The organism is Streptomyces sp. NPDC051364 (assembly GCF_040682115.1).
Taxonomy (GTDB): Bacteria; Actinomycetota; Actinomycetes; order Streptomycetales; family Streptomycetaceae; genus Streptomyces.
The window spans coordinates 1-55059 of record NZ_JBFBAH010000027.1; the positions used below are offsets into that span (position 1 = coordinate 1).

Genomic DNA, 55059 nt, shown 5'->3' on the forward strand with positions numbered 1-55059 from the left:
CCCTCGAACTGCTGCCGCAGCCGCTCGGGGTACGGACCGTACGCGCCGATCGGCAGGTACGGCTCGATGAACACCCATTCCTCGTCCGTCAGTTGCGCCCGCGTCATGAGTGACGATCTACCAGATCGCGTCACAGGGCACGGGCGAGTCGCACAAATTGATCACAACCGGATACACGCCCTAGCCGCGCCGGTCGGGCAGGACGGTGAACAGGTCGGTGCGGACCCCGGCCGGGCCCCGCCCGTGGGCGAACCTCCGGGTGATCCTCGCGCCGATCGGAGTGCGGGTGAGGATCCCCGCCGCGCGGGCCCGCAGCAGCGCGGCGGCCGGCCGGCCCCCGCCGAACATCGCCCGGGTCTGCACGACCTGCATCCGGTGCACGGCGGAGGCCACCGCGGCCCGCCGCTCCTGATAGGCCGCGAGCCGCTGGGCGGTGGGCTCCCCCGCGTGCAGCGCGGCCACGAGTACGGGGTGCAGCGCGGCGGCGTCCTGCAGGGCCAGATCGATGCCCTGGGCGCCGATCGGCCCGTGCGTGTGCGCGCTGTCGCCGAGGAGGACGAGTCCGTCGCGTACCCACTCCCGGGCGTGCGAGGCAGAGACGTCGAGCACGGTCAGGTCTGCCATGGAGCCGAGCTGGGCGTGCAGCAGGTCGGCGAACTGCGGCAGGATCCCTGCCAGCTCCCGCCGGATGTCCCCGATCCCGCGCCCGGCGGCGCGGGCCCCGTCCGGCGGCAGGGCCCAGACCACGCTGATCCGGTCGGGGTGGGAGTCGTGGACCAGGACGGCGCTGTCCGGCCCGCGGTGCACCCGTACGCGCCCGGTGGCCCGGCGCGGCGCGGGCAGCGAGAACCGCACCACGTCGTGGACGAAGGACGTGCAGCGCCCCGCGTCGATGCCGGCGAGGGCACGGGTCTTGGAGAACCGGCCGTCGGCGCCGACGACCACGGCGGCCCGCACGGTGACCGGAGCCCGGTCGGGGCCGTGCACCACGGCTCCCTCGCAGGGGCTGCCGGGACGCTTCTCCAGGAGTGCGGCGATCCGGTGCCCCTCGAGAGCGGTGAAGCCCGGCAGCCTGTGGCAAGCGGCCAGGAGTTCCTGCAGCACGTGCGGCTGCGGGAGGGCGAGCAGGTGGTCGTACGGGGCGGGCAGGCGCCCGTAGTCGATGTCGAGCAGCACCTGCTCGCGCTCCAGGATCTGGACACCGCGCAGGCTCGCCGCCCCGCGGGCCGCGGCTCCGGCGAGGGTGCCGAGCTCGTCCAGGACGCGCTGGCCGCCGGGCTGCAGGAGCTCGCCGTGGAAGTCGCGGCGGAACCCGGTGGAACGCTCGACGAGTGTCACGCGGATGCCGGAACGCAGCAGCATGAGCGTCAGCGCGAGCCCGGCGGGGCCGGCGCCGATGACGCAGACGTCGGTGTCGAGCTCTTCACCCACCGGTTCAGACCGCGGCCCGGGCTGCCAGCATCTCGTTGACCATGGCCAGGTAGCGGCGCGGGGTGTCCGCGTCGTCGATGCCCTCCTCGTCGAGCAGGACGTCGTACTCGCGCTCGATGTATCCGGTGGTCTGCAGGACGGCGAGCGAGTCGTAGCCCAGCTCGAACCAGCTCAGGTCCAGGACGTCGCCGTCGAGGTCGACGCCCTCGTCCTCGCCCGCGCACTCGCGCAGGATGCGCTTCAGGTCGTCGAGTTCCAGACGTTCCATGCTCTTCCTCTGTTCTGGTGGGTGATGTGAGGTGGAGTGGGTGCGGGTGCGGGTCAGGCGCCCGCGGCGCGGACGACGACGGCGGAGTTGAAGCCGCCGTGACCGCGGGCCAGTACGAGCGCGGTCCGCAGCGGCATCCCCAGGGCGGGGCTGGCCACTCCGGTGACCAGGTTCAGCGGGCAGTCGTCGGCCGGCAGCTCGGTCCCGGTGGTCGGCGGGATCACCTGGTCACGCAGGGTGAGCAGGGCTGCGGCCACGTCGAGGGCCGCACCGCCGGCGGCGAGCCGCCCGGTCATCGACTTGGGCGCGGTGACGGGCACTCCGCGCGGGCCGAACAGTGCGGTGATCGCCGCCGCTTCGGCGCGGTCGGCGCTGCGCTCGCCCGCCGCGTCGGCGAAGACGACGTCGACCTCGTCGGGGTGGACGCCCGCATCGGCGAGGGCGAGCTCCGCGGCCACGCCGAGCCGGGAGGTCCCGTCGGCGTCGAAGGTGGCGGCGTGCCCGGCGAGGGTCCCGTAGACGCGGGCGCCGCGCCGGCGGGCCTCCTCGGCGCCCTCGAGGACGAGGAGCGCGCCGCCCTCGCCCGCGACGTGGCCGCTCGCGTCCTCGGCGAAGGGCAGGTAGGCGCGGGCCGGGTCCTCCCGGTCGGTGAGCCCCCCGCCGGCCAGGTAGGCGGCCCAGCCCCAGGAGCACAGCGCGGAGTCGATGCCGCCGGTGACGACGAGCTCGGCGCCCTTGCGGATCTGGCGGCGGGCGTGGGCCATGGCGTCGAGGCCGCCGGCCTGCTCGGAGACGATCACTCCGGAGGCTCCGCGCAGGCCGTGCCGGATGGAGATCTGGCCGCTGTTGACGGCATAGAACCAGGCGAAGGACTGGTACGCCGAGACGTGCTGGCCGCCCTTGCTCCACAGCGCCTGGAGCTCCTGCTGGCCGAACTCGAAGCCGCCGAAGGAGTTGGCGGTGACCACGCCCGCGGCGTGGTCGGGCAGCTGCGCAGGGTCGGCCCCGGCGTCGTCGAGCGCCTCCTTGGCCGCGGCGAGCGAGAGCCGGGTGACGCGGTCGGTCTGCGGCAGCAGCCGGCTGGAGACGTGGTCGGCGTCGACGAATCCGGGCACCTCCCCGGCCAGCTTCGCCGGATAGCCGCTCGCGTCGAAGCGGCTGACCGGGCGGATGCCCGATTCGCCGCGCAGGACGGCGGACCACCAGGCCTCGGTGCCCAGCCCGTTGGGGGCGGCGACACCGATGCCGGTGACGACGGGCGCCGCGGTGCGGGAGCCCGTGACGGCGGGAGCGGCCTGGGCGGGGGCAGGGGCGACGACAGCGGTGTTCATCGGTCCGCCTTCAGGTTCGGGCTGGTCAGGATCATCGCGCTCTGGAACCCGCCGAAGCCGCTGCCGACGGTCAGTACCGCGTCGGTGCGCTGACTGCGGGCGGTCAGCGGGGTGTAGTCGAGGTCGCAGGCCGGGTCGGGCTCGTGCAGGTTCGCCGTCGGCGGGACGGTGTCGTGCTCGATGGCGAGGGCGCAGGCGGCCACTTCGAGGGCCCCGATCGCGCCGAGCGAGTGCCCGATCATCGACTTGATGGAGCTGACGGGGACCTCGTACGCGCGCTGTCCCAGACTGAGCTTGAAGGCCTCGGTCTCGTGCTTGTCGTTCTGCTTGGTGCCGGAGCCGTGCGCGTTGATGTAGTCGATGTGCTCGGGCAGCAGCTGGGCCTCGTCGAGGGCGGCCGTGATGGCGGCGGCCATCTCGGCTCCGTCGGGCCGCAGTCCGGTCATGTGGTACGCGTTGCTGCGCGAGGCGAAACCGGAGATCTCGGCGTAGATGTGCGCGCCGCGGCTGCGGGCGTGCTCGTACTCCTCGATGACGAGGACGGCCGAGCCCTCCCCCAGGACGAACCCGTTGCGGGTGCGGTCGAAGGGCCGGGAGGCGGTCTCCGGCTCGTCGTTGCGCGTGGAGGTGGCGCGGATGGCGTCGAAGCAGGCGGCGGTGATCGGCGTGATGGGCGCCTCGGCCGCGCCGGTGACCATCACGTCGGCGCTGCCCTCGCGAACGAGGTCGACGGCGTGCCCGATCGCGTCGAGACCGGAGGTGCAGCCGGTGGACACCAGCGCCACCGGCCCCTGGGCGCCGACGGTACGGGCCACCTCGGCGGCCATCGAACTGGGGACGAAGTGGTCGTACAGGTGGGGCACGGCCTTGGTGTGGTCGACGAGCGTACGGCTGCCCTGCTCGCTGACGACCCCGTACTCGGCGTCGAGGCTGGTGGTGCAGCCCAGCGCGCTGCCGAGGGTGACCCCCGTGCGCGTGGCGTCGTACGAGCCGGCCAGGCCGCTGTCCGCGACGGCCTCGCGGGCGCTGACGACGGCGAACTGGGCGGCGCGGTCCAGGCGCCCGGACTGCTCGGCGGTGAGCCCGGACTCCTGCGGGTCGAAGTCCGCCTCGGCGGCGATCCGGGAGCGGAACCCGGAGGCGTCGAAGAGGGTGATGGCGCGGGTGGCCGTACGGCCGTCGGTCAGCAGCGACCAGAATTCCTTGGTGCCCGGGCGGCCCGGGGCCACGACCCCGATGCCCGTGATGACGACTCGTCTCATCGCCCTTCCCCCTGTCCTGTCTGGTCGCGGTGGCCGCGCTGCACGATGCGGGCGGCCCGGCCGAGCATCCGGGGCAGTTCGCCGCCCCGGACGAAGAAGTGGTCGCCCGGCACGGTCCGCCGGACGAACCGTCCGGTGGTCCAGCGGCTCCAGCCCTCGGCGGCCTCGGCGCCGACGAGGGGGTCCTCGTGGCCGGTGACCGCGAGCAGCGGTACGGGCACGGGTCCGGGCGTGGTCGGCCCGGTGGCGGCGGCCCGCAGGTTGCGGGCGAGCTTGAGATCGGCGCGGAGCACGGGGAAGACCGACCGGAACCAGATGTCTCCGGGCTGCACGCCGGGCGGCAGTGCGTCGAACCGGTCCAGGACGCGCAGCAGTTCCGCCTCGGGCAGTTCCGCGGAGTCCGCGAAGACGGCCGGGGTGTCCGGCGGCGGGCTGGCCCCGACGGCCAGCAGTGCGGGCATCGGCAGCCCTTGTTCCAGCGCGACGTGGGCGACCGTGAGGGCGACCGTCGCGCCGAGGCTGTGCCCGTAGAGGATGTAGGGAGTGCCGGGCTCGTCGGCGATCTGCTCGAACAGCGGCTTGAGGTCGGCCAGCAGCTCTTCACGGCCGGTCAGCCGGATCTCACGGCGCCGCTCGTCACGTCCGGGCAGCAGCCAGGACGTGGTCTTCACCCCGCTCCCGGCGAGCTTGTCCCACCGGTAGAACGAGGACACTCCGGCCCCCGCATGTGCGAAGCAGTGCAGCCGTACGGCCGGCCTGTCGCCCATAGCCACCTCCCAGGAACCGAACCACGTGGACCTCGACCCTCACCGACCGCGCTGGAGACCGGCTCGAATCGGTGTGCAGGGGTCGAGGACGTGGTGCGGTCCGCGGCGGCCGGGCGAGGAGCCGACGGGCGGCTGCCCGCGTCGGCTCCCCCGGCAGGCGGGCGGCTAGTGCCGCGTCAGGCAACGATTGCCCGTCAAGGAGCGGCGTCCGGTGCGTGCTCTCGGCGTGCCGGCCGCAAGCGCTCGTACTGGACGTACTTGAGCTTTCGGCCGGCGCGGCGAGAGTGCGTGCCGGGCGTCGCGACGGGGCGAACGTTGCCTGACGCGGCACTAGGCTGCGTACAGGTCGAACGTCGATCCGCGGCGCGGGCCCGCCACCACGTCCAGCGCCGGATCCACCGTCAGCATCGCCTGGTGCAGGCGCTGCAGCTGCGGGGACGGCTCCACGCCCAGTTCGTCTATCAGGCGGTTGCGCAGCCTGCGGTAGACGTCCAGGGCCGTGGCCTGGCGGCCGGACCGGTACAGCGCGACCATGGCCTGCGAGTGCAGGCCCTCGTGCTGCGGATGCCGGGCGATCAGTTCGGTCAGCTCGGCGATGACCTCGACGTGGCGGCCCAGGCGCAGGTCCGCGTCGATGCGCCGCTCGACGGTCACGAGCCGACTCTCCTCGAGGCGCATGACCTCGATCTCGAGGATCGGCCCCACCCGTACGTCGACCAGCGCCGGACCGTTCCACAGTCCGAGCGCCCTGCGCAGCATGCCGGCCGCGCGCTCGTCGTCCCCCTCCTCGTACGCGTTCTGCCCGCCGGCCACGAGCGTCTCGTACTCGTGGACGTCGACCGCGTCCGGCGGAATCTGCAGCAAGTAGCCGCCGTGCCGCGTCGCGAGCACGTCCTTGGCGCTGCCCGGGACCCCCGGGCCCATGGCGGTGCCCAGCCTCCTGCGCAGCTGCAGGATGTACGTCTGCAGTGTGGTGAGCGCGCTCTGCGGGAGCTCGGTGCCCCAGATCTCCTCCATGAGGGTCTGTACGGGCATCACCCGCCCCGGGTAGAGCGCGAGCAGCGCCAGGATCTGGCGCGGCTTACCGGCCGTCGGAACAATCGAGCCCCCGTTGACCTCGGCACTCAACGGACCCAGAACCTGAATCTGCACGGTCTCCTCCGTATTTTGTCGAGTTCTCATCGATTTTCAGCCCTCGACTCCGGCACGCTAGCGGGATCCAGTGCCGTGCCGCCGAATTCTCGAGCAGGTATCAAGCCACCCTCCGTCCAAGACGGTTGCACGTTGAAAACACAGTGGTAGATTCCGCTCAGGGGATTAAAATCGGCGCATTTGCTTACGGCCGCCGGTCTTCGTGTCTTTCCGCAGATCCCGCGAGATCGCCGGGAGGAGGCACCATGGATTTCGGCGCGCACGGCGCCCGGGACGTACCGGGCGACGCAGGGGTGGACTTCCGCATCCTGGGCCCGGTCGAGGTGTTCGACCGGCGTACGGGGGCGTGCATCGTGCCCTCCGGCTCCAAGCAGCGGGCGCTGCTTGGCGCCCTGGTGGTACGGGCGGGCCACGTGCTGTCCGCCGAGCGGCTCATCCACGAACTGTGGGGCGACCGCCCGCCCGTGAGCGCGGCCAACGCACTCCAGGCCCATGTGGCCCGGCTGCGCCGGCTGCTGCAGGGCGGGGCTCCGGACGGGGGCGGCCACGAGTGGATCGCGACCCGTTCGATGGGCTACCTGCTGCGCCCGGGCCGGGCCACCGCCGACGCCCAGCGCTTCCACCGGCTGTCCGCAGAGGGCCGGGCGGCGCTCGCCTCCGACCCCGTGCACGCGGCCGAACTGCTGCGCGGGGCCCTCGCCCTGTGGCGCGGCCCGGCGCTCGAAGGCAGTACGCAGGGGCCCATCTGCACGGTGGAGGCGGACCGGCTGGAGGAGCTTCGGCTGACCACGCTGGAGACGCTGCACGACGCGAACCTGCGCAGCGGGCGACACGCCGAGATCACCCGGGATCTGGAGCGGCTGACGGCCAGCCACCCCATGCGCGAGCGGCTCTACGACCTCCACATGCTGGCCCTGTACCGGTGCGGCCGGCAGACGGAGGCGCTGGGCGTCTACGAGCGGGCCCGCCGGCGGCTGGTGGACGAGCTCGGCGTCGAGCCCGGCCCGGCCCTGCGCGAGCGGATGGAGGCGATCCTGCACCACGCGCCCTCCCTCACGGTCCCCCGGCCCGCGCTGCCCGCCCCGCTGGCCCCGCCTGTCCCGTTCACCCCGCTCGCCCCGGCCACCTCGCCGGACCCTCATGCGGCGCTGCTCGAACTCGGCCGTGAAATCGCCCGGCTCGGCGACCGGATCGAGTCGCTCAGCCGGGAGCAGGAGGAGCTGATCCGGCGTTTCAACCTGCTGGCCGCCGTGCCGGTGCCGGGCGGGCAGCTCGTCTGACCCTCGCGGGCGTCCGTACGCGAAGACCAGTGCGCGAAGACCCGTACGCGAAGACCCCCTGCCGGCTTCTGCGGCAGGGGGTCTTCGCGTCGGCTCAGGCGAGGCACTCCGAGGGGCGGCCGTGGTACGCGGTCATCTCCTGGAAAAGGGCTCCGACGTCCAGCGGCGATCCCTCGGGCAGGCCTTGTTCCTCGGCGTATCCGCGGTGGAGGTTGGGCAGCAGGCGCTCGGTGTCCAGCAGGTCGGCGTAGGGGCCGAGGTCGGTGGCGCGGGCCAGCTCGAGCGGGGTCGCGCCGGCCGCGGCGCCCTCCTTGGCCAGTCGCTGGATCCAGCCCAGGTAGGCCTCGTTGGCGTCGAGGAGCTCCGGGCCGCCGACCGGGCCGTGGCCGGGGACGACCGTGGTGGCGCCCAGTGCGCGCAGCCGGTCCAGCGCGCGCAGGGAGCCCGCCACGGACCCCATGACGCAGAACGGCGTGACCCCGTTCATCACGAGGTCGCCGGTGAACAGCACGCCCTGGTCGGGCAGCCAGACGATCGTGTCGTCGGTGGTGTGGGCCGCCGGGCCGATGTGCACGAGCTCGGCCCGGATGCCGCCCACGTGGAGCGTCGTGCGGTCGCGGAAGGTCAGTTCGGGCGGGGTGATCTCGATGTCGCCCCAGCAGACGTCCGGCCACAGCCCGGCCATGTGCAGCCCTGCCGCCTGGACCATGGCCCGGGTCCGCTCGTGGCCGATGGTCAGGGCTTCGGGGAAGACGAAGTTGCCGTAGGTGTGGTCGCCGTGGAAGTGCGTGTTGACCACGGCGCGCGGCGGCCGCGGGGCCAGGCGCAGCGCGGCCCGGCGCAGCTGCCGGGCCCGGCTCTCGGTGGCGGCGGTGTCGACGAGCGCGCTGTGGCCGCCGTCGGTGAGGATGCCGGCGTTGTTCAGGCACCAGCCGCCCTCGGGCTGGACGTACGCGTGGACGCCCTCGGCCACCTCGATGACGGCGCTCTTGGCGTCCACGGGCCACCTCTTTCTACGAAGATCCGGAATAAGAATTCTCGGTCTCCGCGCCGCCGCCCCGCTCGATTCTCCCTTGATTTCCCGTTGATATCCCGTTGGATTCCGGACTCCGGTTCGTTTCCCTCCACCGTCTCGATCGAATGTCGAGCGGATTTCCAAGGAAATCATTTCCGGTCACCGATGCGTCACGGCGGGCCGCGGGTCCGTCAGACCCCGGCGGGCTCCGGCAGGACCAGGCGGCGGGGCGCGGCGCGCCCCCACGGAAATCCGTGGTGCAGATGGACGGCCGGCGGCCGGGTGTCGTCGACCTCGACCGCAACCGCCGCCAGCACGTCGGGCACCGGTTCGACCTCCAGGAACCGCCAGCGCGCCGCCGCGTCGTCGGCGGGCGGCCGGAAGGACAGGACACCCCGGTCCTCGGCCAGGGTGAACACGAAGGAGTCGAAGGGCAGGCCGAGTCCCAGCCCGCGGGCCTTGGAGTACGCCTCCTTCAGCGTCCACAGGCGCAGGACGCGCCGGTCGCGCGGCCGCCCGGGGGCGGCCCGGGCGATCCACTCCTGCTCCTCGCGGGAGAACGTCGCGATGATGCTCTCCAGTCCGCGCTCACCGCGGTCGAGCCGCTCGACGTCGACTCCGATGCGCAGGCCCCGGGAGACGCCCAGCAGGTTGTAGGCGTTGGCGTGCGAGAGGTTGAAGTCCAGCGTGTCGGCGCCGCGCGGCAGGCCTCCGGCGGGCGTCTGGAGGAACGGCCGCCCGCGCGAGGAGCGCCAGATGATCGCCTCGGCCTCGGGGATGCCGGTCTCCAGAGCCAGCACCCGGCGCACCAGGGCGTGGGCGACGAGGTACTGGCGGCGGTCGCGTTCGAAGAGGAAGCGGCCGGCCACCTGCTGCTCGTTCTCGTCGAGCCAGTGCGAGGCCAGGGTGGCGGCGATCCCGGGCGCGAGGTCCTCGTTGGGGCAGAACCACAGGTTGACCGGGGCCGGCTCGTTCTCCCCCTGCCCCGCCGGGTCGAAGGACAGCGTGGTCATGCCGAACCCTCCTCGCCGCCCAGCCACAGCGGTATGCGCAGGAATGCGGATGCGGGCAGCGGTACGGCCACGGTGGCCGCCCCGTGGGCCGGTTCGAGCGCGGTCCAGTCGACGTCGAGCCCGGACAGCCACAGGCCGCGGAGCTGGAGCAGGTGCCCGGCCTGCCAGAGCGCGGCGAGGTACCCGTCCGTCTCCGGTACGCCGCCCAGCCCCAGCGGGTCGGCGCCGCCGTCCCGCAGATCGGCGCAGGGAGCGCCCTCCCGTACGAACCGCTCCAGGATCCGCACCAGTTCGCCGGTGTCGGCGACGACGGCCGCGAACCGGCAGTCCATGGCGGCCCGGCCGGTGCGCAGGGCGCGGGCGAGCGCCTCGAGCGGGGGCAGCGGGCCGGGTCCGCCGAGCAGCTCGGCGAACCGCCGTGCGGTGGCCGCCAGATGGGCGGGCGTGGGGGCGGACAGCACGAACAGCTCGTCGGCCGCGGGTGACCGGTCCGCCGCCGATCCGGCGGCCGGGGCAGGCACGTACTCCTCCAGGACCACCTGCGCGTCCGCGCCGCCGGCTCCGCGCACACCGACGCAGATCCGGCGGGGCGCACTCTCCCCGGCCTCCCCGCTGCCCCAGGGCTCCGCCTCGGTGCGCCCGGGGCCGGGTGCCAGGATCCGGTGGCGCAGCTGGAGCACGGCCCGGGTCAGGGCGGCGGCCCCGGTCGCGGGGCCCGCGTCGCCGACGAGGGCGCGTACGGATCCGGCGTTTTCGCGGACGGCAACGGCCGACGCGTCCACCCCGGCCGCGCGCAGGGCTTCGCGCAGCACCCGCTGCGCGGGGGCGTCCGCCGGGGCCGCGGGCTGCGTACCGCGATCGGCGCAGGACTCGCGCAGGGCCGCGGCGGCGCGCGCAGCGGCCCCCGTACGCGCGCCGGAGGCCCGGGACCTGCGGCCGGGGCCCGCCGCCGAAGGGTCGGGGGCGGTGTGGCCGACCGCGCTGCCGCGGACCACACAGTGGATGCTGTCCCCATCGGCCAGGGCCCGTGCCAGGGGCTTGAGCAGCAGCGCGCCGACGCCTTCGCCCGCGCCGGGGTGCCGGCTGGACGGGTGCAGCAGCAGCCGGACCCCGCCGACGAGCGCGGCGGCACATTCGCCGCGGTGCAGGGCGGCGACGGCGAGATGGAGGGCGACGAGCACGGAGGACTCGGCGGTGTCGACCGACTGGCTGGGGCCGGTCAGGCCGAGCAGGGCGGAAAGCCGGTTGGGCAGGCTCCACTGGCCGCCCGGGGGCATCGGGCGGGGCCGCTCGGGCGTCCATGTACGGGCCGCGAGCAGCACGTAGTCACCGCTGCCGGCGCCGGTGAACACCCCGACGCTGCGCGGCGTCCCGTCGCGCGCGGTCAGGGCGTCCAGGCGGCCGCCGGTGCAGCCGGCGTCCTCGAGGGCCTCCCACGCGGTCTCCAGGAACAGCCGCTCCTGGGGGTCGGTCAGGGCGGCCTCGTGCGCGTCGATCCCGAAGAACTCCGGGTCGAAGTCCTGTACGCGCTCCAGGTAGTGGCCCCGCTCGTCGCCGGGCCGGCCGGCCGGCGGCTCGGAGGCGCTGTCGTGCCCGCTGCGCGCGTGCCGCCAGAAGGAGGCGAGGTCGGGGGCGCCCGGGTAGCGGCCGGCCATCCCGACCACCGCGATCGGCTCGGCGCCCGGCCCGGCGGGCGCGAGCGGCTCGGCGGGCGCGGCGGGCGCGGCGGGCGCGGAATCCGCGCTGCGGCCGGGAGCCGGGTGTGCTGCGGCCGGGGACTGCTCCTTGGCGTCCTGCTCCGGCCAGGCGTCCGGCAGTGTGAAGACCACGGGTCCCGAACCGGTGGCGCCACCGGCGGCACCGGTCAGCAGAGCGGCCACCTGGGCCCGGTCCAGGTGGCCGTTCTTGAACCGGGTCAGGACTTCCTTCTCGTCCATCTGGACGTGCTCCTTCTAGGGGTGTCCGGCGGGTCAGGGCCGGATAGACCGGGTCGTCTGGTGCCGTGGATTGCAAGGCGGAGGAGGGAGGCAACGCGGTGGGGCACCTCCCAGCGGTGGCTGGGGGACGTCGGCGACCGACGACTACGCGGCAAGGCGCGGTGCCTGGGGGTCCCCCCGGACGGAGTCCGGGGGAGGGCCGGGCCCGGCCCCGACCCGCCGGACACCCCCTGGGATGGAAACAGCTTCAGCCGCGCCGGGCGAGCAGCACGAGTGCCTCGTCCACGGTGAGCCGGTCGTCGCGGATCGCGTCCAGCAGGACGTCGAGATCTCCGCCCGGCAGCGGCCGTACGGCAAGGGCAGCGGCGGCGGTGAGGGCGGGAGCGGCGGACACCGGCCCGGCGGCCGGGCGGAACGCCGGCTCCGGCGCCTGGGGAACGGGGCTCCCGAGAGCCGCCGCCGGAGCAGGGGCGAGGTCCTGCGCGGCCGCCCCGGTGCGCGTCGCGATGTATGCGGCCATGGCAGCGAGGTTGGGGTGCTCGTAGAGCAGCACCGACCGCTCCTGGAGACCGAAGGTGCGGTTGACGACCGCGATGAACTCCGCGCCCACGATGGAGTCGACACCGAGCACGTTGAACGCGGCGGTGGTGTCGATGTCCCAGGGGTCGCAGCACAGGATCCCCGCGAGCTGCTCCCGCAGCACCTCCGCGATCCGGGTCGCCGCAGCGGCCGCCGGCACCTGCCGCTCGAGGCCCGTGGCCGGCATCGGGACGGCGGCGGCGACGGTGGCGGCAGCCGCGACGGGCGCCGCTGCGGAGCCGGCGTGGGAAACGGCGTGGGAAACGGGGGCGGAGACAGTGGCGGCGGCCGCGCTGCGCGCCGCCCGCGCGACCTCGCGTGCGAAGGACGCCGGCGTCGGGAAGTCGTACAGGTCGGTCGCCAGCACCCGCAGCCCGTACCGGTTGTTGACGACGGCGACGAACTCCACGACCAGCAGGGAGTCGAGCCCCATGGACTGGAAGGTCTGCTCGGGGTCGATCTTCTCCGGCTTGACCCGCAGCACGTCGCCGAGCACCCCGATGAGGTCCGTCAGTACGTCCGCAGGATGTTCATTCGTCATCGCAGGCTCCTCCAAGTCGTCGGTGGCACACGGTCACGCGGTGCTGCCCGAGAACACCGGCCGGGACCGGCGGGCCGCGGGTTCGTCCAGGGCGCCGTCCAGGGCGCCGCCCAGGGCGTCGCCCACGAGGCGGGGCGCGGGATCGGTACCCGGCATCCCGACGCGGAAGTTCCTCTCCGCGCCCTCGGGCACCAGGCAGGGCAGCAGCAGCGACCACACCCCGGCCACCCGGCGCTGGAGCTCGGCGTACGGCATCCCGGTGCCGGCCAGCGACTCGATCCCGCAGCACGCCGCGGCGACCAGCGACTCGATGCTCTCCCAGCGGCCCTCGGCACGGAGTTCACCCGCGTCGCGGGCCTGGCGCAGCAGTCCGCAGACCTCTGCGAGCCAGATCCGGTGGAAGTCGGTGGCGAGCGCAGACGGTCCCGCGCACTCCTTGGTGATGCGGAAGCTGGCCGGGATCGCCGGCTCCTCGCGCAGGTTGAGCGCGAGCCAGTGCGTCGTGTTGATCAGCGTCTGGAGCGGAGAGAGGCCGGATGCGCGCAGTTCGCGCACCGACTCGTGCAGCAGCTCGCAGCCTCGCAGCTGGACCGCCTCCGCCAGTTCGTCTTTGGAGGCGAAGTGGAAGTACAGCGCCCCCTTGGTCACTCCGGCGAACGCGGCGATCTCGCCGAGTGTCGCGTTCGCATAGCCGTTGCGGTGGAACATCTCGGCCCCCGCATGTACGAGCTTCCTGCGGGTCCGCTCCGACCTGTCCTGCATCGCGCTGCCTCCTCGGCCCGTGGTCCGGGCGCGCGTCCGGCCCGGCGAGCCGATCGCGGCCGCGTTCCTCGTATCGCGTACGGCCATCTCAGCCCACGCGTACGAGTCGCTCGCTGTTCGTGTCCGTGGCCACCGGACTCTCGGGGCTGGCCATCAGGATCGAGCGCTGCAGCCGGCGCAGGGCGGCCGACGGCTCGAGCCCGAGTTCGCGCACCAGGGTGGCGCGCAGCCGCTGGTAGACGTCGAGGGCCTCGCCTCGGCGGCCGGAGCGGTGCAGGGCCAGCATGAACTGGCCGTGCAGGTTCTCGTGGGTGCGGTACCGGCTGGCCAGCACGGTCAGTTCGGCGAGCAGCTCGCGGTGCCGCCCGAGCCGCAGATCGGCCTCGATGCGCTGGTCGAGCGCACAGAGCCGGGTCTCCTCGAGCCGCCGGGCCTCCATGTCCAGCTGGATCCCGCCGTGCACGTCGGCGAAGGCGGGCCCCGACCACAGGGCCAGCGCCTCGCGCAGCTGCCGGGCGGCGCCCGGGAAGTCGCCCGCGTCCATCGCCCGGTAGCCGATGCCGGCGAGCCGGTCGAACTCGCGGACGTCGCTGGTGCCGCCGCCGCTGTTGAGCAGGTAGCCGCCGGGCAGCGTGACGAGCACGTCCTTGGCGGTGCGCCGACCTGCGGCGCCCTCGGCGCCCTCGGCACCTTCGCCGCCTTCTGCGGCGGCCGCGCCCTGCTCCAGTGCGCTCGCGATGAGGGCCCGCAGCTGCAGCACGTAGGTCTGCAGCGTGGTGCGTGCGCTGCGCGGCGGTGCACCCGCCCACAGCTCCTCGATCAGAGCCGACACCGGGACGACCTGATCGGCATGGAGCGCGAGCAGCGCCAGCACCTGTCGCGGCTTGGGGGCTGTCGGCGTTACGGAGACTCCATGCTCCCGAACCGCCAGTGTGCCCAGTACTTCGATGTCCACGCGTACTCCCCTGTCCGTGGATGAGCCGACCTCAGTAAAAAACAGGACCGGCGGTTTGTCAATACGAAACCGACCGTGCTGTTTTTATTTCTTCACCCACCTAAAGATCTCGCGCGCAACGCTCTGACCTGCATGTTTACCCCAAGCGAAGGCAGTGAAGCCCGCTTCGACTACGCTCTGCGCCCCCTCCAAAGCAGACCGAGGCGGACAAGAACAGACCGTTTGGTCTCCGCCTGGAGGGCCGGGCCGGCACACGAAAGCCCTGGCCCTCCGCGGGGGTGCGGGAAGGGCCAGGGCACTGGCGCGGCATCTCCTACGACTCGCGGGTGCCCTCGGCATCGAGGTCCGCGAAGAGGGGGGCCGGTACGAGCGTCGGCAGCAGGAGCCGCCAGAACCGGGTGACCGTGGACGCCGAGAGCCACGCCGCGTCCCGGGCGCCGAGCACCTCGAAGCCCACGGTCGCCGCCACCACGGCGCTCACCACGTCCCGGGCCGCCACCTCGGGGTGCAACTCGCCCTCGGCGTCGGCCCCTTCCAGCGTCTCCTCGACCCACCTCCGCCAGCGCTCGCGCAGATCGGACTGCGACACACGGGACGGCTCCCCGCTCAGCTCGAATCCGGCCCGCAGCACCACATCGGTACGCAGTCCCGCGGCGAGCCCGTGGGTGACGTCGACGAGGAGCTGCACACGGCCCGCCCCGGGCGCCGGCCCGGGATCGGTGACGGCCAGCAGCCGGGTGAGCGCCGCCGCCTCGACGGCGTCCGCCAGCGCGGCCTTGCTCGCGAAGTGGAAGTGCAGCGCCCCGTTGCTCACCCCGGCCAGCGAACTGATCCCGGTGAGCGACGCCACCGAGAAACCCTCCCGGTCGAAGATCTGGGCCGCGGACCGGATCAGGGTTTCACGCGTGCGCGCCGCGCGCTCCTGTTTGACCATCGACTGCTCCGTCACTGCGAGGGGTTGCCACACCTGCCGAAGGGCAGGCAGGCCGGGGGCGCTGTCACGGAGCGGCCGAGGGAGCTGATCGCGATGGCACCCCGGCGCCGCCCTCACAGTCACACCAGACCATCCCCCGCGAGGCGGCCGCTGCTCCGTACACCCACTCTAACAAACCGCTCATGCGGTTTTTGCTCAGGATTCCGCGGTCTTTCCGGACCGGCAAGGGGCGAGCCGGTTCACGCCCACCCTCGACACAGGCACTGGAGAACCACTCGCGCCCCCCTCGACCCACGCGGAGAAGCGAGGATCCTGAGACTGCGGCCGGAGCGGGCGGAAAGTGACAACAGGCCTCTGAGCAGGGGGGACTGTCAACGAGAAGCAGGTTCTTCCACCCACCCCTAGGCGGAGGCCCAGGTACCGCTAGAAATTAAACCGGTTGGTATGTATCTTTCGAGCCGAGGGCATACAAGCCATCACTCGCCAGCGGAGCCCAGGGGGAGCAATGTCTGCGAGCACGTTCCACGTCGAACGCCCGGCAATCGCCGCTTACCAGGCGGCATTCATGGCGGAGCCACGGTCCGATCTGGCCGCCCTCCGCTATCCCACCCTGACGACCACCGTGCCCAAGGAGCTGGTGCACCGGGCGGCTGTGGCCGAGGTCATGCTCACCGGCTGGCAGCGGGAGGACGACACCCGTTTCCGGGTGGAGGCGCAGTGGCCGCGCAGCCACAGCTTCTTCATCCCCATCGACGGGGAATACCACGACCCGCTCATGGCCGCCGAGACGATCCGCCAGGCCGGAGCCCTTCTCTCACACGCCGAGTTCGGCGTGCCTTTCGGCCATCAGTTCCTGATCCGGGAGATCAGCCTCACCGTCGATCCGGAGTACCTCAAGGTCCGCCAGACCCCCGCCTCCCTCGACATCGAGATCACGTGCTTCGACGTGAAGCGACGGGGTGACTGCCTGTCGGGGATGACGTACGAGTCCGTCGTCCGTCGCGAGGGACTGACCGTGGCCACGGGGCGGACCTCCTTCACCTGCGTCAGCCCGGCCGTCTACGGGCGGGTCCGTCCCCAGCGCGTCTTCCGCGCGGATCACCGCACGGTGGCGCTGACCGCTCCCATGGCGCCGCAGAGCGTGGGGCGCACCTCGCCGGCCGACGTGGTGCTCTCGCCCATCGGTCACAGCAATCGCTGGCAGCTGCGGCTGAACTCCCGCCACCCCGTGCTGTTCGACCACCCGGTCGACCACGTCCCGGGCATGCTGCTGCTCGAGGCCGCCCGGCAGGGCGCGGCCGCTGCGCTGAACCGTTCCTCCTTCCTCCCGCTCGGCGTCAAGACCGAGTACAAGCGGTACACCGAGCTGGACGAGCCCTGCTTCATCGAGGCCCACCGGCTCGGGCCCGCCACGCCCGGAGGGGACGAAAGAGTGCGTGTGACGGGCCACCAGGGCGGAGCGCTCACCTTCAGCTCCCTCGTGACGGCGGCCCCGGACGCCGTCTGATCCCGGAGCTCGCGCCCCCGACGTTCCATGGACCACCAAACGGCCCCGGCCCGCCTCTGCAGGGCTCGCGTCGGCCTGCCCCTGAACTCCGCGATCGTGCTCGCCAATCGTGTTCGCCACCCCGGGAGCGGCAAAGGCCCGGGAGGCCGGGCAGGACGCAGGCTCGGCCGAGGGGACGGATTCACGCCCGTCGCACCACTACGCCCGAATATCCGTAACTTCCGTAGCGCCCGTATTTTCCATGAGTCTCACTGTCCGTGTGGCCGGTGCTGCCGCGACGCAGCGGGTTTCGGGTTTACCGACCGCCGACGACACGACCTCGCGCCCACCACACCCTCGACGCCCGCACAAGGCCATCGGAGAGCCATTCACCGGTAAGACATGCCCGAGTCTGTCATGTGTTGGTTGGCCCGGGGGGCGTCCGCTGTAAGATACGAACTAGACGGTTTGTATACAGAGCCTTTCCAAGGGTTCGTGAACCAAGTGGAGGGCATCATGGCCGAGCAGGAACGGGCCATCCGCACGCGTCGAGCCATCTTGCTGGCGGCGGCAAAGGTCTTCCAGGAGCGCGGCTACCAGACAGCGACGATCTCGGAGATCCTCTCCACTGCCGGGGTGACCAAGGGGGCCCTGTACTTCCACTTCCAGTCGAAGGATGAGCTGGCGCAAGGCGTGCTGGCCGCGCAGCACCAGAACCTCGTCATCCCGGACCGCACGACCAAGCTCCAGGAGATCGTGGACATGGTCGCGCTCCACACCTACCGGTTGCAGACCAATCCCATGGTCCGGGCCAGCGTGCGGCTGGCGATGGACCAGCGGGCGTCCGACCTCGACCGGAGCGGCCCTTGGCAGGACTGGGTCGACGGCGTCCGGGTGAAGCTGGAGCTCGCGCAGGCCCAGGGCGAGCTGCTCCCCCAGGTCCAGGCGGCCGAGACCGCCGACGTCATCGTCGGCGCCTATGCCGGCATCCAGTCGATGTCGCAGGCGATCAGCGACTACGAGGACCTCGTGGTCAGGGTCTCCGCACTGCTGCGCCACCTGCTACCCAGCATCGCCCAGCCCTCGGTCCTCCCGTCCTTGGACCTCACCGAGACCCGGGGCGCGCGCGTCTACGAAGAGGCTTTGGAGTTCTCCGAGCAGCTGGCCGCCGCCGGATAGGCCGGCGACACACGCGCGCACGTGCAACCCCCTCCGGCCGGGCCGGCGTTGCCTCCCGGCCAGGTGAAAAAATACCGCCACCCTGTTCTTTTTCACTCCGGCGCGCGCTCCGGACGCCTGCAGTCAGCCCCGCATCGCCGATGACATCGGTCCGCCCTCGGAGCGCTCGGTCTTGCGCCCCTTGATGCCCGGCGCCAGCGTCCGGGCGTCCACGGCCTCCGCAGGCGCCCCCGTCGCGTACAGCCCGTCGGGGGCGGTGTCCCGGTCATGCGGGAGCAGCCAGAACACCCGGCGCCGGAACGTGCCGGAGGAGCGGGAAGGCTTGGCGCCCGGACCCAGCAGGGCGTAGCCGACCATCCGTCCGTCGCGGTGGTACGCGGGCCTGCCGCGCCGCGTCGGCAGCCGGTCGAGGCTCTGGCGGACGTAGTCGAGCCGGCTGATGTCCTCGAGCCAGACGAGGTCCACTTCGTGGACGATCTCGTCCTCTGCGATGAGGGCGCTCATGCTGTCTCCTCGTCCGCGAGCAGGCCGATGCCCGGGTAGTACTTGCGCTGGTTGGACAGGATCATCTGCTTGGGCGACGCCAGCCCCACCGCCTCGCGGACACGTGCCGCGAAGGCCCGGGACGAGATCGCCGGGGCCCCCTCATTCTGGCACCAGCTCCTGTAGGCCGCGTAGAGCAGGGCTTGCTCCGCCCGCAGATCGGGTTCGAGCCGGCAGGTCTCGCCGATGAAGCGCCCGGTGTGGTCCTCGGTCTCGGCGTAAGCCGTGGTCGCGATGCGGACCCGCTCGGGACCCGTGAGGTCCTTGTCTCCGCCGAGGTACCGACGGGCCCCCTCTATCAGCCAGTTGAGGATGCCCGGACCCTCCTGGGTGACGAGGATGTCCGCCAGGTTGTCGATCTTGCGGTCGTCGGAGACGACCCGCTCGAACGGGATCAGCCGCATGCGCCGCCAGAACGCGAAGCCGCCGGTGCCCACTTCGGGGCGGTGGTTGCCCAGCAGCCACAGCTTGTGCGTCGGCTCGAAGCTGAAGAAGTCCTGCCGCATCCGGCGCGCCTTGATGCGGTCGCCGCCGGTGAGCAGCTTGACGCGGGCCTCGTCGAAACGGTCGCCCGGCTTGACCTCGCTGCACACGATCACCCGCCGGCCGTGCAGCTCCGCGAGGTCTGTCGGGTGGCCCTCGTACGGGCGGGCCATCAGGAACCCGGGGGGCGCCGCGTCCGCGTAGTCGCCGAGCAGCTTCATCAGGACATCCAGCAGTACGGACTTGCCGTTCTTGCCGGAGCCGAACAGGAACGGCATGACCTGCGCACCCACGTCGCCGGTGACGGAGTAGCCGAGCAGCAGCTGCAGGAAGTCGATCATCTGCGCGCCCTCGGCCCCCTCGCCGAAGGTGTCGGTCAGGAAGCGGTTCCAGCGCGGGGTGGGCATCGGCCGGGGCGCCGCCGAGGTGGAGCGCGAGTGGAAGTCTTTCGTGGGCTCGGCGGGGCGGACGTGCCCGGTGCGCAGGTCGACGACTCCTGCGGGCGTGCACAGCGCGTACGGGTCGGCGTCCAGGCGCGCCGCGTTGAGCACCATGCCCGGCGCAGACTTCGCCTGGGTGAGCATCGCGTTCATCCCGCTGGTGCTGAGCGCACGGCGGCGGTGCTGCTGCAGCGCGGACGAGGTGTGGATCCCGCGGGGGTCGGTGCCGGCGATGCTCTCCGCCAGATCCCCGGCGGCCCATACGACCGTGTCGTCCTCGTCGATCTGCCAGCGGGTGCCGTCCCACCGGAACCAGCCGATGCCGGGGACGTGGCGGTAGTCGTTGCTGTAGAGCTTGACGAACAGTTTGGCGTTGCCGCGATCAGTGAGCGTGTCGGGCAGCAGTCCGTCCGCCGTCGCCTCGCCGGCCGCCGCCGCGAGGCCGGCGGCGTACGCGGCCGCGTCCGGGCCGGCGGAGCCCACGTGGGAGCCGCGGGAATCGCCGGACTCCACGGACTCCCGGGGCGCCGGGACGGGCTGCGCGAGGATCTGCGCGGCGACGGCCTGCACGTCGAAGCCGGACAGCATGCTGTCGTTCTCCACGCTCACACGCGGCCTCCGAGCGCCAGCGGGCGCGCCAGACCCGCGCCCAGGCCGCCGCGGATGATGGCGCTGCACCGGCGCTGCTGCCCGGGGCGGGCCCGCTCGGCCGTCTCCTGCAGGGCGCGGGCGGCCTCGGCCCGGGTGACGTACCCCGCGGCGACCAGTCCGCCAGCCGTGTAGGCGGCACGGTTCAGCTTCTCGGAGAACGCCGCCCCCTCGGGTACGGCTGCACAGGCGGCGACCTCGGCGAGGACCCCCGCCAGGACCCGCTCCGAAGCCCCGCGTTCGCCGCCCGCAGCGATGACGGCCTGGCGGGCGCGCGGCGGCACTGGCCGGGGCCCGGACACCGCCGGGGACGAGAGCGCCGACGGCAGGTGCCCGGTGCGCTCCAGCTCCCGGGCGAGCCAGCCCGGCAGCGGCGCGGGCTGCCGCACGGCTCCTTCCGGCCGGTAGACGCCCGAGCGGGTGACGGTGCCCGGGGCCACGATGTACCCGCCGTGCGCGCGTACATCGACCTGCCAGGCCAGGGCCCGGCTGCCGCCCGACCCGGCCGAGCACTGCCAGCGCCGGGCGGCGTCGTCGCGGTACCACACGTGCAGCCCGCCGGACGGAGTCCGTACCCGCAGGGTGGAGCCGTCGTCCGCCGGACTCGCGCAGCCGCGCAGGGCGGCCAGCACACCCAGGGTGTGGAAGCCGTTGGCTAGTCCGGTCAGGTCGACCTCGGGGTTGATCCCGACGCCGGGCAGCAGCCGGTTGCGGTCGGGCAGTTCCCTGCCGTGCGCGTCGATGTCGATGACGACCAGGCCGGCGGCACCGGTGGCTACGCCGACACCCATGTCCGGGCGGGCTCCCCACCACTGCTCGATCCGTTCCGGGTCGAGCGTGGCCGCATGGAAGCCGTGGCACCAGCGGCCCGCAGCGAGGCAGGCGCAGCCCGCCCGGTCGTGCCCGGAGGGCCGGCACAGGTCACAGTTGCCCACGGGCGTCTTGCGGCCCGGGGCGAGGGGGTGAACCGGCCATCCCTGGCTCGCACACCACAGGGCAGTCGTCAGGGGTTGCGGCGACCAAACCGGGGCAGCTCGCATGAACTGCCCCGGGTCGCTGCGCGAAACCCGCAGCTCAGCTGCCATTCACTTCCCCCATCAGCGACTGAAGCGACTCAACGCCCGAAATCAGATTAGCGAAACCCCCGTGAGACAAGGGATACCTGAGCCAGAACAGATGTATGCCTCTCAGGCGGTGTCGGCGACTGAGCGGCTGAGCGACTGAGCGACTGAAGCCACAGTCACTGACGCCTGTTCAGTCGCTTGCCGCCCGCTGCACAGAACACCAGGTCACAGCCTTGCGCAAGGCAGAACAGCGACTGAAGCGACTGAAGTCCCCCATATATGACGCATACCCACGCGCACACACCCACGCGCGAATGTCGCCATAAACCCGGGCCTTCGGTCGCTTCAGTCGCTGCCTACCCCCAACCAGGGCCTCTGGCCTGGCATTTTGCTGTTCTTCGCGGAGCGACTGGAAGATTGCTCAGTCGCTTTCCGTCCGTCGCTGCCCCGTGGCCGCCTCCTCCAGGCTCGTTCGAGCCCCCTTGCGGTCTGTCCCGAGCCCGGAGCGAGCGCCTGCCGATCCGTCCGCACCCGGGAGTTCCTCCCGCGCCGGGGCGGAGCGGAGTGCCAGGAGCGTCACCAGGGCCGCGAAGAGGGAGACCAGACCGCCTGCCCACAGGCCGGAGCGGGACCCGAGATGCGCGGTGAGCCAGCCGATGAGCAGGGCCCCGAGCGGTGTGGAGCCCTGCTGGATCAGGATGTAGAGGGCCATGACGCGGCCGCGGTACTGCGGATCGGTACCCAGCTGTATGTGCTGGTACGTGGCCTGGGCGAAGTACAGCGCGGCGAACCCCGTGAGGGCCAGCAGGACCACGGCCGTCACGGCCGTGGGTGCCCAGCCCGCGGCGGCCTCGACAACACCGAAGCCGAGGGCGGCCACGACGACCATGCGGGCGGAGGGCCGGACCCGCCGTCCGGCAGTGGCCCGTTGTGCCCGCCCGGGAAGGTCTGTATCCCGGCACCCAGGAGGTCCGCCAGTTCGACGGCGCACCGGTGGTCGAACACCCCGGCCGGGGTGTTCGACTCCGACCGCCGGGACGATCCGGGTCTGCGTGCGGGTCAGGTCGGCCGGGTCGAGGGTGTCGCCGATGACCGCCGACAGATCTCGCCGACCGCCGCCGCACGCTGGTCCGCCCGTCCCCGACGGTCTCCGACCGCGTGGCCGCCGTCCGGGCCGCAGGCTCCTCCAAGGTCGAGGACGCCCTCGCGAAGGCCCTCGGCAGCACCGAGGCCGCCCGCCTCCCGGAGGTGACCGAGGCCCTGGAGCTCCTGGCCCGCCACCTGGTCCGGGAAGCCCGCTAGCCCGGCCCCGGCCCGCCCAAGGCCCAGGTCCCGGCCCCGGCCCGGCCCTCAGCCCGCCTGCGGGCCGAACTCCCCCGTCAGCAGCAGCTTCTTCTGCGGTTTGCCCATCGCGTTGCGCGGAACCTCCGGCACGAACCGCACCTCGCGCGGCCTCTTGTGCACGGACAGGTGCGCGGCGACGAACTCCGTGAGCTCGGCGCCCGTCACCCCCTCCGCGACGACGAAGGCGACGATCCGCTGCCCCAGGTCCGCGTCCGGCACCCCCACCACCGCGGCCTCGCTGACCTTGGGGTGGTCCAGCAGCGCGTTCTCGATCTCCCCGGCGCCGATCCGGTAGCCGCCCGACTTGATCATGTCGATGGAGGCCCGCCCCACGATCCGGTGCACCCCGTCCGCCTCGTCCACGGCGGCGATGTCGCCCGTACGGAACCACCCGTCCTCGGTGTACGCGGCCGCCGTGGCCTCCGGACGGCCCAGGTATCCCGCGAACAACGTCGGCCCGGTCAGCTGGAGTTCTCCGATCTCGGCGCCCGGCTCGGCCGCGATCCGGGTCCGTATCCCCGGGAGCGGGGTGCCGACCGTGCCGGGGCGGACCTCGCCGCCCGCGCGGCCACTGACGGTGATCAGCGTCTCCGTCATCCCGTACCGCTCCACGGGCCGCAGCCCGGTCAGCCGTTCCAGGTCCCGGAAGACCGGCGCCGGCAGTGCGGCGCTGCCCGAGACCAGCAGCCGGGCCCCGGACAGCGCAGCCGCGGCCTCCGGAGCCCCGGCGATACGGGACCACACGGTCGGCACCCCGAAGTACAGGCTCCCGCCCGCCGCCGCATACGCCTCGGGCGTCGGCCGCCCGGTGTGCACGAGGCGGCTGCCGGTGCGCAGGGCCCCGAGCACGCCGAGCACGAGCCCGTGCACGTGGAACAGCGGCAGCCCGTGCACCAGCGTGTCCTCGGCGCTCCACTGCCAGGCTCCGGCGAGCGCGTCCAGGTCGGCGGCGAGCGCCGCGCCGGTCAGCACCACGCCCTTGGGCGCGCCCGTGGTCCCGGAGGTGTACAGCACCAGCGCCGGGTCCTCGGGCGCGGCGGCGGGCCCGGTCCAGTCGGAGCGGCGGGAAAAGTCCACGTCCATGAGCGCCGCTCCGGAGTCCCGCAGGATGTGCTCGCGCTCGGCGGGCCCGGCGTCGGGCGGCAGCGGTACGAACGGCACCCCGGCCAGCAGCCCGCCGACCATGGCGGCGACGGTCTCGAGGGATGCCGTCGCGGTCACCGCGAAGGCCTTCGCCCCGGCCACGTCGGCGGCCACCGCGCGCGCCGCGCCCAGCAGGTCCTCGTACGAGGCGGTCCGCCCCGCGACGCCGATCGCGTCGTTCCTGTCGCCGTACACCCCGTCCAAAGCGGTCAGCACGGTCACGTCCCCCTCGGTGTTCTTTCGGCCTGGTCGGCCCCAGGCTACGGCCCGGCTCCCGCCCACCGGGCAACACCGGCCCGCCTGCACTCGAGGCGGAGTCGAAGCCCGCTGCCGCCCGCCCAGCGGCACGACGCACACCACACCGCCCCCACACCGCCCCGTACGGGGCCCGCGGCCGAAGCCCCGGGCCCCGCCCGGTCAGATGACGCCCTGCGCCAGCATCGCGTCCGCGACCCGCTCGAACCCGGCGATGTTCGCGCCGGTGACGTAGTCGCCCGGGGCCCCGTACCGCTCGGCGGTCTCGTACGCGACGGCGTGGATCGAGCGCATGATGCCCGCGAGCTCGTCCTCGACCCGCTGCGCGCTCCAGGCCACCCGGCCGGCGTTCTGGCTCATCTCGAGGGCGCTGACCGCGACCCCGCCCGCGTTGGCCGCCTTGCCGGGCCCGAACGCGACCCCGGCCTCCTGCAGGATCCGTACGGCCTCGGGAGTGGTCGGCATGTTGGCGCCCTCGGAGACCGCCTTGACCCCGCCCGCGACGAGCGTACGGGCGTCCTGCGCGTCCAGTTCGTTCTGCGTGGCGGACGGGAAGGCGACGTCCGCCGGCACCTCCCAGACCCGCCCGCCGGGCACGAACCGTGCCGAGGACCCGCGCCGCGCCGCGTACTCGCTCACGCGCCCGCGCTCGACCTCCTTGACCTGCTTGAGCAGCGCCAGGTCGATGCCCTTGTCGTCGACGACGTAGCCCTTCGAGTCCGAGCAGGTCAGCGGGTTCGCGCCGAGCTGCTGTAGCTTCTCGATCGTGTACAGCGCGACATTGCCGGAGCCGGAGACCACCGCGGTCAGCCCGTCCAGCGACTCGCCGCGGACCGACAGCATCTCGGCGGCGAACAGCACACTGCCGTAGCCGGTCGCCTGCGGCCGGATCGCGGAGCCGCCCCAGCCCTGGCCCTTGCCGGTCAGGACGCCGGCCTCCCAGCGGTTGGTGATGCGCCGGTACTGGCCGAAGAGGTAGCCGATCTCGCGGCCGCCGACGCCGATGTCCCCCGCAGGCACGTCGGTGTGCTCGCCGATGTGCCGGTGCAGCTCGGTCATGAAGGACTGGCAGAAGCGCATGACCTCGGCGTCCGACCTGCCGTGCGGGTCGAAGTCGCTGCCGCCCTTGCCGCCGCCGATGCCCAGGCCGGTCAGGGCGTTCTTGAAGATCTGCTCGAAGCCCAGGAACTTCACCACGCCGATGTCCACCGACGGGTGGAAGCGCAGGCCGCCCTTGTACGGGCCGAGTGCACTGTTGAACTCGACGCGGTAGCCGCGGTTGACGTGGACGCGGCCCCGGTCGTCCTGCCACGGGACGCGGAAGAGGATCTGCCGCTCGGGCTCCGTGAGCCGCTCCACCAGGGCCACGGCCGGGTCGGCGTACTCGGGCCGGGCGGCGAAGACGGGGGCCAGGGTCTCGAGGACCTCCCGTACCGCCTGGTGGAACTCGGGCTGCGCGGGGTTGCGGCGCTCGATCTCGGCCCGCAGGTCTTCCAGCCTGTCCTTCGAGTCCTTCACGTGTGTCCCTCCAGGGAGTGCGCGGTGCGTAGACGACGGCAGGTGCATGGTGCCCGCTCAGAGAGTCGCTCCGGGGAGGGCTTCCGTTCCCCGGACGGCGGACATCCCCGTGAATCCCCCGCGACACGCGGCCGTACTGCCCCTACGATCGGCAGCCTTGACGATTCGATGACCCGTGCATGACCGCGAACAGACCATGCACAGACCAGTCACGGACCACGAGCAGACGCCGAGCAGACCACCAACAGGGGGAAACGGACGTGGACATCGCAGGGCTCGTCTCACTCATCGCCGCGACGATCACGACGGGCCTGATGGCGGGCCTGTTCTTCGCCTTCGACGTCTCGGTGATGCCGGCGCTGGGACGCTCGGACGACCGGACGTTCATCGCGGTCATGCAGCGCATCAACGTCGCCATCATCAACGGCTGGTTCATGATCGGCTTCCTCGGCTCCCTGCTGTTCACGGGCCTCGCGCTGGCCTTGCACCTCGCCTCCGGCGCAGGCGAGGCGGCGCCGCCGCTGATCGGTGCGCTCGTCGCGTACGCCCTCCAGCTCGGTGTCACCGGCAGGGTCAACATCCCGCTCAACAACGCCCTGGACCAGGCCGGCCCCGTCGAGCGCATCGCCGATCCGGCCGCCGTCCGCCAGGCCTTCGCGTCGCGCTGGGTGCATGCCAACCGCTGGCGGACGCTGCTGTGCACGATCGCCCTCGGCTGCTTGGCCTGGGCCCTGGTACTGCACGGCCGCCTCTGAGGCCGCTGCGGCTCAGCGCGCGGTGGCCCGCCCGTACAGCACCAGCGCCCGCGCGAGGGCCGTCAGCGCCGCCGTGCAGAGCAGGGTGCGGATGATGTTCGTGGTCACCCAGGTCCCCTTGAACTTCTCCACGATCGAGAAGTCGGTCAGCTTCGCCGCGTCGCCCGCGTCGGCCAGCTCGTTGTTCAGCGGGATGTTCACGGTGAAGGTGATCACCAGCACGACGAGGTACAGGGCGGCCGCCGCCCCCACCCACACCGCGACCCCGCGCCGGCCCTTGCGGTACTCGAGGACCGCCGAGGCGACGGCGGCGAGCAGGGCCACCACGAAGACGGTGCCGAACAGCCCGTTCCCGTCGATGACCGCGTTGAAGTTCTGCATCGCGGTGACGTACGTCCGCTCGTCGCCCCGCGCCAGCCCCGGCATCACCGAGACGTCGAACGCGAAGAACAGGCCCGCCATCAGGCCCACGAGCACGGTCGAGAGCATGAGCAGGACGGTCGCGATCCGGTTGCTGCCGCCGGCTGTGTTCGTCTGCATGGGACGCTTCCCATCTGGTCGTAGCAGTTCACCGCCCGCGGCGCGGGCAGCCGATCGTGGCATCCAACCCGCTGTGCCGCCACGGGGTTTCGGATCACCATTCAAAAGTTTCTGGTGCCCCCGCAGCCCGCGCCCTCGGTAGGGTGCGGCCATGAGCACCTCCGCACTCCGCCTGGAGCCGGTCACCGCAGCCAACTTCGACGCGGTGTGCGCGATACAGGTACGCCCCGACCAGGCCCACCTCGTCTCCCCCGTGGTCAAGTCCCTGGCCGAGGCCTACGTCCACGGGGACACCGCCTGGCCGCGCGCCGTCGTCGACGGCGACGAGGTCGTCGGCTTCGTCATGGCCTTCGTCGACATCGCCTGGGACCCCGAGCGAGACCCGGCCGACATCCGCTCGGGCATCTGGCGCCTGAACATCGATGCCGCCCACCAGGCCAAGGGCCACGGCCGCTTCGCGGTCCGGGCCGTCACCGCCGAGCTCCGGCGCCGCGGCGCCGGCCGCGCGTACGTCACCTGGGAACCCGGCCCCGGCACCCCCGAGCCGTTCTACCTGGGCCTCGGCTTCCGCCTCACCGGCGAGCTGAGCGGCGGCCAGACCGTCGGCGTCCTGGGCCTCCCGCCCGCCTGAGCGGTCTCGGGGAAGTGGGGCACGCCCCCGCGCCGCCCGGCACGGCGCCTCGCCGCGTTGTCGCGGCACCCTGGTACGTCCAGTACAAGCGTGCCGCTCCGCCTTGCGATGCACCGCACCGGACGACGCGAAAACGAAACCCCACCTCCCCGAGACCGCTCAGGGCGCGTCCGGCAGGACCACCGTGCGCGGCGGCGCGGCGGCCACCGGCCCGGCGGCCAGGGCGGCGGCCCCCGTACGGAACTGCTGCGGGCTGACCCCGCGGACCCGCTTGAAGGCCGTCGACAGCGCGAACGCCGAGCTGTAGCCCACCCGTCGGGCCACCGTCGCCACCGTGGCGTCCGGCTCCCGCAGCAGATCGGCCGCCAACGCCAGGCGCCAGCCCGTCAGGTACGCCATCGGCGGCTCCCCGACCAGGTCCGTGAACCGCCGCGCCAGCGAGGCCCGGGAGACCCCCGCCTTCTGCGCGAGCTCCTCCACCGTCCAGCCGTGGGCCGGGTTCTCGTGCAGCAGCCGCAGCGCCCGCCCGACCACCGGATCGCCCTGCGCCCGGTACCAGCCCGGGGCCCCCGACCCGGGGTCCGCGAGCCACGTACGCAGCACCCCGATCAGCAGCAGGTCCAACAGCCGGTCCAGGACGAGTTCCTGGCCCGGGTCGTCCCGGGAGATCTCCGAGGCGAGCAGCCCGATCAGGGTGGCGTCCGCGGCCGCCGCCGGCCGGACCAGCACCGTCGGCAGCGCGGCCAGCAGCCGGCGGCCGATCTCGCTCGGCGCCTGGTAGGTGCCGCTCAGCATCACCGCCGACCCGGCGTCCTGGAACTCCGCGCCCCAGGTCCGCACCCCCAGCGCCATGGACTCGCTGACGTCCTCGCCCGCCTGCGTACTGCACCGCTGCTCCGGGTCCACCGTGATCTGCACCGGCGTCCCGGGGGCGTCCGCCAGCGTGTACGGCTCGGGCCCGCGTACGACGGCCACGTCCCCGGGGCCGATCAGCACGGGCGTGCCCCCGTCGGGGAGCAGCCAGCCCGCCCCGTGCACCATCGTGACCACCGACAGCGGGGCCCGGTCCTCGATCCGCACCGCCCACGGCGGGTTGAAGACGGACTTGAGGAGGAAAGCGCCCCGGGCTTTGGGGCCTTCGAGGAGGCCGCTCAGCGTGTCCATGGGCCCATCCTCTCCCGGCGCCCGGCCCCGCGACAGGGACTCAGGCGTCCCAGACACCGGTCGCCGCCGCGTCACGGGCGAACTCGGCGAAGTCCTTCGGCTTCCGGCCGAGCACCTCCTCCACTCCGTCCACCAGATGCGCGTTGCGCCCGTCCAGGATCAGCGTGAACAGGTCGGCGAACTCCTGCGGCAGGCCGTGCTCGCGGAGCGCCGCCCGGTACGCCTCCTGGGACACGGGGGCGTACGTGATCGTGCGCCCCGTCGCCTTCGACAGCTCGGCTGCGACATCGGTGAAGCTGATCAGCCGCGGTCCGGACAGCTCGTACGTCCTGCCGATGTGCCGGTCGTCGCCCAGCGCTGCCACCACCACGTCGGCGATGTCGTCGGCGTCGACGAAGGCCTCCACGGCGTCGGCGGTCGGCAGGGCGATCTCCCCTGCCAGTACGGGCTCCAGGAAGAAGCTCTCGTCGAAGTTCTGGTTGAACCAGCTGGACCTGACGACCGTCCAGTCGGCCCCGGACGCCTTCAGGCTCTCCTCGGCGCGCTGCGCGGCCTCCTCGCCGCGGCCGGACAGCAGGACCAGCCGGCGCGCCCCGGCGGCCACGGCCGCCTGCGAGAACGCGCCGATCTGCTCGGCGGCCCCCGGGAAGGCGAGGTCGGGGTAGTAGGTGACGTACACCCGGTCGACGCCCTCCAGCGCCGGGCCCCAGGTGACGGGTGCGTTCCAGTCGAAGGCGGGGGCTCCGGTACGGGAGCCGATCCCGACCGGGCGGCCCTGGAGCCGGAGCTTCTCGGCGACGCGCCGCCCGGTCTTGCCGTTCCCCCCGATCACGAGGGTGGAGGGGACGGCGGGCTTCATGTTCTGCGGTGTCTGTGTCATGCCTCCAGTCAAGCCCGGCGCCGCGAGACGGAACATCGCCGAAAAGCTCAGCTTCATACGCGTACGTCCACGCCCTGCTCCCGCGGGCGGCAGCTCTGTCCCTCAGGCTCAGGCTCAGGCCCGCCCCGCGTCCTCGCCGAGGGTGTGCGCGACCAGGGCGTTGGCGTGGCCGTGCCCCAGTCCGTGCTCGGTCTTGAGCCAGGAGACGAGCTCCGTGTGCTTGGTCAGCGGAGAGGACCGGATCAGGTCCTTCCATTCCGCGACGGGGCGTCCGTACTTCTTCTCGATCGAAGGGAAGTAGCTGGCGGGGCCCTTCACCGGCTCGCTCATGTCTGTGGTGCTCCTGTCCGTACGTCGTGCGTGCTTCGCTGTCACAGAGGTAGACGCGGGCCCCGCCCGAAACTCATCGCCCGCAGCCAAAAATCTTGGATCAACCACTGGAACAATCGTCCGTACAACCGTGCGACATTCGCCCGTATGACTGATCACGCCACCTCAACTATGGTCGAGATCAACTCATGTGATCACATGGCGGTATGACCCCCACGAGGACGCTCTACCTGCTCTGCTCCGCCGCCCCGCCCGTATTCGACGTGGCCCACGTCATCGAGGACGCCCAGTCCCGCGGCTGGGACGTCTGCCTCGGCCTCACCCCGACCGCCGCGCACTGGCTCTCCGGAAGCCTCGACGGCCTTGCCGCCCTGACCGGTCACCCCGTGCGCTGGCAGTACAAGCTCCCCGGCGAGCCCGACGTATGGCCGGCCGCCGAAGCCATCCTCTTCGCCCCTGCCACCTTCAACTCCCTCAACTCCTGGGCCCTCGGCCTCACCGACCGCTTCGCCGTCGGCGTCGCCGCCGAGGCGATCGGCAAGGGCACCCCCGTCGTCACCATGCCCTGCACGAATGCCGCCCTCGCCGCGCACCCGCAGTTCGACCAGTCCCTGGCCACCCTGCGCGGCGCCGGCGTCACCGTCCTCTACGCCGAGGACGGCTTCGTCCCCGGCCCGGCCGGCCCCGACGCCCCGTCCCACTTCCCGTGGCCGGTGGCCCTCACCGCCCTGGACACCGCGACCGCCCTGCGCACCCCCTGAGGGCGCCGGCCACTCCCCGGTCACGCCGTCGATCGCCTCGGGATGCAGTGCAGCGAGTACGCCTCGTCGCCGTAGTGCCCCGTCACATCGAGCGTCCCGGCGGCGTCCACGATCGCGCGGATCTCGCATCCCCGACCTCACCTCCCGGACCGCAGCCCCCGGAAGAAGGCCCGGATGTCCCCGACCAGCAGCTCCGGCACCTCCATCGCGGGGAAGTGCCCGCCCCGGTCGTACGAGGTCCAGCGCACGACGGAGTCGGTGCGCGCGGCGATGTGCCGCAGCGGAATGAAGTTGTCCCGGGGGAAGTCGGCCAACGCGGTCGGCGTGGCGGACACCTCGGGCGGCAGTCCGTAGTAGTCCGCATGCGCGCGCTCGTAGTAGATCCGCGCGGCAGACCCGGCGGTCCCCGTCAGCCAGTACAGCATCACGTTGGTCAGCATCTGGTCCCGGTCGATCGGGCACCCGGGATCAGTCCACTCGGCGAACTTCTCCCCGATCCAGGCGAGCAGCCCGACCGGCGAGTCGTTCAGTCCGTACGCGAGGGTCTGCGGCCGGGTCGCCTGGATGTCGGCGTACCCCTGCCGCTCCCGCGCCCAGACCCGGTACCGCTCCCACGAAGCCAGCGTCCGCTCCCGCTCGGCCACACTCAGCCCGGCCAGCTCCTCGGCCCGGGGCTCCCCGGTCGCCCCGCCGCCGGGCAAAAGGTTCAGGTGCACCCCCACCACGTTCCCCGGCTTGATCCTCCCGAGCTCCCGCGAGACGGCGGCCCCCCAGTCCCCGCCCTGCACCCCGTACTCCGCGTACCCGAGCCGTTCCATCAGCACGCCGAAGGCCCGCGCGACCCGCTTGAACTCCCACCCGGTCTCCCGGGTCGGCCCGGACAGGCCGAAGCCCGGTATGTGGGGCAGCACCAGATGAAACGCATCGGCGGGATCCCCACCGTGCGCCCGCGGATCGGTCAGCGGCCCGGCCACCCGCTGGAACTCGACGAAGGACCCGGGCCAGCCATGGGTCATCAGCAGCGGCGTGGCATCCGCCTCGGGCGAGCGCACGTGCGCGAAGTGCACCTGAGCCCCGTCGATGACGGTGGTGTACTGCGGCCACTCGTTCAACCGCGCCTCGGCGGCCCGCCAGTCGTACCGAGTACGCCAGTACCGCACGAGCTCCTGCAGCTCCCCGAGCGGCATCCCGTAAGCCCGCCCCACCCCCGGCAACTCATCGGGCCACCGCACCCGATCCAGCCGCTCGGCCAGGTCCTCGAGCTCCCGCTCGGCCACATCCACCCGGAACGCCTGCGCCCACTCCCCAAGATCACTCATGCGGGCAGGTTAGAGGGTGCCCGACCACCGTTAACGCCGTTAACGCCGAAGGCCCACCCGCCGCGGGAGCATTAACGCCGTTAACGCCGGACTGACCTCCATGCCGGCTGGCGGGTGCACACTGGATTCGGCGTTCCTTGCGAGCGGCAGGCACCTCCGTACGTCGTGCATCCGCAGTTACGGCGCCCGACGGGGCCCCGACCGGACGGTCGGGTCAGCGCAGGCCGGTGAAGAGATCGTTCTCGGGCACGGCCGCGCCGGTGGCGTCCTGGACCCGTACGAAGGTCTCCATGCCCATCAACTCGCCGAACCTCTCCTTGCCCATCCTGAGGAAGAAGATGTTCTCGCCCTGACTGGCGTGTGCGGCCAGCGCGTCGAACTTCTGACCGCTGAATGCGGTGGTGTCCACCCAGGTGGTGATCTCATCGTCGGGGAGGCCGATCTCGGCCAGCGCGGCGGCCTCGGCAGGATCCGGCTCCGGCATGTCCTCATGGAACTCGCGCATGATCTTGCCGAACCGCTCCATCGCCGAGCGCGGCATCGTCGTCCAATACACCTTCGGTGTCAGCGCGGTCATCTCGAGCGCCGCCATCGTGATGCGGTGGGCCTGGATGTGGTCGGGGTGGCCGTAGAAGCCGTTCTCGTCATAGGTGACGACCACATCGGGCCGGTAGTGCCGCAAGAGGGCCGCGAGTCGGGCAGCGCCCTCCTCCACGGGGGTCTTCCAGAAAGATCCAGGGGCGTCGTTGCTCGGCCAGCCCATCATCCCGGAGTCGGCATAGTCCAGCATCTCCAGATCGCTGACCCTCAGGACGTCACAGCTCGCCTCAAGTTCTTGTCGGCGCATCAAGGCGACGGCCGCCGGATCGTGCCCGGGATCACCCGGCTTGACACCCCCCGGCCCGTCACCGCAACCGCCGTCGGTACACGTCACGAGAACCGTGCGGATGCCCTCTGCCGCGTACCGCGCGAGGACCCCTCCAGTTCCGGTGGCCTCGTCGTCGGGGTGGGCATGCACTGCCATGAGCGTCAAGGGCCGGTCAGTCATGAAGGAGTCCTCCTGCAGAGACATGTGTTGGTCCGAGTGCGCGGCGGGCGTTCCGCGATCCCGGGAGGCCGGATCCTGCCGGGGCGGATGACATTGTTCCCACCCCTGCAGCGCCAGACCCTCGGTCGATGCAACGATGCCGGCCGGTCCGGCTGTTCCCGGCGCGGCTGCTTGGTTTTCCTAGGCATCGACATGCCCCCGCCCACTACGGCGTCGACGTCGAAGCACGCGGGCCTGACAGATCAGGCTCTCGACCAGCTCCCCTGGAGGCGTTTCGCAGACCACCTCCTGCTCCTTGCCGAAGGTGCCTGCACCACTGGGTCGGGCCGTTGCGGCAACGCCCTGTCCCGCAGACAGCGTAGGGAAGGTCGACCACCCGCTTGTGGATCAGCCCGTCCGCCCGCAGCCCGCTGGCATCGACGGACCGCCCCAGCCGGTGTCGGGGGGCTCCGCTTACGGTGGCCGGGGAACGGAACGAATACACCGGCCGGACCCGGCGTACCAGCCTGCCCCGATGTGCCGCGCGCGTTGCTGCCACTCCTGGGCACCGACGATGAGGTCGTCGCGTTCTTCACCGAGATTGCGGACCTCGACGCGACGGACCCGTCCTCTCACGAGCTGGAGGACGGGGTCTGCCTCGCCTCCGGGGCCCGGCTGGAGCAGTTCGCGCGGGCAGGCTCGGGAGACGCGTTCTGCTTCGTCGGCGAGGGCGGTGAAGAGCGGACGGTGGTGTACGTGAGCCTGGACGGCGAGGCCGGGCCGCTCGGGCTGGGGCTGGCGGAGTTGGTGCGCCTGTGCCTGGTGGCCCCGTGGTGGCGGGACGCTCCCGGGCGGACCGCCGAAGAACTCCGGGCGGTAGCCGACGAGTACCGGGAGGATCTGCCCGACCTCGACCAGCGACGCGACCGCGCTGCCCAGGCGCTCGGTCTCGATCCAGCCGGGCTGCCGTCCGAGGCCGCGGCCCTGGCCCGGCTCGTGGAGCTTTCCCGGGGGCCGGTCGCGGCGGCCTGCCTCGTCATCGGTTACGAGGGTGATCCGCTCGACCCCCTGTTCGATGCCACCCCCAGCCACCCCTGACCGACCGGCCACCAGGGCCCGGACTGTCGGGTCGGTCGGTCGCACGTGCCACAGCCAGCTGGCCGACGGTCAATGTTCGGTTCAGTGAGACGGGACACGGACGCCCGTCCCGGCGAGGACCGTTACGCCGGACGCCTGCCCGGGGCCCGGACCATTAACGGCGTTAACGCCCCGGGCACCAGTCGGACGGACCGTTAACGGCGTTAACGCCCGGCGCCAACCCGGCGGCAGACCGTTAACGGCGTTAACGCCGTTAACGCCGAAGGCTGACCGCCCCCTTGACCTCCCGCTTCCGCAACGCCCGTACCACCGGCCCGGTGACCGCCGTCGTCACCAACGCCATCAACACCAGCTCCGTGAACAGCTCCGCCCCGATCACCCCGAGCCCGAGCCCCACTTTCAGCACCACCAGCTCCGTCACCCCCCGGCAGTTCATCAGCGCGCCCAGCGTCACCGCGTCCCGCACCGGCTGGCCCGCCAGCAGCGCCGCCCCGGTCCACTTCCAGGGGTCGCGGCGTTAACGCCTGCCGGAAGAAATTTCCCCCAGCCGGTCACACCCCCGCCCGCCCATCCGTCAGTGCAGTGAAGACAACGAAGCGAAGCGAACCGAGCAGCAACAGCACCCACCCACGGGAGACCGCAATGACCGCACGCATGGGAAACCCCGCCCTCGTCGTCCCCGGCGCCATGGCCGGCCTGACGGCCATCGGCAAGGCCGTCGTCGCCACCGGCGTCAGCGAGCGCACCCTCGAGCTCGCCCACATCCGGGCCAGCCAGATCAACGCCTGCGGCGTCTGCCTCGACATGCACCCCCGGATCGCGAAGAAGCTCGGCGAGACCGACGAGCGGATCCACGCGATCGCCGGCTGGCGCGACACCCCGTACTTCACGGACGCCGAGCGCGCCGCACTCGCCCTGGCGGAGGCCGTGACCCGCGTCGCGGACCGCAGCAACGCGGTCCCGGACGAGGTCTACGACGAGGCGGCGAAGCACTACGACGAGCAGCAGCTCGCCGCCCTCATCCTCTCCATCTCCACGGTCAACGTCTGGAACCGCCTCAACCTGGCCACCCGCCAGCAGGCCGGCACCCCCTGGTCCTGACCCCGTGGTCCTGACCCCCACCCTCTCCGACCGTTAACGGCGTTAACGCCGTTAACGGTCGGCGAGGCGGACCGAAGCCCCCAAGGGGCTCCCGAGGGCCGCCGAGACGACCCTGCCCTCCCAAAAAGTAATGGCGAAAACTGCCCCAGCACCCCACAAACCATCACCCGCCCCCCGCTAAAAAGTACTTGTCGACTGGTTTTCTTTACCGCCGCCCCACTAGATTGACCTTGTACGAGCCTCCGCCGCAGCGACGACCACAGCTCGTACCCCGACCCCGGCAACAGACACCAACCGCCAAGCACCAGCAAGCGGCAGGGAGAGCACATGGCAAGGGCCCGCCAGGAACGCGCCGAGATCACCCGGCAGGCGATCCTCGACGGTGCGGCCATCGCCTTCGACCGCTTCGGCTTCGGCGGCGCCAGCCTCAGCGACGTGGTCAAGCACGCCAGGGTCACCAAGGGCGCCCTGTACTTCCACTTCCAGTCCAAGGAAGACCTCGCCCGCACCCTGATCGACGAGCAGTTCCAGGTCGCCGCAGGCGTCCCCGCCGTCGAGGAACCGGGTCTGCAGACCGTCATCGACCTGACGCACCAGATGGCATACGGACTGCGTGCGAACGTCCGCATCCGCGCCGGCATCCGCCTGCTCATCGAGTTCGGCTCCTTCACCAACCCGGACCCGACCCCGTACAACGCCTGGATCGACACCGCCCACATCTGCCTGAAGCCGGCCCAAGAGCGCGGCGACATCCTCCCGTCGCTCGACGTGTACGACCTCTCGACGCTCCTCGTCGGCTCGTTCACCGGGATCCAGGTCACCTCGCACGTCCGCACCGGCCGCGAAGACCTGCACACACGGGTCGTCGACCTGTGGAACTTCGTGCTCCCGGGGATCGTGCCGGCGCACCGCATCCCCCACTTCGACCCGGCGGGCTCGCCCGCATGCCGGGCCGAACTCGGTCTGCCCGCCCCGGAGTCCTCTGCGGTTCCGGTCGGCTGACGACGTATCCAGGGCGGCCTCGCACACGCCGTGGTGAACCACGGGGGTGCTCGCTACGGCGTGTGCGAGGCCGCCCTGTCGCGTACCCGGATCCGGCCGCGGCACCCGCACCTTCACCCACTTCGTTAGCAAAACCCAAGCGTGGCGCCCACATCCGCCCCCGAACGTTAGTAAAGTCCCTCTCATGACTTCACCCTCGTCTCAGAGCGACCGAGAGAAGGTCGTCTCCAAGCTCCCCCCGTGGCTCCGCCAGGAGTTGAAAGTCCGCACCGCGCAGCTGCGGGTGGACATCCAGGACGCCGTCCACCAGGGGATCGCCCACTGGAGCGCTCTCGCCTCCGCCCCCTCCCCCGTCGACACCTCGGGCGCCGAATCGTTCTCCACCTGGCTGCCCGCCGGCCAGTGGGAGTCCTTCCGCGCCGACTCCAAGGACCGCGGTGTCTCCCTCATCCAGGGTCTGGCCCAAGCGGTCCGCCTCTGGCTGGAGATGAACCCGGCGCCCACGGTCAAGCGGCCCTCCGTCGTACGCCGCATCGTCGTGTGCAACCAGAAGGGCGGTGTCGGCAAGACCGCCATCACCGCCGGCACCGCAGAGGCCCTCGCCGAGGACCCGGAGACCCTCCACCCGGTCCGCATCGCCCGCCAGCTGGCCCGCGCCGCGGCGTCCGACGAGGGCAGGCAGAGCGAGCAGCCCCACCCCGAGACGACCCCCCTGGACCTGGAAGACCTCCCGGGCCTCGGCATGCGCGTCCTGCTGGTCGACTTCGACCCCCAGGGCCACCTCACCAAGCAGCTCGGCCAGCAGCCGCTGCCCATCGGCGGCGACAGCCTCACCTGCCACATGGCCAGCGAGGCCAAGGGCCCCCTCGCCGACCTGATCGTCCCCGTCCCGGACCAGCGCTTCGGCGACCGCCTCCACCTCCTGCCCGCCTGCACGGACGCCTTCCTCCTCGACGTCCGCCTCTCCACGGTCCGCGCCCGCGAGGCCGCCCTCGAACGCGCCCTGGCCCCCGTCGAATCCGATTACGACGTCATCCTCATCGACTGCCCGCCGAGCCTCGGCCTCAGCATGGACGCCGCCATCTACTACGGGCGCCGCCGCGACGCCGAACAGCCGGGTGCCTCCGGCGCGCTGATCGTCGTACAGGCGGAGGACTCTTCGGCCGACGCGTACGACCTCCTCACCTCCCAGATCAACGACCTGCGCGACGACCTGAGCCTCGACATCGACTACCTCGGCCTCGTCGTCAACCTCTACGACGGCCGCCGCGGCTACATCGCGACCTCCTCCCTCCAGGCCTGGATGGACATAAAGGATCCGCGCGTCGTCGCCGTCGTACCGGACCTCAAGGAACAGCGCGAAGCCGTCCGCGTGAAGCAGCCCCTCTTCGTCTACTCGCCCAAGGGCGACCAGGCGATCGCCATGCGCGCCCTCGCTAGGGAGATCTCATGAGCAAGGCCGACAAGCTCGGAGTCTCGGCATCCTTCGCGCGGGCCCAGCCCGTCGGCGTCAGCTCGCGCCGCGCGGCGATCGCGGAGGCCACCGGCGCCCCCACCTCCGGGATGGTCCCGCCGTCCGAGGTCCCCATCGAGGCCCTCGCCCACAACCCGTTCAACCTCCGCGAGGACCTCACCGAACTCGAGGAGCTGGCCCAGTCCCTCGTCTCCCGCGGCCAGCTCCAGCCCCTCGCGGTCGCCACCCGCATGGCCTTCATGGAGGCCCACCCGGGCCAGACCGACGGGCTGGGGCGCGCCCCGTACGTGGTCATCGACGGCAACCGGCGCCTCGCGGCGGCCCAGCTGGCCGGCCTGAAGACCATGCACATCCACGTGAACGATGCTCTGTCCGCCTCCGCGGCGGACATCCTCGAGTCCGCCCTCATCGCCAACGTCCACCGCGTGGACGTCGCCCCCATGGACCAGGCCCGCGCCCTCCAGGAACTCGTCGACGTCCACGGCTCCCAGGCCCAGGTCGCCAAGCGCCTGGGCAAGACGGCGGCCTGGGTCTCCCAGCGCCTGGCCCTGCTGAACCTCACTCCGAGCCTTCAGGAGAAGGTCGACACCGGCGAACTCAAGGTCGAACCGGCCCGCCGCATCGGCCGCCTCCCCCAGGAGCACCAGGAGGCCGCGGCGGACGAGACCCTCAACACCGTCGCCCCTCCCCGCCAACGCGCCCACCCGGCGCCGACCGTTAACGGCGTTAACGCCGTTAACGCTCCCCCGTCTCCCCCGTCTCCCCCATCACCCTCCACTCCCCGGATCACGATCGCGACGGACACCCCGGAAACGATCGCGGACGCACTGACGGCCCACCTCACCCCGGACGACCTCAAGGCCGTCACCGAGCTCCTGTTGCTGCGACTCTGAGCGGGGCATCCGAGGCAACACCCACGACGGGGGCGCTGACGGCATTAACGCCGTTAACGCCCCCACGTGCGTTTCATGTGTGTTCGGCCGTGCGATTCACATAGGCTGCCCTTGGAGGTACCGATGCCCAACAAACAAGAGAGCCTCTTCGCAGCGGTCGACGCCCTGATCGAAGAAGCAGCCGCCCAGGATCCGCTCCCGCACCCGGACGAGCGCAAGCGCCTGCGCGAGGCCGCCGGCCTGAGCCAGGACCAGATCGCCAAGGCCCTCTCCGTCCGCCGCGAAACGGTCACCTCCTGGGAAACGGGCCGCACGGCCCCCCGCCCTCCCAAACGCGCCGCGTACGCCCGCCTCCTGGAGGGCCTCTCCACCCTCCACGCCGTTAACGCCGTTAACGCCGTTAACGCCACCCCGCCCCCGGCGACCATTAACGGCGTTAACGCCACCCCGCTCACCGTCGACGCCACCGCCACCGCCACCGCCGCCCCGGCGCCGAGCATTAACGCCGTTAACGCTGCTGCCCCGACCGCACCCGTTAACGCCGTTAATGCCCCCACCGACGCCGACCTTCGAGCCACTCCGGTGGCCCCGATGGCCGCCCCGCGCGCCGCAGGCGCCGCGGCCCCCACCCCCCCGGGGTCTGGGGCGGAGCCCCAGTTTCGGGAAGGGGCGGGTAGGGGAACAGCCGCGCAGGGCCCCACCCCGACACCGCCGACCGTTAACGCCGTTAACGCCGAGCCCCAGGAGGCGGCCCCGGCGGCGCCCCCGGCACCAATCCCCGCGCCGACCGTTAACGGCGTTAACGCCAAGCCCTCGGCAGCACCCGCCACCCCGGCCCCGTCGGCGGAACCTCCCGCGACCGTTAACGGCGTTAACGCCGTTAACGCCCACCCCCCGGCCACATCCCAACACCCGCGCCGCCGCCCCCACCCCACCCCCCTGGCAGGGAACGGCCCCCTCGCCGTCCTCACCGGCACCGGCCAGGCCCACACCACCGCCGGCCTCGTCCTCGACCACCCCACCATCGGCGGCCTCCCGGCCCTCCTCACCTGGGCCCTCGGCCCCGACGCCGGCCTCCGCTCCCCCCGCCTCCACCGCAACGGCAAGGACGGTGACCCCCTCCTCGTCCTCACCGCCCCCGCCCTGGAGCTCCTCGGCCTCCCCCCCGCCCTCGAGGACCGCCGCGGCCTGCGCCTCCCGGACAACCACCCGGTCATCAAGCAGCTCACCAAGGCCAAGTGGCAGCTGACCCGGCGCGGCTTCGGTCCCTGGCCCCGCATCTACCGACCCGCCACCCCCTCCACCGGCCGCCAGTGCGTCCAGCTCGCGATCCTCCCGTGGGGCGCCCTCGACCCCCGCGCCTGGGGCGAGGACACCCCCGACCTCCCTGCCCCGGAACTGGCGGAGCTCCTCACCACCTACGCCGCCCGCGTCCTCACCCCCCGCGGCTCCACCGCCGTCACCGGTCTCGAACTCATGACGGCCCTGCGCCCGCCCACCCGTGCCGCGAGGGACGAAGCGACCAACACCTGGGTCTCGGCCCCGGTCGCCGGCTCGCTCACCCGCCCCGTCGACCCGGCTCCCCCGGAGGCCCCCGACGAGCACCCGGTGGTCGCCGCCCTCTACCCCCGCTCCCACCAGCGCACCCCGGCCGAGGTCCTCGACGAGGAGGCGTACGACTGGATCCGCGACCCGGAACTCCTCACCGACGCCGAGTGCACCCGCACCCACGCCGTCGGCATCGATGTGAACATGGCCTTCGCCGCGGCGGCCAACCGGCTCCTCGTCGGCCTCGGCCCCGCCACCCACCGCACCGGCCCCCGCTTCGACCCGAAGCTGCCCGGCTGCTGGCTGGCGGACCTCTCCTCCATCGCCCTCGACCCCCGCCTCCCCAGCCCCTTCACCCCGCACGGCCGGCCCCCCACCGGCCCGGCCTGGTACGCGACCCCGACCCTCGCCTACGCCCAGGAGCTCGGCCACGACGTCCACCCCACCGAGGGCTGGCTCCGCCTCGACCACGGCCCGTACCTCGACGCCTGGTACACCCGCCTCCGCGACGCCTACATGGCCACGATGGCGGACCTCGGCATCACCTCGACGCTCCCCGAACCCGAGTTCCTGGCGGCGATGGCAGAGCTGCAGCAGCACTCCGACCCGGTCCTGAAGCCGGTCCTCTCGGCCATCAAGTCCACCGTCAAGGGCGGCATCGGCAAGCTCCGCGAACGCCCCCAGGGCGCCGGCTACCGCCCGGGCGAACCCTGGCCCGCCCTCGAACGCCCCACCTGGCGCCCAGACATCCGCGCCGCTGTCATCTCCACGGCCCGCGTCAACATGCACCGCAAGATGAACAAGCTCGCCACGGCCGCCGGCCAGTACCCCATCGCCGTCCTCTCCGACTGCGCGGTGTACCTCTCCGACGGCCCCAGCCCCCTCGATTTCCTCCCCCGCACCCCCGAAGGCAAGCCCCTGCCCGGTGGCTTCCGCCTCGGTGTCAGCCCTGGCATGGTCAAGCACGAGGGCACCCAGCCACTCCTCTGGGCCGTTCAGATGCTCGACGAGAACCACAACCCCGCGCGCCACATCAAGGGCCACGACGCGGCAGCCGACGGAGAGTAGTCCCCCATGACCCAGATCGACGACAGCCTGACCCGCGCGGACGAACTGCACTTCACCCGCCCCGTCCCCAAGTCGGCGGGCGCCCAGATGCGCTTCCTCGTCAAGCAGCTCAAATCCACCCGGGAGACGGCCCGCCTGCTCGGCATTTCCCAGCGCACGGTCGAGCGTTACGTCAAGGACCAGATCAAGCAGCCCAAGCCGGCGCTCGCCGGCCGCCTCGAGTCCGAGGTACGCCGCCGCTGGCAGCCCCTGGTCCGCAAGCGCGCCCGAGACAGGGCCGCCTCGACCACCGGCCTGGTCATCGAGACCCGCGCCCGCTTCGGCTTCACCGCAGCCCCCGGCACCACCGACGACGGCCGTATGCGCCGCATCACCCAGCACCTGCCCCCGGAGTACGCGGCCCGCCTCTTCAGCGCCCAGGCAGCCGGCGCCGCCGAGGCGCGGCTCCAGCAGATCGCGGCCGAGGCCCTCCAGGAGATGTACTTCAAGGACAACGGCTCCCGCGCCACGGGGCTCCTGGTCGAGTTCACCGACATCGACTACGTCGACTTCGCCTTCTGAAAGCCCGGCCGGAGGGACCGAAGGGACCAGAGGGACTGAATTTCGCCATTACCTGAAGCGTTTTCCAGCCATCGTGTCCGGAAGGCGGAAGGGTCTGGAGGGACCGGAGGGACCGAATCCGCCAACTGCCGGCATCAGACGACAGCCGGCATCAGGCAACCGTCGGCATCAGGCAATCGTCGGCATCAGGCAACTGTCGGCATCAGGCAACTGTCGGCATCAGGCAACCGTCGGCATCAGGCAACCGTCGGCGTGGACAGCCCTCGCTGCGACCGCACGGTCTTCCGGCCGACCTGCCGGGGTTCGATCGTCCGCGGATCCACGGCCTCGCCCGGCGCGCCCTCCCGGTACAGGCCTTCGGGCTCGGCGTCCCGGTCGTGCGGCAGCAGGTAGAAGACGCGCCGCTTCTGCAGGCCACTGTCGGGGTCCGCTTCCGCGGTACCACCGAGCTCGGTGAAGCCGATCATGCGCCCGTCGCGGTGGTAGCGCGGCTTCCCCCGGCGGCGGGGGGTCTTGTCCAGGGCCTGACGCACGTAATCGAGCTCTTCAGGGTCCTCCAGCCACACCACTTTGTCCTCGTGGGCGAGATCGCTTGAAGTCAGTAGCGAGCTCATGGCCTGGATCCTTCCTCGTTCACGTAGGCCCTTCCAGGCCCCTTGTTCCGCCACGCCGCGAGCGGCGCCGAAGCCGGTATCCGACAGGCCCCTGCGGGCCGCCGTCGGCTGGTGGATCTGTTCATCGTCCTTGTCCATCGTAGGCGTGCCCGCCCCCGGGCGGCGGCACACGTAGGCCTTTCACGGCGCGCTTGCCCTGTTCGCCTCGCGCGGGGTCTGCACTTCGTCGGCCAGAAGCGCCAGGCCGGGGTAGAACTTCTGCCCGTTCGAGCGGAGCATCTCATTGGGCGAGGCGACGCCGGCCTCGGCTCGAATACGTGTGGCGAACGCGCGGGTCGTGGCGGGACGAAGGCCCTCGCCGTCGAGACACCACGCACTGTACGCGCGGTACAGCGCTCCCTGCTCCACCTTCAGATCACGCGGATCGGGCAGCTCCACCCCGGTGGTGCAGCACTCGGCCAGGAACCGCCCGATGTGGTCCTCGGTGGTGGCGTACGCCTGCGTGGCGGTACGGACCACGCTGGGCCCGGTCAGGGCCGGCTTGGTGGCGAGATAGGCCTTGGCACCCTGGATCATCCAGTGGAGGATGCCCGGACCCTCCTCCTGTACGAGCGCCTCCGCCAGGTTGTCGATCTTGCGGTGGTCGGGGACGACCTTCTCGAAGGGGATCAGCCGGATCCGGCGCCAGAACGCATGGCCGCCCGTGCCGACCTCCGGACGGTGGTTGCCCAGGAGCCACAGCTTGTGGGTCGGCTCGAAGCTGAAGAAGTCCTGCCGCATCCGCCGGGCCTTGAGCCGGTCGCCGCCCGTCAGCAGTTTGACCCGCGCCTCGTCGAACTTGTCGTGGGGCTTGAGCTCGCTGCAGACGAACAGGCGCCGCCCATGCAGTTCCGTCAACTCGGTCGAGTGCTCGTTGAACTTGCCGCGCTCCATCAGGAACCCGGGCGGGGCCACGTCCGCGTAGTCCCCGAGGATCTTGATGACGACGTCGAGGAGCGCCGACTTGCCGTTGGCGCCGACGCCGTAGAGGAAGGGCAGCACCTGGCCGCCGACGTCGCCGGTGATGGAGTAGCCGAGCAGGAGATGAAGGAAGTTGATCATCTCCTTGCCTTTGTCGTCGTCGCCGAAGGTCTGGTTCAGGAAGGCGTGGAACCGGGGCGTGGGCATGGCCTCGGGGGCCAGGTAGGTGGCGCGCGAGTGCAGGTCCCGGGTCGGGTCCGGCTTGTGCAGGTCACCGGTGCGCAGGTCCACGACGCCCGCGGGGGTGCACAGCGCGTACTTGTCGCCGTCCAGGACGTCCGGGTCCAGGGCGAGTTCGGGGGAGGCCTTGGCCTGCGTGAGCATCGCCTTCACGCCCGAGGTGGACATGGCGCGCTTGCGGTGCTGCGACAGCTCCCGGTCGGTGAAGGTACCCCGGGGGTCGTGGGTGGGCAGTTCCTCCGCCATGTCCCCGGCGGCCCAGATCGCGGCCTTCTCCCCGCCGGTGCGCTTCCACCGGTACTCGTCCCACACGTACCAGCCCAGTCCCTCCACGTGCCGGAACCGGTTGTGGTGGAGGTGGGCGAACAGCTTCGCGTTGCCGCGGTCGCTGAGGTTCTGCAGCAGCCCCGTCGTGACGAAGTCGGCGCCGACGCCCGCGGCCGCCGGGGCCGCGCTCTGCTGGGCGGGCAGCCGTCTTCCGCGCGCGGCGGCAGCGGTGCCGGTGCTCTCGGTGGCGAACGCGGCAAGCTGTTCCGCCGCTGCCTGGGCGTTGAACCCCGTGCTTCCGGCGCTGCTCATGGGCGTTCCTTGGGATGGATCGGTCGGTCGCTTCCGGCACGGAGCCCCGCGTCGACGATGAGGACGTTGCGGCGCGTCTGGTGGGGTCGTGCGTGGTCCGCGGCCTCGAGGAGCAGCCGGCGGCATTCCCCGGCGGCGAGCTGGCCCCCCGCAGCGAGCCCTCCGGCGGTGAACGCCGCCCGGTTGAGCTTCTCGCTGAAGGCCGTTCCGGCCGGGCTGGACCCGCAGGCCCGTACCTCCTCCAGGAGCCCCGCGAGAGCCCGCTGCCCGCTCTGCAGGGACCCAGGGCCACGCGTACCCCGTACAGGCCCCACAGGGGCCGCCACGGGCTCCACAGCGGCCGTGTCCACGCCGTGGCCGGTCCGCACGAGTTCGGCGGTCAGCCACAGCGGCAGGGCCGCGGGCAGCCGCGCACCGGGCAGCGCCTCGTACACGCCTGCGGCCGTGCGCGTCGTGGGCGCCACGATGTAGCCGCCGACGGCACGTACGTCGACCTGCCAGGCCAGCGCGACCTTCGAGCTCGATCCGCTGGAACACCGCAGGCGCGGGCTGCCCTTGGGCAGCCGGTACCAGATGTGCATCCCTCCGGAAGGCGTACGTACCCGCAGGGTCGACGTGTCTTCGCAGGGGTTGGGCCGGGACCGGTACGCGGCCAACAGCGCCAAGGTGTCGTAGCCGCTGCCGAGTCCGGTCAGGTCGACCCGCTCATCGATGGGGATACCGGGCAGCAGCCGCTCCCTGGCGGGCACGGAATCAGCATGTGCATCGACGTCGATGACGACGAGCCCGGCAGGCCCGCAGGAGACCCCGATCCCGAACTCGGGCTCGGCCGCCCACCAGTCCTGCAGCGTAGGGAGGTCGGTGGTGGCCGCATGGAATCCGTGGCACCAACGTCCCTGGGAACGGCACATGCAGTCCTGCGGAGAATGCAGACCGCCCCGGCAGCCGGGGCAGTTCGGAGCTGGCGTCTTGGTCCCTGGGGCCAGTGGATGGACCGGATACCCGCGCAGGGCCATCCAGGTCGCCACGTCCAGTGCCGTCCCGCCACTCACGCCCTGGGGCAGGTTCTGGGAATAGACGGGCACTGGCTCTTCCTTGACGCGTGTTCAGGGACGGTTCCTCCTGTCCCGGACTGCTCTCCGAGGTGCTCGTCCGACCTGCACGTCAGGGACCAGAGGGACTGAAGATTCACTATCGCGGAGCGTACCTCAGACATCACGCAGGCTCCGCCCGATAAAACCGCTGTATTGAGAGTTCAGTCCCTTCAGTCCCTCAGTCCCTGAAGTTCTACCCCAGTTAGTCCGCAAAAGTTCCCCGATCCACCCCGGTGCACGCCCGGGCGTGTCGCGGCGCGAACCCCCGGTCGGCAAGCGCCACTCCAGCCTTCCTCCACCAGCGTCCGAGAGTCCCTGGGTAAGCCGACCCTCCCCGGCCGGAAGCTGACAGCGGTCCTGACGGCCCCGCCCCGGCACCAGCACGCCCAGGGGCTGAACGGTCCCTGCCCCTGTTCAGTCCCTCCAACTTCAGTCCCTCGGCAAACCTGCAGGTCAGGGCCGTGGATCCACGATCTCAGGGACTGAAGGGACTCAGAATCACTACTTCCACGCTTTACGTGCGTGTGTGTATGCGCGAGCGTAAGAAAGAGCAGGTAGAGGTACCCATGTTCATATCTGGCTCATAACTAGAGATTTGAGTCCCTTCGGTCCCTGTGCCCGCGAGCCCGAGCCCCTGACCTGCAGGTTTATGCAGTGACTGAAGGGACAGGGACCGAAGGGTCCGAACCGGCCTTCAGCCCCTCGGCGGGGGGAGGGAGTACCGGGGGAGGGGTCGGGCCACCCAGGCACCGAACGCCACGAGGGACCGAACCCCGATCCGGCCCCACATGCGGCCCGCAGTCCCTGGGACCTCCCCCCCCCGTGCCGTCGACACGGCGACCGTGCCCGGAAAGCCACCGGCCCCGTCGCACAGGTGCGCGACAGGGCCGGTCGATGATGTCGTGACGTGCGGGCCTTCATGGAGAGGTCGCCTGCGACGACCGTCCCCGATGGCCGGGAGCCTCATACGAGAGCCATGTGCTCCCGGTACCAGTCGGCCGCCTCGTCCAGGCGGGCCAGCGGCCCCGGCCCGGGCGGACAGCCGGCGGCCTCCCAAATCCCGGCGCTGTCGTACCAGTGGTCCTGCGCGAGCAGCCAGAACTGACGCGGGCTCAACCGGGAACCGGAAGCCGCCAGCCGCTCCAGGCACTCCGCCTCGGAGAGGTCCCGCTCCACCGGAGGCACTATCTCCCGCCCGGCGAGTGCCCGCACCAGAGCGACCGTGCGCACCGGCTCCGGATGACTGGCGTGCCAGACGGTTCCCCCGTCCGGGCCGTACCCGAGCGCGAGGCGGGCGATGAGGTTGGCCAGGTCGCCGACCGCCACCAGGGACAGCAGAGCCCGCCCGCCTCCCCACAGCGCCCCGGTGGCTTCGAGGAGTTGTCCCAGCCCCGGTACGACCCAGCGGTCTCCGGGCCCGATCACCAGACTGGGACGGAGCACCACCGCCCCCGCGGCCAGTGCCGGCCCCTCGCCTGCCAGACGCGTCCGGCTGGTGGCCGAAACGGGCGCCGGAGCGACACCGTCCACAGGGATGCCACGGTGTGGTCCGGAGCCGTAAACGGCCGAGGTGGACAGGTGCACGATCCGTCCGACACCGGCCCGGCGGGCCTGATGCATCAGCGCCGCGGTTCCCTCGGTGTTGACGGCGGCGCACTGCCGTTCGTCGCCGCCGATCAGCGAAGCCAGGTGGACCAGGACGTCCGCTCCCTCACAGCTGTCGCGCAGCGACCCGGGGTCGGACAGGTCTGCTCGGACCCATTCGTCGGCAAGGCCGCCCTCCCGGGGGTCCCGCCGGCCCACCACCCTCAGGCGGAGCGCGGCGGACCCCGGCTCTTCGCACCGGATCCGGGCGAGTTCGGACAGAACCGCCGCACCTATGAAGCCGGTGACGCCGGTGATCACCACCCGGCGAGGCACGGCCCGCTGCGGGCGACGCAGCTCGGTCATCAGTACACCGTTCATCTCGAAAAACCGGACGGCCGGGATCTTACGTTCCTGGAGATCCGTAGGATTAGTTGGCAATCAGTCAGACAATCGGCCACGAGCTCACTCGGACCCGGTCCAGAACGGCGCGAACCTTGACGTACCCCCCCGCACCCCGGCCTCCCGCTCCGGAGCAGCAGCCCCGGGCACGGAGCGCCGACGGACCGCTGGCAGGCAGGACGGCACTGGTCACCGGTGCCAGCCGCGGCATCGGCCGTGGCATCGCCGAACGTCTGGCGTCCGACGGCGCGCTCGTGGTGGTCCACTACGGACAGGACAGTGCCGCGGCCCACGACGTCGTGACCTCCATACGGGCCGCCGGGGGCCAGGCTTTCGCCCTCCGGACCCTCCTGGGCGTCACCGGCGACGCCCAGGCGCTCTACGCCGCCCTCGACTCCGAACTGGCCCGGCGCGGCCTCGAGCCCGGGTTGGACATCCTCGTCAACAACGCCGGCGTCAGCGGCTCGGCGCGGATCCACGAGGTGACCCCGGAGCTGATCGACAAGATCTTCTCCGTCAACGTCAAGGCGCTCCTCTTCATCGTCCAGGAAGGCCTCACCCGTATGCGGGAGGGAGGCCGGATCATCAACATCTCCTCCGTCGCCACCCGGATCGCCTACCCGAAGTCCGTCGTCTACTCCATGAGCAAGGGCGCGGTCGACACCCTCACCCTGGCGCTCGCCAAGGAGCTCGGGCCCCGCGGCATCACGGTCAACACGGTCTCCCCGGGTTTCGTCGCGACGGACATGAACGCCAAACTCCGCACCACTCCCGAGGACGCCGCGAACCTGGCCCGGATGTCCGTCTTCGAACGCATCGGCGAGCCCTCCGACGTCGCCCACATCGTCGCCTTCCTCGCCTCACACGATGCCCGATGGATCACCGGCCAACGCATCGACGCATCAGGCGGCTCGCAACTCTGACCGGTCCGTGGCGCCCGCCCGGGCCGGGCAAACCGCGCGCGGCATCGACGGCGGGGGAACACTGCGACGAGCCACTTCGTTGCCATGGGGCCCACTGCTCCCGACCGAACCCAGGGGTACCGTGCCGAAATCCTCGTCCACCCCCACCGCCCCCTCCCTCCCGCCCCTCGCCACCCAGGCCGAGCGCCTGATCGAGCTGGGGGTGCACCGGCTCGCGGGGATGCCCGCCGACGAACTGCGCGCATTCGCGGAGGAAGCCGAAGGCCGATCCGACGACGCCCTGCTCGCAGTGCACCCGGACCGCGCCCCCGCCTCCGCCCTCGCACCGCTGCTCCGCCGCGAGGCCAAGCCCGGCTTCGTCGTCACCGACATGCCCGACGTCGACCGCTTCGTCACGGCCGACGGCATCGAGCCACCCGGCACGCCCCTCTACCTCCTCACCGGCCTCGATCGCGGCGACCACATGGCCAACTGGAGCCCGGAGGAGGCACTGCCCGCCCTCACGGAGCAGGACCGCACCCCGCTGCTGCTCACCGAGGGCATCCACTGGGTGCTCCAGCAACCGGCAGCCCTGGAACGCAACCACTGCTTCATGACCATCGGCTCACGGCTGCGCAAGGCGAACGGCGCCCTGGACGCCCGCACGCCGGCGATCTGGATCAGCAACGGCACGGGCCGGGACGGCCGCGAGCGGCGCAACGCCCCGAAGGTCGGCTGGTGCTGGTGGGGCAACCGCCACACCTGGCTGGGCTTCGCCTCCGCCACGGCCCGCAAGGCGTAAGGGGGAGGGCCGGGGTACACCGGGGTCGTGTCAGCTGCGGCTGGCGTCGATGACGCAGAACCGGTTCCCGTCGGGGTCGGCGAGCACGACGAAGTCAGGGTCCTCCGGATACAGGTCCCACTCCACCCGCTGCGCACCCAAGGACACGAGCCGATCCACCTCGGCGGCCTGCTCGGCGGCGTCGTCCGCGTACAGGTCCAGGTGGACCCGCGGATGCTCTTGAACCGGTGTCTCACTCAGCCCGAGCGCCAGTTGGACCCCGGTCCCCGCTGCGGGCATCAACACCACCCAGTTCTCTTCGATCTCCCCGCGCGGCAGATACCCCAGAGCCTCCGTCCAGAAAGCGGCCGCACGCGGCACATCCGAGACACCCAGCACCACAGATCTGATCGTCAGCACGCACCCATCCTGCCGGACGCTCCGGGCCGTCAGGGCGTTGCCCCCTGGACCTTCCTGAACATCTCGAAGAGGGCTGCTGCGACGGGCAGGCACTCGTTCGGGGGGACGTCGCCGGGCAGGCGGCGCAGTTCGACCTGCACCGGCCCGGCCGCACCGGACGCGTGTCCGGGATCGAGCCGGTGGTGCCAGCCATGGCGGGGGAGCCGGCCTTCATCCCTTCGATCACGGTGCTTCCGCCACCCGCGGACATCAGGTCCGGGCCACCGGGAAACCGCGCAGCAGGTGGCCGACGTCGAGTTCGTGCGTGCCGAGCTCGAGCGCTACCGCGAGCGCGTCGGCCGGCTCGAGGCTCGTCTCGACAACGTACGTGAGGAGGCGGACACGGCTCGCAGGGAGCGCAGTGATTTCGTGCTGGGGATCGAACGCGTCCGCGCGGACCACACGGACTGCCCTCTCGGCGGACACAGCACTGCTCGCGGTGAGTCCGGAGTCCTGCAGGCGAAGTAGTAAAGGGCACAAGGCCTGTCGGTATGCGCGAGGACCTCGGCGTGCTGTGTACGACTGAGGGCGGCGTACGCCGACATGGTGTGTCGGGTACGCCGCCCTGGGGGTAGACGGGGGCGGCTGCGGGAGGCAGTCCGCGCGCTCACGCCGCCTACTTGGGGTCGCGCTTGAACTGTGCCGTCGACCAGCGGTAGCCGAGTGCGATGAGGGCGATGGACCAGCCGAGGGCGAGCCAGCCGTTGTTGCCGATCTCGGTGCCGAGCAGCAGGCCGCGCAGGGTCTCGATGGCCGGGGTGAAGGGCTGGTATTCGGCGATGGGCTGGAACCAGCCCGGCATCGAGTCGATCGGGGTGAACGCGCTGGAGATGAGGGGGAGGAGGATCAGCGGCATCGCGCTGTTGCTGGCCGCTTCGGCGTTCGGGCTGGCCATGCCCATCCCGACCGCGATCCAGGTGAGCGCCAGGGCGTAGAGGGCGATGAGGCCGAAGGCCGCCAGCCACTCCAGGACGGAGGCGTCGGTGGAGCGGAAGCCGATGGCCACGCCGACGAGGCCGACGAGGACCACGCTGGCGATCGACTGCAGGACGCTGCCGACGACGTGCCCGATGAGCACGGAGCTGCGGTGGATCGCCATCGTGCGGAAGCGGGCGATGATGCCTTCGGACATGTCGGTGGAGACGGACACCGCGGCGCCGACGACAGTGCTGCCGATGGTCATCAGCAGGATGCCCGGCACGATGTAGGCGATGTACTCGTCGCGGCCGCCGCCGCCGATGCCGCCGCTCATCGCGCCACCGAAGATGTAGACGAAGAGCAGCAGCAGCATGACCGGGGTCATCAGCAGGTTCAGCGTCAGCGAGGGGTAGCGGCGCGCGTGCAGGAGGTTGCGGCGCAGCATCGTGGACGAGTCACGCAGGGCGAGGGAGAGGGAGCTCATCGGACGGCCTCCTTGGCCTCGTTGGTCTGGCTGGGCACGGTGGCGCCGGTGAGGGCGAAGAAGACGTCGTCGAGGTCGGGGGTGTGCACGGTGAGCTCGTCCGCCTCGACGCCGGCGGAGTCCAGCCGGTCCAGGACGGAGCGCAGGTCGCGCTGGCTGCCGTCGCTGGGGATCTGCAGGGCGAGCGCCTCGTCGTCGCGGGCGACCTCGCCCAGCACGGCGGCGGCGGCCTGGTAGGCGGCCGGGTCGGAGAACCGCAACTTCACGTGCCCGCCGGGGATGAGCCGCTTGAGCTCCTCAGCGGTGCCTTCGGCTGCGATCTTGCCGTTGTTGAGGACGGCGATGCGGTCGGCGAGCTGGTCCGCCTCCTCGAGGTACTGGGTGGTGAGGAAGACGGTGACGCCACCTGTGACGAGTTCGCGGATGATCTGCCACATGTTGTGGCGGGAGCGCGGGTCGAGGCCGGTGGTGGGCTCGTCGAGGAAGATGATCCGCGGGTTGCCGACCAGGGTCATGGCGATGTCGAGGCGCCGCTTCATACCGCCGGAGTAACTGGCGGCAGGCTTCTTGGCGGCCTCCACCAGGTCGAAGCGCTCCAGCAGTTCGGCGGCGACCCGCTGTCCCTCGCTCTTGGACAGGTGGTGCAGGTCGGCCATGAGGAGCATGTTCTCCTCCCCGGTGATCAGCCCGTCGACGGCGGAGAACTGCCCGGTGACACCGATCGCCGCCCGCACCGCCTGCGGATCGGCCGCCAGGTCATGACCGGCGACACGGATCTCACCGGCGTCCGGGGTGATGAGGGTGGAGAGGATCTTGACGGCAGTGGTCTTCCCGGCGCCGTTCGGCCCGAGCAGGGAGAAGATCGTCCCCTCCGGAACGCTCAGGTCGATGCCGTCGAGCACGCTCTTGTCGCCGTAGGACTTGCGCAGCCCGTTCGCCGCGATGGCCAGGTTGGTCATGGTGGGATGCTCCCTTTAGAGGCTGCGGGCGGTGATGTTGCCGTAGGAGGTGCTGGCGTGGATGTTCAGGTCCGGGGTGCCGCCGGTGTTCTGGAGCGCGTTGTTGATCCGGCCGTAGGTGGTGCCGGCGTCCAGGGCAGCGGAGACTCCGCGGGCGGCAACGACCGTGATCTCGCCGGCCTCGGTGCGCAGCGTGACCGTGCCGCGCATGGCCTCGGTGATCTGGAGGTCGCCCTTCTTGGTGCTGATCTGCGCGTCCCCGCCCAGACGGCCGAGCGAGACATCACCCGACATCAGGGTCAGACGGGCGCTCGCGGCTTCGTCGATCTTGACCGTGGCCTGCGCGCCCTCGAAGGAGACATCGCCGAGGCGTCCGACGCCGCGGAGTTCGGCGCTGGCGGCCTTCGCCTCGACGCGGGAGCCGGCGGGCAGCTGGACGGTCACCTCCACCGACCCGGAAGAGCCGAGGACCCGGTTCTTGGCCGGTGCGGCCTCGATCCGCAGAACACCGTCGGTGTAGGTGACGGTGGTCTCCTCGGCGGCCTTCACGTCGCGGCTCTTGGAGGCGTTGGCGGGCAGGATCTCGACGGTGGTGTTGTCCCGGTCGGCGGCGATGAACCGGATGTGTCCGGCGGGGATGTCGAGGACGGTGGAGATCGGGGCGGGGGTGTCGAACTTCTGCATGGTTCTCTCCTGTTTATGTAGCGCGCTCTCTCGGCCCGCTGTTTCTGATGATGGAAAAGCTACGTTGCATTCACAGATCTGGCAACACGTTCGTTGCGCAAAATCTCTATCAGTGCAGGTAGAGGCCGAGAATTCGTTGCAATGAGCCGAAATCTAATGCAACGCACCCCACCCCACACGTTGCAATGAATTGCGGGTGAACGCTATACTGGCGACCTAGAGACGCCCTTGAGCCACGACAGACCGCGAAGGAGCCCGCGATGCCGGGAGGCAGACTCACCCAGCAGGAACGCCAGCAGATCGCGCTGGGACTGGCCGACGGCCTCGCCTACGCGGAGATCGCCAGGCGTCTGGACCGTCCGACGTCGACGGTCACGCGTGAGGTGATGCGCAACGGCGGCCCCGCCGGCTACCGCTCGGATCTGGCCCACCGGGCCACCGAACACCGCGCGCACCGCCGCAGGCAGGCCGCGCCCCGCGACCCGAAGGCACCCGCGCAGACCCACGGCCGCGATGCCGAGGCGGTGCGCGAGTACGAGGAGACGTTCACCACCGTCCTCATGCAGGCGGGCACGCCCAAGATGATGGCCCGGGTGCTGGCCTGCCTCTACATCACCGACGCGGGCAGCCTCACCGCGTCCGAACTCGTCGAGCGCCTCCAGGTCAGCCCGGCGTCCATCTCCAAGGCGATCGCCTTCCTCGAGGGCCAGGGCCTGGTCCGCCGAGAACGCGACGAACGCCGCCGCGAGCGCTACGTCGTCGACAACGACGTCTGGTACCAGTCCATGATGGCCAGCGCCCGCGGCACCGCACAGCTCGCCGAGACCGCCAGGCAGGGCGTCGGCATCCTCGGCCCCGGCACCCTGGCCGCCACCCGCCTCGAGAACATCGCCCGCTTCGTCGACTTCGTCTCCGAAAGCATCGCCCGCGCAGCGGAACAGGCCCGCGACGTCCTCTACACGAAACCCGAAACACCCTCGGAAACCACCACCTGAGCCACAACGCGTCCGCCGAAGGTGACGCGACGGCGCTAGGCGGCCGTCGTGCGGCCCGCCGCCGCTTCGATCACCTCGTCCAGCACCTCGCGGGAGCGGATCAGATCGCCGATCATCCGGTCGATCCGGTCCCGCTCCGTGGCCAGTTCAGCCACCAGCGCCGGGGTGGCGCGCACCGACGGGCCGCCGTCCTCGTCCCGCATGCAGGGGAGGATCTGCGCGATCTTCGCGCTGTGCAGGCCGGCTGCGTAGAGCTCCTGGATCCGGATGACCCGGTCGACCGCCCGCTCGGGGAAGTCCCGGTGGCCGCCGGGCGTCCGGTCCGAAGCCAGCAGGCCCTGCTCTTCGTAGTAGCGCAGCGAACGTTCACCGACCCCGGTGCGCGCAGCCAGTTCGCCGATCCGCATACCCCACCCCAGCTCTTGAATCTGACATCAATGTCAGCTTTTACGGTACCGGCATGACGCAGACACAGCACGGTCCCGCCGCTTCCCGCCTCTTCGAATCCGCCCGCCTCGGCGGCCTGGAACTGCCCAACCGTCTGGTGATGGCCCCGCTGACCCGCAACCGCGCCGGGGCCGACGGTGTCCCCGGCGAGCTCATGGCCACGTACTACGCACAGCGCGCCTCGGCCGGCCTGATCATTGCCGAGGCCAGCACCCCGAACGCCGTCGGGCAGACCTACCCGCACATCCCCGGCATCCACACCCCGGCGCAGATCGCCGGCTGGCGCCGGGTCACCGAGGCCGTGCGGGCCGCCGGTGGCGGGGGGATGTTCCTCCAGCTCCAGCACGGCGGCCGGGTCGGCCACCCCGAGACCAGCGGGTACGTGCCGCTCGCCCCGTCCGCGGTGCCGTTCCCCGAGCAGCTGCACACCCCCGGCGGCCTCCGGGACGGCGTCCTACCGCGCGCGATGACCGCCGAGGACATCAGGTCCACGGTGGCCGACTTCGCGAGCGCGGCCCGGGGCGCCGTCGAGGCGGGCTTCGCCGGGGTGGAGGTGCACTCCGCCAACGGCCACCTCCTGCACCAGTTCCTCTCCCGCAACACCAATCGCCGTACCGACGCGTGGGGCGGTTCCGTCGAGAACCGCATCCGGTTCACCGTCGAGGTGGTCCGGGCCGTCGCCCAGGCCATCGGCCCGGAGCGGGTCGGCGTACGCATCTCGCCCGGGCTGGACGTCAACGGGATCGAGGAGGGCGACACCGAGGAGATCTACCCGGCGCTGGTCAAGGCCCTGGCCGACCTGACGCCGGTCTACCTGCACCAGGTCCACGCCGACCCCGACCGGCCCGCCTTCGCACAGATCCGCCGGGACTGGCCCAGCATCCTGATCGCCAACCCGGCGCTCTCCCGCGAGGAGGTCGCTGCCGACGGCGGCAAGTGCCGGGGCGAACGCCTGCTCTCCGAGGGCGCCGACCTCGTGGCACTGGGCCGGGGCTTCCTCGCCAACCCCGACTTCGTGCAGCGGCTGCGCACGGGCGCACCGCTCAACGACATCCGTCCGGAGTTCCTGATGCACGTACAGGGGGCGGAGGGCTACACCGACTACCCCGTGCTCGGAGAGACATCAGCCACGAGGGCCTTCGGATCCTGCTCCGCGAGGAGGGCGTCTCCTTTCAACGCATAAAGACATGGAAGACCTCGCGCGACCCCGACTACGCCGCCAAGAAGGCCAGAGTCGAGCACCTCTACGCGATCGCTGACAGAGAGGTCATACCCGACGACGGCGAGCCCGAAGTCGTCTTCTGCCTGGACGAGTTCGGGCCGCTCAACCTCCAGCCCCACCCGGGGCGGCAGTGGGCTGAGCGCGGAGGGCAGCACAAGACCCCGGCCGGGAGGCGAGGCCCCGCCGACGGGCGACCTACATCCGCCCGGACGGGGTCCGGCACCTGTTCGGCACCTACGACCTGGGCTGGACA

At 71.6% G+C, this 55059-nt stretch carries 53 protein-coding genes and 2 pseudogenes (1 of these 55 only partly in view); 19 read left to right on the forward strand and 36 right to left on the reverse strand.

Going from position 1 to position 55059, the window contains the following annotated elements; translation table 11 throughout:
* Positions 1–180: 180 nt before the first annotated feature.
* From AB0M76_RS34065 to AB0M76_RS34090, 6 genes are all read right to left on the reverse strand, one after another.
* Entirely contained in the window at positions 181–1431 is a 1251-nt protein-coding gene (locus AB0M76_RS34065; RefSeq protein WP_365956624.1) for an FAD-dependent monooxygenase, read from the reverse strand.
* 4 nt (positions 1432–1435) lie between these two features.
* On the reverse strand, positions 1436–1699 hold the full coding sequence (locus tag AB0M76_RS34070) for an acyl carrier protein (RefSeq protein WP_365956625.1): 264 nt from the start codon (positions 1697–1699) through the stop codon (positions 1436–1438).
* A 53-nt stretch (positions 1700–1752) separates the two neighbouring features.
* Complete coding sequence (locus tag AB0M76_RS34075; protein ID WP_365956626.1) at positions 1753–3030, reverse strand: ketosynthase chain-length factor; 1278 nt, start codon at positions 3028–3030, stop codon at positions 1753–1755.
* Entirely contained in the window at positions 3027–4292 is a 1266-nt protein-coding gene (locus AB0M76_RS34080) for a beta-ketoacyl-[acyl-carrier-protein] synthase family protein (protein ID WP_365956627.1), read from the reverse strand. Before AB0M76_RS34080 ends, AB0M76_RS34075 begins: the two co-directional genes overlap by 4 nt.
* A complete protein-coding gene (locus AB0M76_RS34085; RefSeq protein ID WP_365956629.1) occupies positions 4289–5059 on the reverse strand; it encodes an alpha/beta fold hydrolase in 771 nt (256 codons plus the stop codon). The genes AB0M76_RS34080 and AB0M76_RS34085 overlap by 4 nt, the downstream gene beginning before the upstream one ends.
* Positions 5060–5389: 330 nt before the next feature.
* Positions 5390–6211, reverse strand: a complete 822-nt coding sequence (locus tag AB0M76_RS34090; protein ID WP_365956630.1) for an AfsR/SARP family transcriptional regulator — start codon at positions 6209–6211, stop codon at positions 5390–5392.
* 245 nt (positions 6212–6456) lie between these two features.
* On the opposite strand from AB0M76_RS34090, the gene AB0M76_RS34095 reads away from it, so the two are divergent.
* The gene (locus tag AB0M76_RS34095; RefSeq protein ID WP_365956631.1) at positions 6457–7491 is read left to right on the forward strand and encodes an AfsR/SARP family transcriptional regulator; all 1035 of its coding nucleotides are present in this window, start codon (positions 6457–6459) and stop codon (positions 7489–7491) included.
* A 94-nt stretch (positions 7492–7585) separates the two neighbouring features.
* Here the strand turns inward: AB0M76_RS34095 and AB0M76_RS34100 are convergent, their stop codons facing one another.
* The 7 genes from AB0M76_RS34100 to AB0M76_RS34130 form a co-directional block, all read right to left on the reverse strand.
* On the reverse strand, positions 7586–8491 hold the full coding sequence (locus tag AB0M76_RS34100) for an MBL fold metallo-hydrolase (RefSeq protein ID WP_365956632.1): 906 nt from the start codon (positions 8489–8491) through the stop codon (positions 7586–7588).
* A gap of 206 nt (positions 8492–8697) precedes the next feature.
* On the reverse strand, positions 8698–9519 hold the full coding sequence (locus AB0M76_RS34105; protein WP_365956633.1) for a 4'-phosphopantetheinyl transferase superfamily protein: 822 nt from the start codon (positions 9517–9519) through the stop codon (positions 8698–8700).
* Positions 9516–11456 (reverse strand): polyketide synthase, encoded by a 1941-nt coding sequence (locus AB0M76_RS34110; RefSeq protein ID WP_365956634.1) that lies wholly within the window; start codon positions 11454–11456, stop codon positions 9516–9518. The genes AB0M76_RS34105 and AB0M76_RS34110 overlap by 4 nt, the downstream gene beginning before the upstream one ends.
* Positions 11457–11703: 247 nt before the next feature.
* A complete protein-coding gene (locus AB0M76_RS34115; RefSeq protein WP_365956635.1) occupies positions 11704–12576 on the reverse strand; it encodes a phosphopantetheine-binding protein in 873 nt (290 codons plus the stop codon).
* Between the two features lie 33 nt (positions 12577–12609).
* Positions 12610–13338, reverse strand: a complete 729-nt coding sequence (locus AB0M76_RS34120) for a ScbR family autoregulator-binding transcription factor (protein WP_365956636.1) — start codon at positions 13336–13338, stop codon at positions 12610–12612.
* Positions 13339–13426: 88 nt separating this feature from the next.
* On the reverse strand, positions 13427–14293 hold the full coding sequence (locus AB0M76_RS34125) for an AfsR/SARP family transcriptional regulator (protein ID WP_365956637.1): 867 nt from the start codon (positions 14291–14293) through the stop codon (positions 13427–13429).
* Positions 14294–14606: 313 nt separating this feature from the next.
* Positions 14607–15227, reverse strand: coding sequence for a ScbR family autoregulator-binding transcription factor (locus AB0M76_RS34130; RefSeq protein ID WP_365956638.1), 621 nt, complete (start codon positions 15225–15227; stop codon positions 14607–14609).
* A gap of 565 nt (positions 15228–15792) precedes the next feature.
* Between AB0M76_RS34130 and AB0M76_RS34135 the strand changes: the two genes are divergently transcribed.
* Positions 15793–16734: a ScbA/BarX family gamma-butyrolactone biosynthesis protein gene (locus tag AB0M76_RS34135; RefSeq protein WP_365956639.1), complete on the forward strand. Its 942-nt coding sequence runs from the start codon at positions 15793–15795 to the stop codon at positions 16732–16734.
* Between the two features lie 495 nt (positions 16735–17229).
* Complete coding sequence (locus tag AB0M76_RS34140; protein WP_365956640.1) at positions 17230–17892, forward strand: ScbR family autoregulator-binding transcription factor; 663 nt, start codon at positions 17230–17232, stop codon at positions 17890–17892.
* A 123-nt stretch (positions 17893–18015) separates the two neighbouring features.
* Here the strand turns inward: AB0M76_RS34140 and AB0M76_RS34145 are convergent, their stop codons facing one another.
* The 4 genes from AB0M76_RS34145 to AB0M76_RS34160 all read right to left on the reverse strand — a co-directional run bounded on the left by AB0M76_RS34145 (position 18016) and on the right by AB0M76_RS34160 (position 21959).
* The gene (locus AB0M76_RS34145) at positions 18016–18396 is read right to left on the reverse strand and encodes a DUF6009 family protein (protein ID WP_266636693.1); all 381 of its coding nucleotides are present in this window, start codon (positions 18394–18396) and stop codon (positions 18016–18018) included.
* Positions 18393–19946: a phage/plasmid primase, P4 family gene (locus AB0M76_RS34150; protein ID WP_365956710.1), complete on the reverse strand. Its 1554-nt coding sequence runs from the start codon at positions 19944–19946 to the stop codon at positions 18393–18395. Before AB0M76_RS34150 ends, AB0M76_RS34145 begins: the two co-directional genes overlap by 4 nt.
* 17 nt (positions 19947–19963) lie before the next feature.
* Positions 19964–21046 (reverse strand): bifunctional DNA primase/polymerase, encoded by a 1083-nt coding sequence (locus AB0M76_RS34155; RefSeq protein ID WP_365956711.1) that lies wholly within the window; start codon positions 21044–21046, stop codon positions 19964–19966.
* 445 nt (positions 21047–21491) lie between these two features.
* Positions 21492–21959 carry an MFS transporter gene (locus AB0M76_RS34160; RefSeq protein WP_365956641.1) on the reverse strand — a complete coding sequence of 156 codons (468 nt, stop codon included), beginning with the start codon at positions 21957–21959 and terminating at the stop codon, positions 21492–21494.
* A gap of 269 nt (positions 21960–22228) precedes the next feature.
* Between AB0M76_RS34160 and AB0M76_RS34165 the strand changes: the two genes are divergently transcribed.
* The gene (locus AB0M76_RS34165; protein WP_365956642.1) at positions 22229–22372 is read left to right on the forward strand and encodes a hypothetical protein; all 144 of its coding nucleotides are present in this window, start codon (positions 22229–22231) and stop codon (positions 22370–22372) included.
* Positions 22373–22420: 48 nt separating this feature from the next.
* On the opposite strand, the gene AB0M76_RS34170 is transcribed toward AB0M76_RS34165, so the two are convergent.
* Together AB0M76_RS34170 and gdhA are read right to left on the reverse strand one after the other, a co-directional pair.
* Entirely contained in the window at positions 22421–23773 is a 1353-nt protein-coding gene (locus tag AB0M76_RS34170) for an AMP-binding protein (RefSeq protein ID WP_365956643.1), read from the reverse strand.
* 201 nt (positions 23774–23974) lie between these two features.
* Positions 23975–25330 (reverse strand): NADP-specific glutamate dehydrogenase, encoded by a 1356-nt coding sequence (gdhA, locus tag AB0M76_RS34175; RefSeq protein ID WP_267003620.1) that lies wholly within the window; start codon positions 25328–25330, stop codon positions 23975–23977.
* A gap of 260 nt (positions 25331–25590) precedes the next feature.
* Here gdhA and AB0M76_RS34180 point away from each other — a divergent pair, with 260 nt between their 5' ends.
* Complete coding sequence (locus AB0M76_RS34180) at positions 25591–26085, forward strand: anthrone oxygenase family protein (RefSeq protein WP_365956644.1); 495 nt, start codon at positions 25591–25593, stop codon at positions 26083–26085.
* A gap of 12 nt (positions 26086–26097) precedes the next feature.
* Here the strand turns inward: AB0M76_RS34180 and AB0M76_RS34185 are convergent, their stop codons facing one another.
* Positions 26098–26625 (reverse strand): DUF1772 domain-containing protein, encoded by a 528-nt coding sequence (locus AB0M76_RS34185; RefSeq protein WP_365956645.1) that lies wholly within the window; start codon positions 26623–26625, stop codon positions 26098–26100.
* Positions 26626–26776: 151 nt separating this feature from the next.
* Here AB0M76_RS34185 and AB0M76_RS34190 point away from each other — a divergent pair, with 151 nt between their 5' ends.
* Complete coding sequence (locus AB0M76_RS34190) at positions 26777–27256, forward strand: GNAT family N-acetyltransferase (protein ID WP_365956646.1); 480 nt, start codon at positions 26777–26779, stop codon at positions 27254–27256.
* Positions 27257–27415: 159 nt separating this feature from the next.
* Here the strand turns inward: AB0M76_RS34190 and AB0M76_RS34195 are convergent, their stop codons facing one another.
* The 3 genes from AB0M76_RS34195 to AB0M76_RS34205 all read right to left on the reverse strand — a co-directional run bounded on the left by AB0M76_RS34195 (position 27416) and on the right by AB0M76_RS34205 (position 29630).
* Complete coding sequence (locus tag AB0M76_RS34195) at positions 27416–28420, reverse strand: AraC family transcriptional regulator (RefSeq protein ID WP_365956647.1); 1005 nt, start codon at positions 28418–28420, stop codon at positions 27416–27418.
* A 40-nt stretch (positions 28421–28460) separates the two neighbouring features.
* Entirely contained in the window at positions 28461–29300 is an 840-nt protein-coding gene (locus AB0M76_RS34200) for an NAD(P)H-binding protein (protein WP_365956648.1), read from the reverse strand.
* 114 nt (positions 29301–29414) lie between these two features.
* Positions 29415–29630, reverse strand: a complete 216-nt coding sequence (locus tag AB0M76_RS34205) for a DUF4287 domain-containing protein (RefSeq protein WP_365956649.1) — start codon at positions 29628–29630, stop codon at positions 29415–29417.
* Between the two features lie 206 nt (positions 29631–29836).
* Between AB0M76_RS34205 and AB0M76_RS34210 the strand changes: the two genes are divergently transcribed.
* Entirely contained in the window at positions 29837–30391 is a 555-nt protein-coding gene (locus tag AB0M76_RS34210; RefSeq protein WP_365956650.1) for a flavoprotein, read from the forward strand.
* A gap of 137 nt (positions 30392–30528) precedes the next feature.
* On the opposite strand, the gene AB0M76_RS34215 is transcribed toward AB0M76_RS34210, so the two are convergent.
* Together AB0M76_RS34215 and AB0M76_RS34220 are read right to left on the reverse strand one after the other, a co-directional pair.
* Entirely contained in the window at positions 30529–31710 is a 1182-nt protein-coding gene (locus AB0M76_RS34215; RefSeq protein ID WP_365956651.1) for an epoxide hydrolase family protein, read from the reverse strand.
* Positions 31711–31924: 214 nt separating this feature from the next.
* On the reverse strand, positions 31925–32758 hold the full coding sequence (locus AB0M76_RS34220; RefSeq protein ID WP_365956652.1) for a PIG-L family deacetylase: 834 nt from the start codon (positions 32756–32758) through the stop codon (positions 31925–31927).
* Positions 32759–33274: 516 nt separating this feature from the next.
* Between AB0M76_RS34220 and AB0M76_RS34225 the strand changes: the two genes are divergently transcribed.
* Positions 33275–33835, forward strand: a complete 561-nt coding sequence (locus AB0M76_RS34225; RefSeq protein WP_365956653.1) for a hypothetical protein — start codon at positions 33275–33277, stop codon at positions 33833–33835.
* Positions 33836–34088: 253 nt separating this feature from the next.
* Here the strand turns inward: AB0M76_RS34225 and AB0M76_RS34230 are convergent.
* Positions 34089–34331, reverse strand: a pseudogene (locus AB0M76_RS34230) (cation:proton antiporter); the annotation flags it as partial.
* Between the two features lie 146 nt (positions 34332–34477).
* Between AB0M76_RS34230 and AB0M76_RS34235 the strand changes: the two are divergent.
* The 6 genes from AB0M76_RS34235 to AB0M76_RS34260 all read left to right on the forward strand — a co-directional run bounded on the left by AB0M76_RS34235 (position 34478) and on the right by AB0M76_RS34260 (position 41482).
* Positions 34478–34936 (forward strand): carboxymuconolactone decarboxylase family protein, encoded by a 459-nt coding sequence (locus AB0M76_RS34235; protein ID WP_266674195.1) that lies wholly within the window; start codon positions 34478–34480, stop codon positions 34934–34936.
* A gap of 327 nt (positions 34937–35263) precedes the next feature.
* Positions 35264–35938 (forward strand): ScbR family autoregulator-binding transcription factor, encoded by a 675-nt coding sequence (locus AB0M76_RS34240; protein ID WP_365956654.1) that lies wholly within the window; start codon positions 35264–35266, stop codon positions 35936–35938.
* A gap of 184 nt (positions 35939–36122) precedes the next feature.
* Positions 36123–37391, forward strand: a complete 1269-nt coding sequence (locus tag AB0M76_RS34245) for a ParA family protein (RefSeq protein ID WP_365956655.1) — start codon at positions 36123–36125, stop codon at positions 37389–37391.
* Positions 37388–38305, forward strand: a complete 918-nt coding sequence (locus AB0M76_RS34250; protein ID WP_365956656.1) for a ParB/RepB/Spo0J family partition protein — start codon at positions 37388–37390, stop codon at positions 38303–38305. The genes AB0M76_RS34245 and AB0M76_RS34250 overlap by 4 nt, the downstream gene beginning before the upstream one ends.
* A 123-nt stretch (positions 38306–38428) precedes the next feature.
* A complete protein-coding gene (locus AB0M76_RS34255; RefSeq protein ID WP_365956657.1) occupies positions 38429–40921 on the forward strand; it encodes a helix-turn-helix transcriptional regulator in 2493 nt (830 codons plus the stop codon).
* Between the two features lie 6 nt (positions 40922–40927).
* Positions 40928–41482 carry an XRE family transcriptional regulator gene (locus AB0M76_RS34260; protein WP_266674187.1) on the forward strand — a complete coding sequence of 185 codons (555 nt, stop codon included), beginning with the start codon at positions 40928–40930 and terminating at the stop codon, positions 41480–41482.
* A 236-nt stretch (positions 41483–41718) separates the two neighbouring features.
* Here AB0M76_RS34260 and AB0M76_RS34265 read toward each other — a convergent pair whose 3' ends face one another.
* From AB0M76_RS34265 to AB0M76_RS34280, 4 genes are all read right to left on the reverse strand, one after another.
* A complete protein-coding gene (locus AB0M76_RS34265) occupies positions 41719–42096 on the reverse strand; it encodes a DUF6009 family protein (protein WP_365956712.1) in 378 nt (125 codons plus the stop codon).
* 180 nt (positions 42097–42276) lie between these two features.
* Complete coding sequence (locus AB0M76_RS34270) at positions 42277–43875, reverse strand: phage/plasmid primase, P4 family (protein WP_365956658.1); 1599 nt, start codon at positions 43873–43875, stop codon at positions 42277–42279.
* Positions 43872–44903 carry a bifunctional DNA primase/polymerase gene (locus tag AB0M76_RS34275; RefSeq protein ID WP_365956713.1) on the reverse strand — a complete coding sequence of 344 codons (1032 nt, stop codon included), beginning with the start codon at positions 44901–44903 and terminating at the stop codon, positions 43872–43874. Before AB0M76_RS34275 ends, AB0M76_RS34270 begins: the two co-directional genes overlap by 4 nt.
* Positions 44904–45932: 1029 nt before the next feature.
* Positions 45933–46919, reverse strand: coding sequence for an NAD-dependent epimerase/dehydratase family protein (locus AB0M76_RS34280; RefSeq protein WP_365956659.1), 987 nt, complete (start codon positions 46917–46919; stop codon positions 45933–45935).
* Positions 46920–47122: 203 nt separating this feature from the next.
* Here AB0M76_RS34280 and AB0M76_RS34285 point away from each other — a divergent pair, with 203 nt between their 5' ends.
* Both AB0M76_RS34285 and AB0M76_RS34290 read left to right on the forward strand, forming a co-directional pair.
* Entirely contained in the window at positions 47123–47878 is a 756-nt protein-coding gene (locus AB0M76_RS34285; RefSeq protein WP_365956714.1) for an SDR family oxidoreductase, read from the forward strand.
* A 121-nt stretch (positions 47879–47999) separates the two neighbouring features.
* Positions 48000–48659 (forward strand): DUF5701 family protein, encoded by a 660-nt coding sequence (locus tag AB0M76_RS34290; protein ID WP_365956660.1) that lies wholly within the window; start codon positions 48000–48002, stop codon positions 48657–48659.
* 30 nt (positions 48660–48689) lie between these two features.
* Here the strand turns inward: AB0M76_RS34290 and AB0M76_RS34295 are convergent, their stop codons facing one another.
* The 5 genes from AB0M76_RS34295 to AB0M76_RS34315 all read right to left on the reverse strand — a co-directional run bounded on the left by AB0M76_RS34295 (position 48690) and on the right by AB0M76_RS34315 (position 52142).
* Positions 48690–49058 carry a VOC family protein gene (locus tag AB0M76_RS34295; RefSeq protein WP_365956662.1) on the reverse strand — a complete coding sequence of 123 codons (369 nt, stop codon included), beginning with the start codon at positions 49056–49058 and terminating at the stop codon, positions 48690–48692.
* 249 nt (positions 49059–49307) lie between these two features.
* Positions 49308–49523 (reverse strand): hypothetical protein, encoded by a 216-nt coding sequence (locus AB0M76_RS34300; RefSeq protein WP_365956664.1) that lies wholly within the window; start codon positions 49521–49523, stop codon positions 49308–49310.
* A 190-nt stretch (positions 49524–49713) separates the two neighbouring features.
* A complete protein-coding gene (locus tag AB0M76_RS34305; protein ID WP_030303978.1) occupies positions 49714–50499 on the reverse strand; it encodes an ABC transporter permease in 786 nt (261 codons plus the stop codon).
* Positions 50496–51458, reverse strand: coding sequence for an ATP-binding cassette domain-containing protein (locus AB0M76_RS34310; protein ID WP_365956665.1), 963 nt, complete (start codon positions 51456–51458; stop codon positions 50496–50498). Before AB0M76_RS34310 ends, AB0M76_RS34305 begins: the two co-directional genes overlap by 4 nt.
* A gap of 15 nt (positions 51459–51473) precedes the next feature.
* A complete protein-coding gene (locus tag AB0M76_RS34315) occupies positions 51474–52142 on the reverse strand; it encodes a DUF4097 family beta strand repeat-containing protein (RefSeq protein ID WP_365956666.1) in 669 nt (222 codons plus the stop codon).
* A gap of 260 nt (positions 52143–52402) precedes the next feature.
* Here AB0M76_RS34315 and AB0M76_RS34320 point away from each other — a divergent pair, with 260 nt between their 5' ends.
* Positions 52403–53137 (forward strand): helix-turn-helix domain-containing protein, encoded by a 735-nt coding sequence (locus AB0M76_RS34320; RefSeq protein WP_328623628.1) that lies wholly within the window; start codon positions 52403–52405, stop codon positions 53135–53137.
* 35 nt (positions 53138–53172) lie between these two features.
* On the opposite strand, the gene AB0M76_RS34325 is transcribed toward AB0M76_RS34320, so the two are convergent.
* Positions 53173–53544 (reverse strand): MerR family transcriptional regulator, encoded by a 372-nt coding sequence (locus AB0M76_RS34325; RefSeq protein WP_267003668.1) that lies wholly within the window; start codon positions 53542–53544, stop codon positions 53173–53175.
* Between the two features lie 53 nt (positions 53545–53597).
* On the opposite strand from AB0M76_RS34325, the gene AB0M76_RS34330 reads away from it, so the two are divergent.
* On the forward strand, positions 53598–54767 hold the full coding sequence (locus AB0M76_RS34330) for an alkene reductase (RefSeq protein WP_365956667.1): 1170 nt from the start codon (positions 53598–53600) through the stop codon (positions 54765–54767).
* Positions 54704–55059, forward strand: a pseudogene (locus AB0M76_RS34335) (transposase) (its annotated part continues 383 nt past the right edge of the window); the annotation flags it as partial. The gene AB0M76_RS34330 and the pseudogene AB0M76_RS34335, both read left to right, overlap by 64 nt.

Bases quoted from the DNA above. Each gene is read 5' to 3' on its own strand.
- AB0M76_RS34070 (WP_365956625.1), bottom strand. From the start codon at position 1,699: ATGGAACGTCTGGAACTCGACGACCTGAAGCGCATCCTGCGCGAGTGC.
- AB0M76_RS34075 (WP_365956626.1), bottom strand. From the start codon at position 3,030: ATGAACACCGCTGTCGTCGCCCCTGCCCCCGCCCAGGCCGCTCCCGCC.
- AB0M76_RS34080 (WP_365956627.1), bottom strand. From the start codon at position 4,292: ATGAGACGAGTCGTCATCACGGGCATCGGGGTCGTGGCCCCGGGCCGC.
- AB0M76_RS34085 (WP_365956629.1), bottom strand. From the start codon at position 5,059: ATGGGCGACAGGCCGGCCGTACGGCTGCACTGCTTCGCACATGCGGGG.
- AB0M76_RS34095 (WP_365956631.1), top strand. From the start codon at position 6,457: ATGGATTTCGGCGCGCACGGCGCCCGGGACGTACCGGGCGACGCAGGG.
- AB0M76_RS34105 (WP_365956633.1), bottom strand. From the start codon at position 9,519: ATGACCACGCTGTCCTTCGACCCGGCGGGGCAGGGGGAGAACGAGCCG.
- AB0M76_RS34110 (WP_365956634.1), bottom strand. From the start codon at position 11,456: ATGGACGAGAAGGAAGTCCTGACCCGGTTCAAGAACGGCCACCTGGAC.
- AB0M76_RS34115 (WP_365956635.1), bottom strand. From the start codon at position 12,576: ATGACGAATGAACATCCTGCGGACGTACTGACGGACCTCATCGGGGTG.
- AB0M76_RS34120 (WP_365956636.1), bottom strand. From the start codon at position 13,338: ATGCAGGACAGGTCGGAGCGGACCCGCAGGAAGCTCGTACATGCGGGG.
- AB0M76_RS34130 (WP_365956638.1), bottom strand. From the start codon at position 15,227: ATGGTCAAACAGGAGCGCGCGGCGCGCACGCGTGAAACCCTGATCCGG.
- AB0M76_RS34135 (WP_365956639.1), top strand. From the start codon at position 15,793: ATGGCGGAGCCACGGTCCGATCTGGCCGCCCTCCGCTATCCCACCCTG.
- AB0M76_RS34140 (WP_365956640.1), top strand. From the start codon at position 17,230: ATGGCCGAGCAGGAACGGGCCATCCGCACGCGTCGAGCCATCTTGCTG.
- AB0M76_RS34145 (WP_266636693.1), bottom strand. From the start codon at position 18,396: ATGAGCGCCCTCATCGCAGAGGACGAGATCGTCCACGAAGTGGACCTC.
- AB0M76_RS34150 (WP_365956710.1), bottom strand. From the start codon at position 19,946: ATGCTGTCCGGCTTCGACGTGCAGGCCGTCGCCGCGCAGATCCTCGCG.
- AB0M76_RS34155 (WP_365956711.1), bottom strand. From the start codon at position 21,046: ATGCGAGCTGCCCCGGTTTGGTCGCCGCAACCCCTGACGACTGCCCTG.
- AB0M76_RS34160 (WP_365956641.1), bottom strand. From the start codon at position 21,959: ATGGTCGTCGTGGCCGCCCTCGGCTTCGGTGTTGTCGAGGCCGCCGCG.
- AB0M76_RS34185 (WP_365956645.1), bottom strand. From the start codon at position 26,625: ATGCAGACGAACACAGCCGGCGGCAGCAACCGGATCGCGACCGTCCTG.
- AB0M76_RS34190 (WP_365956646.1), top strand. From the start codon at position 26,777: ATGAGCACCTCCGCACTCCGCCTGGAGCCGGTCACCGCAGCCAACTTC.
- AB0M76_RS34195 (WP_365956647.1), bottom strand. From the start codon at position 28,420: ATGGACACGCTGAGCGGCCTCCTCGAAGGCCCCAAAGCCCGGGGCGCT.
- AB0M76_RS34200 (WP_365956648.1), bottom strand. From the start codon at position 29,300: ATGACACAGACACCGCAGAACATGAAGCCCGCCGTCCCCTCCACCCTC.
- AB0M76_RS34205 (WP_365956649.1), bottom strand. From the start codon at position 29,630: ATGAGCGAGCCGGTGAAGGGCCCCGCCAGCTACTTCCCTTCGATCGAG.
- AB0M76_RS34210 (WP_365956650.1), top strand. From the start codon at position 29,837: ATGACCCCCACGAGGACGCTCTACCTGCTCTGCTCCGCCGCCCCGCCC.
- AB0M76_RS34215 (WP_365956651.1), bottom strand. From the start codon at position 31,710: ATGAGTGATCTTGGGGAGTGGGCGCAGGCGTTCCGGGTGGATGTGGCC.
- AB0M76_RS34220 (WP_365956652.1), bottom strand. From the start codon at position 32,758: ATGACTGACCGGCCCTTGACGCTCATGGCAGTGCATGCCCACCCCGAC.
- AB0M76_RS34235 (WP_266674195.1), top strand. From the start codon at position 34,478: ATGACCGCACGCATGGGAAACCCCGCCCTCGTCGTCCCCGGCGCCATG.
- AB0M76_RS34240 (WP_365956654.1), top strand. From the start codon at position 35,264: ATGGCAAGGGCCCGCCAGGAACGCGCCGAGATCACCCGGCAGGCGATC.
- AB0M76_RS34245 (WP_365956655.1), top strand. From the start codon at position 36,123: ATGACTTCACCCTCGTCTCAGAGCGACCGAGAGAAGGTCGTCTCCAAG.
- AB0M76_RS34250 (WP_365956656.1), top strand. From the start codon at position 37,388: ATGAGCAAGGCCGACAAGCTCGGAGTCTCGGCATCCTTCGCGCGGGCC.
- AB0M76_RS34255 (WP_365956657.1), top strand. From the start codon at position 38,429: ATGCCCAACAAACAAGAGAGCCTCTTCGCAGCGGTCGACGCCCTGATC.
- AB0M76_RS34260 (WP_266674187.1), top strand. From the start codon at position 40,928: ATGACCCAGATCGACGACAGCCTGACCCGCGCGGACGAACTGCACTTC.
- AB0M76_RS34265 (WP_365956712.1), bottom strand. From the start codon at position 42,096: ATGAGCTCGCTACTGACTTCAAGCGATCTCGCCCACGAGGACAAAGTG.
- AB0M76_RS34270 (WP_365956658.1), bottom strand. From the start codon at position 43,875: ATGAGCAGCGCCGGAAGCACGGGGTTCAACGCCCAGGCAGCGGCGGAA.
- AB0M76_RS34280 (WP_365956659.1), bottom strand. From the start codon at position 46,919: ATGACCGAGCTGCGTCGCCCGCAGCGGGCCGTGCCTCGCCGGGTGGTG.
- AB0M76_RS34305 (WP_030303978.1), bottom strand. From the start codon at position 50,499: ATGAGCTCCCTCTCCCTCGCCCTGCGTGACTCGTCCACGATGCTGCGC.
- AB0M76_RS34310 (WP_365956665.1), bottom strand. From the start codon at position 51,458: ATGACCAACCTGGCCATCGCGGCGAACGGGCTGCGCAAGTCCTACGGC.
- AB0M76_RS34315 (WP_365956666.1), bottom strand. From the start codon at position 52,142: ATGCAGAAGTTCGACACCCCCGCCCCGATCTCCACCGTCCTCGACATC.
- AB0M76_RS34320 (WP_328623628.1), top strand. From the start codon at position 52,403: ATGCCGGGAGGCAGACTCACCCAGCAGGAACGCCAGCAGATCGCGCTG.
- AB0M76_RS34325 (WP_267003668.1), bottom strand. From the start codon at position 53,544: ATGCGGATCGGCGAACTGGCTGCGCGCACCGGGGTCGGTGAACGTTCG.
- AB0M76_RS34330 (WP_365956667.1), top strand. From the start codon at position 53,598: ATGACGCAGACACAGCACGGTCCCGCCGCTTCCCGCCTCTTCGAATCC.